The organism is Pseudomonas sp. TWRC1-2 (genome assembly GCF_049896685.1).
GTDB lineage: Bacteria > Pseudomonadota > Gammaproteobacteria > Pseudomonadales > Pseudomonadaceae > Aquipseudomonas.
Window position 1 is genome coordinate 170146 of sequence record NZ_JAFCUU010000002.1, and the last position, 55452, is coordinate 225597.

The 55452-nt window shown below is 59.5% G+C and carries 56 protein-coding genes and 3 pseudogenes (2 of these 59 cut by a window edge); 27 read left to right on the forward strand and 32 right to left on the reverse strand.

The features are described 5' to 3' along the window. The 3 genes in view from ACP7B3_RS05195 to ACP7B3_RS05205 are tightly spaced (at most 41 nt apart) and all read right to left on the reverse strand, a layout consistent with a single transcriptional unit that may run on beyond the window. A protein-coding gene (locus ACP7B3_RS05195; protein ID WP_426178271.1) for a hemagglutinin repeat-containing protein crosses the window boundary here: on the reverse strand, nt 1-3005 show its start. It extends 5239 nt beyond the left edge of the window; only the first 3005 of its 8244 coding nucleotides appear in the window; its start codon is at nt 3003-3005; its stop codon lies beyond the left edge, outside the window. 41 nt (nt 3006-3046) lie between these two features. Next, the gene (locus ACP7B3_RS05200; RefSeq protein WP_078827813.1) at nt 3047-3553 is read right to left on the reverse strand and encodes a toxin-activating lysine-acyltransferase; all 507 of its coding nucleotides are present in this window, start codon (nt 3551-3553) and stop codon (nt 3047-3049) included. Between the two features lie 9 nt (nt 3554-3562). Then, nucleotides 3563-5341 (reverse strand): ShlB/FhaC/HecB family hemolysin secretion/activation protein, encoded by a 1779-nt coding sequence (locus ACP7B3_RS05205; protein WP_369301122.1) that lies wholly within the window; start codon nt 5339-5341, stop codon nt 3563-3565. Between the two features lie 251 nt (nt 5342-5592). Between ACP7B3_RS05205 and ACP7B3_RS05210 the strand changes: the two genes are divergently transcribed. Next, entirely contained in the window at nt 5593-6213 is a 621-nt protein-coding gene (locus tag ACP7B3_RS05210; protein ID WP_369301123.1) for a tyrosine-type recombinase/integrase, read from the forward strand. Nucleotides 6214-6257: 44 nt separating this feature from the next. Here ACP7B3_RS05210 and ACP7B3_RS05215 read toward each other — a convergent pair whose 3' ends face one another. The 3 genes and pseudogenes from ACP7B3_RS05215 to ACP7B3_RS05225 all read right to left on the reverse strand — a co-directional run. Beyond that, nucleotides 6258-6710: a hypothetical protein gene (locus ACP7B3_RS05215; RefSeq protein ID WP_145166009.1), complete on the reverse strand. Its 453-nt coding sequence runs from the start codon at nt 6708-6710 to the stop codon at nt 6258-6260. Between the two features lie 938 nt (nt 6711-7648). Next, nucleotides 7649-8053, reverse strand: a complete 405-nt coding sequence (locus ACP7B3_RS05220) for a hypothetical protein (RefSeq protein ID WP_145166011.1) — start codon at nt 8051-8053, stop codon at nt 7649-7651. Nucleotides 8054-8597: 544 nt separating this feature from the next. After that, a pseudogene (locus ACP7B3_RS05225) lies at nt 8598-9311 on the reverse strand (BPL-N domain-containing protein); the annotation flags it as partial. 125 nt (nt 9312-9436) lie between these two features. Between ACP7B3_RS05225 and ACP7B3_RS05230 the strand changes: the two are divergent. The 4 genes from ACP7B3_RS05230 to ACP7B3_RS05245 all read left to right on the forward strand — a co-directional run bounded on the left by ACP7B3_RS05230 (nt 9437) and on the right by ACP7B3_RS05245 (nt 11448). Beyond that, the gene (locus ACP7B3_RS05230; RefSeq protein ID WP_426178274.1) at nt 9437-9892 is read left to right on the forward strand and encodes a VOC family protein; all 456 of its coding nucleotides are present in this window, start codon (nt 9437-9439) and stop codon (nt 9890-9892) included. A 66-nt stretch (nt 9893-9958) separates the two neighbouring features. Continuing rightward, complete coding sequence (locus ACP7B3_RS05235; protein ID WP_426178642.1) at nt 9959-10585, forward strand: LysE family translocator; 627 nt, start codon at nt 9959-9961, stop codon at nt 10583-10585. A 9-nt stretch (nt 10586-10594) separates the two neighbouring features. Then, nucleotides 10595-11005, forward strand: a complete 411-nt coding sequence (locus tag ACP7B3_RS05240) for a hypothetical protein (RefSeq protein ID WP_242195295.1) — start codon at nt 10595-10597, stop codon at nt 11003-11005. Nucleotides 11006-11097: 92 nt separating this feature from the next. After that, nucleotides 11098-11448 (forward strand): hypothetical protein, encoded by a 351-nt coding sequence (locus tag ACP7B3_RS05245; RefSeq protein ID WP_426178277.1) that lies wholly within the window; start codon nt 11098-11100, stop codon nt 11446-11448. Between the two features lie 325 nt (nt 11449-11773). Here ACP7B3_RS05245 and ACP7B3_RS05250 read toward each other — a convergent pair whose 3' ends face one another. Beyond that, the gene (locus ACP7B3_RS05250) at nt 11774-11926 is read right to left on the reverse strand and encodes a hypothetical protein (RefSeq protein WP_426178654.1); all 153 of its coding nucleotides are present in this window, start codon (nt 11924-11926) and stop codon (nt 11774-11776) included. On the opposite strand from ACP7B3_RS05250, the pseudogene ACP7B3_RS05255 reads away from it, so the two are divergent. Beyond that, a pseudogene (locus ACP7B3_RS05255) lies at nt 11906-12037 on the forward strand (N-methyl-L-tryptophan oxidase); the annotation flags it as partial. The gene ACP7B3_RS05250 and the pseudogene ACP7B3_RS05255 sit on opposite strands and share 21 nt — an antisense overlap. 244 nt (nt 12038-12281) lie before the next feature. On the opposite strand, the gene ACP7B3_RS05260 reads toward ACP7B3_RS05255, so the two are convergent. The 8 genes from ACP7B3_RS05260 to ACP7B3_RS05295 all read right to left on the reverse strand — a co-directional run bounded on the left by ACP7B3_RS05260 (nt 12282) and on the right by ACP7B3_RS05295 (nt 21321). Then, nucleotides 12282-12908 carry a glutathione S-transferase family protein gene (locus ACP7B3_RS05260; protein WP_426178279.1) on the reverse strand — a complete coding sequence of 209 codons (627 nt, stop codon included), beginning with the start codon at nt 12906-12908 and terminating at the stop codon, nt 12282-12284. Nucleotides 12909-12976: 68 nt separating this feature from the next. Further along, nucleotides 12977-14716, reverse strand: coding sequence for an OPT family oligopeptide transporter (locus ACP7B3_RS05265; RefSeq protein ID WP_426178281.1), 1740 nt, complete (start codon nt 14714-14716; stop codon nt 12977-12979). 219 nt (nt 14717-14935) lie between these two features. Next, on the reverse strand, nt 14936-16996 hold the full coding sequence (locus ACP7B3_RS05270; protein WP_426178283.1) for a methyl-accepting chemotaxis protein: 2061 nt from the start codon (nt 16994-16996) through the stop codon (nt 14936-14938). A 347-nt stretch (nt 16997-17343) separates the two neighbouring features. Then, nucleotides 17344-17634, reverse strand: coding sequence for a DUF3144 domain-containing protein (locus ACP7B3_RS05275; RefSeq protein WP_119742530.1), 291 nt, complete (start codon nt 17632-17634; stop codon nt 17344-17346). A gap of 93 nt (nt 17635-17727) precedes the next feature. After that, nucleotides 17728-18300 carry an ATP phosphoribosyltransferase regulatory subunit gene (locus ACP7B3_RS05280; protein ID WP_145158599.1) on the reverse strand — a complete coding sequence of 191 codons (573 nt, stop codon included), beginning with the start codon at nt 18298-18300 and terminating at the stop codon, nt 17728-17730. A 265-nt stretch (nt 18301-18565) separates the two neighbouring features. Then, the gene (locus tag ACP7B3_RS05285; protein ID WP_426178286.1) at nt 18566-19789 is read right to left on the reverse strand and encodes a DUF1444 family protein; all 1224 of its coding nucleotides are present in this window, start codon (nt 19787-19789) and stop codon (nt 18566-18568) included. A gap of 101 nt (nt 19790-19890) precedes the next feature. Continuing rightward, nucleotides 19891-20586 carry a tRNA (adenine(22)-N(1))-methyltransferase gene (locus ACP7B3_RS05290; RefSeq protein ID WP_404483810.1) on the reverse strand — a complete coding sequence of 232 codons (696 nt, stop codon included), beginning with the start codon at nt 20584-20586 and terminating at the stop codon, nt 19891-19893. A 24-nt stretch (nt 20587-20610) separates the two neighbouring features. Then, nucleotides 20611-21321 (reverse strand): FadR/GntR family transcriptional regulator, encoded by a 711-nt coding sequence (locus ACP7B3_RS05295; protein WP_242195306.1) that lies wholly within the window; start codon nt 21319-21321, stop codon nt 20611-20613. Between the two features lie 348 nt (nt 21322-21669). Between ACP7B3_RS05295 and ACP7B3_RS05300 the strand changes: the two genes are divergently transcribed. Together ACP7B3_RS05300 and gudD are read left to right on the forward strand one after the other, a co-directional pair. Continuing rightward, a complete protein-coding gene (locus tag ACP7B3_RS05300) occupies nt 21670-23031 on the forward strand; it encodes an MFS transporter (protein ID WP_242195309.1) in 1362 nt (453 codons plus the stop codon). Between the two features lie 19 nt (nt 23032-23050). Further along, nucleotides 23051-24376, forward strand: coding sequence for a glucarate dehydratase (gene gudD / locus ACP7B3_RS05305; protein ID WP_426178289.1), 1326 nt, complete (start codon nt 23051-23053; stop codon nt 24374-24376). Nucleotides 24377-24417: 41 nt separating this feature from the next. Here gudD and ACP7B3_RS05310 read toward each other — a convergent pair whose 3' ends face one another. The 3 genes from ACP7B3_RS05310 to ACP7B3_RS05320 form a co-directional block, all read right to left on the reverse strand. After that, nucleotides 24418-24798 carry an addiction module antidote protein gene (locus ACP7B3_RS05310; protein ID WP_242195316.1) on the reverse strand — a complete coding sequence of 127 codons (381 nt, stop codon included), beginning with the start codon at nt 24796-24798 and terminating at the stop codon, nt 24418-24420. Nucleotide 24799: 1 nt separating this feature from the next. Next, a complete protein-coding gene (locus tag ACP7B3_RS05315; RefSeq protein ID WP_426178291.1) occupies nt 24800-25102 on the reverse strand; it encodes a type II toxin-antitoxin system RelE/ParE family toxin in 303 nt (100 codons plus the stop codon). A 138-nt stretch (nt 25103-25240) separates the two neighbouring features. Beyond that, nucleotides 25241-26164, reverse strand: a complete 924-nt coding sequence (locus ACP7B3_RS05320; protein WP_416362973.1) for an ABC transporter substrate-binding protein — start codon at nt 26162-26164, stop codon at nt 25241-25243. A gap of 273 nt (nt 26165-26437) precedes the next feature. Here ACP7B3_RS05320 and ACP7B3_RS05325 point away from each other — a divergent pair, with 273 nt between their 5' ends. Beyond that, a complete protein-coding gene (locus ACP7B3_RS05325) occupies nt 26438-27676 on the forward strand; it encodes an acyl-CoA dehydrogenase family protein (protein WP_426178293.1) in 1239 nt (412 codons plus the stop codon). A 139-nt stretch (nt 27677-27815) separates the two neighbouring features. Here the strand turns inward: ACP7B3_RS05325 and argE are convergent, their stop codons facing one another. From argE to ACP7B3_RS05360, 7 genes are all read right to left on the reverse strand, one after another. Then, nucleotides 27816-28967, reverse strand: a complete 1152-nt coding sequence (gene argE, locus ACP7B3_RS05330) for an acetylornithine deacetylase (RefSeq protein ID WP_262207831.1) — start codon at nt 28965-28967, stop codon at nt 27816-27818. Then, a complete protein-coding gene (locus ACP7B3_RS05335; protein WP_426178296.1) occupies nt 28964-29641 on the reverse strand; it encodes a DUF1028 domain-containing protein in 678 nt (225 codons plus the stop codon). Before ACP7B3_RS05335 ends, argE begins: the two co-directional genes overlap by 4 nt. 9 nt (nt 29642-29650) lie before the next feature. Next, a complete protein-coding gene (locus ACP7B3_RS05340) occupies nt 29651-30382 on the reverse strand; it encodes a class II aldolase and adducin N-terminal domain-containing protein (protein ID WP_145158619.1) in 732 nt (243 codons plus the stop codon). A gap of 50 nt (nt 30383-30432) precedes the next feature. Beyond that, the gene (locus ACP7B3_RS05345; RefSeq protein ID WP_145158621.1) at nt 30433-31263 is read right to left on the reverse strand and encodes an ABC transporter substrate-binding protein; all 831 of its coding nucleotides are present in this window, start codon (nt 31261-31263) and stop codon (nt 30433-30435) included. A gap of 28 nt (nt 31264-31291) precedes the next feature. Next, entirely contained in the window at nt 31292-32164 is an 873-nt protein-coding gene (locus ACP7B3_RS05350; RefSeq protein WP_242195337.1) for a phytanoyl-CoA dioxygenase family protein, read from the reverse strand. A gap of 28 nt (nt 32165-32192) precedes the next feature. Continuing rightward, nucleotides 32193-33710, reverse strand: coding sequence for an amino acid ABC transporter permease/ATP-binding protein (locus ACP7B3_RS05355; RefSeq protein ID WP_426178299.1), 1518 nt, complete (start codon nt 33708-33710; stop codon nt 32193-32195). A gap of 322 nt (nt 33711-34032) precedes the next feature. Next, a complete protein-coding gene (locus ACP7B3_RS05360) occupies nt 34033-35007 on the reverse strand; it encodes a LysR family transcriptional regulator (protein ID WP_145158627.1) in 975 nt (324 codons plus the stop codon). 183 nt (nt 35008-35190) lie between these two features. Between ACP7B3_RS05360 and ACP7B3_RS05365 the strand changes: the two genes are divergently transcribed. From ACP7B3_RS05365 to ACP7B3_RS05385, 5 genes are all read left to right on the forward strand, one after another. Continuing rightward, nucleotides 35191-35613 carry a RidA family protein gene (locus ACP7B3_RS05365; RefSeq protein WP_253397581.1) on the forward strand — a complete coding sequence of 141 codons (423 nt, stop codon included), beginning with the start codon at nt 35191-35193 and terminating at the stop codon, nt 35611-35613. Next, nucleotides 35610-36590 (forward strand): NAD(P)H-quinone oxidoreductase, encoded by a 981-nt coding sequence (locus tag ACP7B3_RS05370; RefSeq protein WP_426178302.1) that lies wholly within the window; start codon nt 35610-35612, stop codon nt 36588-36590. Before ACP7B3_RS05365 ends, ACP7B3_RS05370 begins: the two co-directional genes overlap by 4 nt. Nucleotides 36591-36605: 15 nt before the next feature. Then, nucleotides 36606-37049: a type II 3-dehydroquinate dehydratase gene (locus tag ACP7B3_RS05375; protein WP_426178304.1), complete on the forward strand. Its 444-nt coding sequence runs from the start codon at nt 36606-36608 to the stop codon at nt 37047-37049. Nucleotides 37050-37385: 336 nt separating this feature from the next. Then, nucleotides 37386-38636, forward strand: a complete 1251-nt coding sequence (locus ACP7B3_RS05380; RefSeq protein ID WP_145158635.1) for a flavin-containing monooxygenase — start codon at nt 37386-37388, stop codon at nt 38634-38636. 322 nt (nt 38637-38958) lie between these two features. Continuing rightward, nucleotides 38959-39288, forward strand: a complete 330-nt coding sequence (locus ACP7B3_RS05385) for a DUF6124 family protein (RefSeq protein WP_426178306.1) — start codon at nt 38959-38961, stop codon at nt 39286-39288. Between the two features lie 185 nt (nt 39289-39473). Here ACP7B3_RS05385 and ACP7B3_RS05390 read toward each other — a convergent pair whose 3' ends face one another. From ACP7B3_RS05390 to msrA, 3 genes are all read right to left on the reverse strand, one after another. Further along, nucleotides 39474-39998 (reverse strand): GNAT family N-acetyltransferase, encoded by a 525-nt coding sequence (locus tag ACP7B3_RS05390; RefSeq protein ID WP_426178308.1) that lies wholly within the window; start codon nt 39996-39998, stop codon nt 39474-39476. Nucleotides 39999-40091: 93 nt separating this feature from the next. Next, a complete protein-coding gene (locus tag ACP7B3_RS05395) occupies nt 40092-40577 on the reverse strand; it encodes a GNAT family N-acetyltransferase (RefSeq protein ID WP_426178310.1) in 486 nt (161 codons plus the stop codon). 94 nt (nt 40578-40671) lie between these two features. Continuing rightward, the gene (msrA, locus tag ACP7B3_RS05400) at nt 40672-41178 is read right to left on the reverse strand and encodes a peptide-methionine (S)-S-oxide reductase MsrA (protein ID WP_426178312.1); all 507 of its coding nucleotides are present in this window, start codon (nt 41176-41178) and stop codon (nt 40672-40674) included. A gap of 319 nt (nt 41179-41497) precedes the next feature. Here msrA and selD point away from each other — a divergent pair, with 319 nt between their 5' ends. The 8 genes from selD (at nt 41498) to ACP7B3_RS05440 (ending at nt 47452) form a co-directional block, all read left to right on the forward strand. Further along, a complete protein-coding gene (gene selD / locus ACP7B3_RS05405; protein ID WP_426178314.1) occupies nt 41498-42547 on the forward strand; it encodes a selenide, water dikinase SelD in 1050 nt (349 codons plus the stop codon). Between the two features lie 10 nt (nt 42548-42557). Next, complete coding sequence (locus ACP7B3_RS05410) at nt 42558-43319, forward strand: sulfite exporter TauE/SafE family protein (protein WP_369301156.1); 762 nt, start codon at nt 42558-42560, stop codon at nt 43317-43319. A 35-nt stretch (nt 43320-43354) separates the two neighbouring features. Continuing rightward, complete coding sequence (locus tag ACP7B3_RS05415) at nt 43355-44158, forward strand: aminotransferase class V-fold PLP-dependent enzyme (RefSeq protein WP_426178316.1); 804 nt, start codon at nt 43355-43357, stop codon at nt 44156-44158. Next, nucleotides 44085-44591, forward strand: coding sequence for an aminotransferase class V-fold PLP-dependent enzyme (locus ACP7B3_RS05420; RefSeq protein ID WP_426178643.1), 507 nt, complete (start codon nt 44085-44087; stop codon nt 44589-44591). Before ACP7B3_RS05415 ends, ACP7B3_RS05420 begins: the two co-directional genes overlap by 74 nt. Further along, entirely contained in the window at nt 44588-45505 is a 918-nt protein-coding gene (locus tag ACP7B3_RS05425) for a DHH family phosphoesterase (protein WP_426178318.1), read from the forward strand. The genes ACP7B3_RS05420 and ACP7B3_RS05425 overlap by 4 nt, the downstream gene beginning before the upstream one ends. Nucleotides 45506-45905: 400 nt before the next feature. Next, complete coding sequence (locus ACP7B3_RS05430) at nt 45906-46340, forward strand: YeeE/YedE family protein (RefSeq protein WP_426178320.1); 435 nt, start codon at nt 45906-45908, stop codon at nt 46338-46340. Nucleotides 46341-46345: 5 nt separating this feature from the next. Next, nucleotides 46346-46765, forward strand: coding sequence for a DUF6691 family protein (locus tag ACP7B3_RS05435; protein ID WP_426178322.1), 420 nt, complete (start codon nt 46346-46348; stop codon nt 46763-46765). Nucleotides 46766-46885: 120 nt separating this feature from the next. Further along, a complete protein-coding gene (locus ACP7B3_RS05440; RefSeq protein WP_426178324.1) occupies nt 46886-47452 on the forward strand; it encodes a DUF6630 family protein in 567 nt (188 codons plus the stop codon). Nucleotides 47453-47619: 167 nt separating this feature from the next. Here ACP7B3_RS05440 and ACP7B3_RS05445 read toward each other — a convergent pair whose 3' ends face one another. Then, on the reverse strand, nt 47620-49461 hold the full coding sequence (locus tag ACP7B3_RS05445) for a P-loop NTPase fold protein (protein WP_426178326.1): 1842 nt from the start codon (nt 49459-49461) through the stop codon (nt 47620-47622). A 464-nt stretch (nt 49462-49925) separates the two neighbouring features. On the opposite strand from ACP7B3_RS05445, the gene ACP7B3_RS05450 reads away from it, so the two are divergent. From ACP7B3_RS05450 to ACP7B3_RS05460, 3 genes are all read left to right on the forward strand, one after another. Beyond that, entirely contained in the window at nt 49926-50333 is a 408-nt protein-coding gene (locus tag ACP7B3_RS05450) for a hypothetical protein (RefSeq protein ID WP_426178328.1), read from the forward strand. Between the two features lie 97 nt (nt 50334-50430). Continuing rightward, nucleotides 50431-51471, forward strand: a complete 1041-nt coding sequence (locus ACP7B3_RS05455) for an alpha/beta hydrolase family protein (RefSeq protein ID WP_426178330.1) — start codon at nt 50431-50433, stop codon at nt 51469-51471. A gap of 20 nt (nt 51472-51491) precedes the next feature. Further along, complete coding sequence (locus tag ACP7B3_RS05460) at nt 51492-51827, forward strand: low molecular weight protein tyrosine phosphatase family protein (RefSeq protein WP_145158679.1); 336 nt, start codon at nt 51492-51494, stop codon at nt 51825-51827. A gap of 75 nt (nt 51828-51902) precedes the next feature. Here the strand turns inward: ACP7B3_RS05460 and cynS are convergent, their stop codons facing one another. Together cynS and ACP7B3_RS05470 are read right to left on the reverse strand one after the other, a co-directional pair. Next, nucleotides 51903-52373 carry a cyanase gene (cynS, locus tag ACP7B3_RS05465; protein ID WP_242195379.1) on the reverse strand — a complete coding sequence of 157 codons (471 nt, stop codon included), beginning with the start codon at nt 52371-52373 and terminating at the stop codon, nt 51903-51905. 120 nt (nt 52374-52493) lie between these two features. Further along, the gene (locus ACP7B3_RS05470) at nt 52494-53117 is read right to left on the reverse strand and encodes a carbonic anhydrase (protein WP_426178333.1); all 624 of its coding nucleotides are present in this window, start codon (nt 53115-53117) and stop codon (nt 52494-52496) included. A gap of 111 nt (nt 53118-53228) precedes the next feature. Between ACP7B3_RS05470 and cynR the strand changes: the two genes are divergently transcribed. Further along, nucleotides 53229-54113, forward strand: a complete 885-nt coding sequence (gene cynR / locus ACP7B3_RS05475) for a transcriptional regulator CynR (RefSeq protein WP_426178335.1) — start codon at nt 53229-53231, stop codon at nt 54111-54113. A 14-nt stretch (nt 54114-54127) separates the two neighbouring features. On the opposite strand, the gene ACP7B3_RS05480 is transcribed toward cynR, so the two are convergent. Next, a complete protein-coding gene (locus ACP7B3_RS05480; protein WP_145158687.1) occupies nt 54128-54316 on the reverse strand; it encodes a DUF1737 domain-containing protein in 189 nt (62 codons plus the stop codon). Between the two features lie 268 nt (nt 54317-54584). Here ACP7B3_RS05480 and ACP7B3_RS05485 point away from each other — a divergent pair. After that, nucleotides 54585-55452 (forward strand): annotated as a pseudogene (locus tag ACP7B3_RS05485) (aminotransferase class I/II-fold pyridoxal phosphate-dependent enzyme) (it continues 190 nt past the right edge of the window).

Sequence of the window (55452 nt, forward strand, 5' to 3'; positions counted from 1 at the left end):
TTGCTCGACGAGATCAGGCCCGCGCTGTTATCCAACTGCCCGGCACTGTTGACGGTCAGCAACTGGTCGGCACGCAGGGCACCCGAGCGGTTAAGCAACTGCGCCAGGTTCAGGGCCAACGACTGCCCCTCCACACCCTGGTTGCTCCCTTGGGTCTGCTGGTTATCCAACTGTCCTGCATCGACCGTCAAGGTGCCCCCGGCACGCAGCAGACCGCCGACGTTATCGAGGCGACCGCTGCCGATGTCCAGCCGCGCGTTACCCAGGCTCTGCAACTGGCCACCGCGATTGCTCAGGCCATCAGCCGTCAGCAGCAGGCTCTTTTCACTGCTGAGTATACCGGCGTTGAGGTTATCGACCTGCGCGGCATGGATCGCCACGTCGCCTTTGCTGCCGATAAAGCCGGCGCTGTTGTTCAGGTTGCCGGTGCGCAGCGTGATACCGGCCTGCCCGAGGATGCCATTGGCGCTGCCCGAATCAGTGTTGGTCAACGTTTGCCCATGGGTGTCGAGTGTGATCGCACCGCTACCCTGGATAAGCCCGGCCTGGTTCTTCAGCTCACCACTGCGCAGGTCCACGGTGCCGCTGCCGATTATGGCGCCGCGCTGGTTTGACAGGCCTTGCCCGGCACTGTCGAGCAACAAGGCCGCGCCACTGATCAACCCATCGTCGTTATTCAGACCCAGGCTGGTAATCGTCACGCCTTGCTGGGCCTGCACCACACCGCCGCTGTTATCGAACGCGCCCTGGCTCACCGCCAGCACCAGCGGCCCGCCGACCGAACCCACGGTGCCCTGGCGGTTACTCAGTGCGTCGGCGCTGACACTGAGTGCGCCGATGGCCGCCAGCGTGCCGTGGTCATTGCTCACCTGCCCGCCGGACAGCGTGAGGCTGTCGCCTGCTGTGATCTTGCCTTGCGCGTTGAGCAACTGCCCGCTACTCAACTGCGCGCCCTTGGCTGCGGCCAGGGTGCCTGCACGGTTGTCCAACAGCGTATGCGCGGTGACCTTGAGGTTGCCGGCCACTGCCGCCTGAACCGTGCCGCCCTGATTGAGCAAGCGATCAGCCGTCAGGCTGATATCACTGTCACTGGCCACCGTGGCGCCCGTGTTGTCCAGCAGGCCCAGGGTGTTGATGCGCATCGTGCCGGCGCCGGTCTGCAGGATGTTCCCCTGCCGATTGGACAGTTGGTTGGCGTCGATTTGAATCTGCCGGGCTACGGTGGTGGCGCCGTCCAGTACCGCGTCGGCAACGGTGACTTGCAGTAGACCATTGCTCTGCAGGCTGCCTTGGGCACCTGTCAGCGCCTGGCCCTGAAGGGTCATGCTGCCCGTGCCGGCATGCTCGATCCTGCCCTTGGCATTGGACAGGCGCGCCGCCGAAAGGCGTACGTCGGTCGCATTGCTGGCGATGCGTCCTTCGGTGTTATCCAGGCGGTCGGACACAGCAATCACCGTGGCGCCCTTGCCGACCTGGACGATTTCACCTTGGCGGTTGGACAGGCTGCCGGCGGCCAATTGCACACCTTCGGTGTTGATTTTGGCACTGTCGGTGGTCAGGGTTTGTCGCACCGCTGTGCTCAACGTCCCTGTCGCGTCCAACGCTGCACCGCTTAAGTCAGCGCCGCCCGTGCGAGCAGTGAGCATGACATTGTGCGCAGCGGTCTTACTCGCATTGAGGTCAAGGTTCTCGGCGCTCAACTGCAGATCCCCGGCAGCAATCGCCGAGCCTTGGTGCTTGAGCGTCTGGCTGGCGCTGACGCGCAGTGCGCCATTGCCACTGACCGCGCCGTCAGCTGCCACACCTGCGCCCAATATCGACTTGCTGGCGTTGTCGATGGTTTGGGCGGTCAGGGTCAAGTCCTGCTGCGCAGCCACCACCCCTTGGTTGTTGATATCGCCACGACTGGACAGCGTCGCGGCGCCCTTGCTGTACAGCGAACCGCTGTTATCGATGCCCAGCTGGCTGTCCACCTGCAGGTTCTGACTGCTGCTGATTTGCCCGCTGTTGCCCAGGCGCCCGTCGGCGCTGATGACCACATCGCCGGCACTCGCACCTATTTGCCCGGCATTGCGCACGCCCAGGCCGGCTTCGGTACCCACCAACTTGATTTTGCCGGCATACATGCCACCCAGCTGCGCCACGTCAATGGCGACCTGGGGCTTATCGCCGGAACCGTTGATGACCGTCGCCTGGGTATTGTCGGCATTGACCTGGTTGGCGCCACTGGTCACCCGCAGGTCCTTGGCCCAGATACCGGCATTGACCTCGACCGAGCGTGCGATGACATCGGTAAAGTCGGTCTGCGATGCGTCCAGGCCCTTGCCGGAGATAACCACCTTGCCGCTTTCAACGCGGTAGCCTTGCAATTGGCCGTCCTGCATCTGCGCACTGCCGCTGGTCAAGGTGGCACGGTTGGCGTTGATAAAACCACAGCCGTCACAGGCGATGCCCGACGGGTTGGCGATCACCACCTGGGCTCGGTCACCGGCGACTTCGATGTAACCACGCAATTGGCTGGGGTTGCTGCTGTTGACCTCATTAAGGATCACCCGCGCCGTACCGCCGGCCAAATGCGCATTGCCCTCGATCCAGCCACCCAGCTGAGTTTGGGTATTGGTGCGCGCATTGTTGAGGATCGCGCCTTGGGCATTAACGTCGAACTGGCTGTAGGTGTTACGTGACACCCCTGCCGCACTCGGGGCCTGAATGTTGACTTGGGGCACACCGTTTGCGGCGTTGATAATCACCGGTTGCTGGCCGGGCGCAGCGCCACGGTCAGCCACAATATCGCCCCAGGCCAGCGGCGAGGCCAATGTGATCAAGCCCAACGCCGCCATCAATGAGAACCGCAGGGGAAGCAGTGTCAGCACAGTATTCAAGACGACAGGGGCGACACCGATCCCGGTGCCTGAGGCTTTTTTGCTGCCCAGCACGTTTTCGGCCACTACCATCAGCAGGCCACGGGCTTTGTTGAAAACGATCCTGTAGAGGTGTTTGTTCATGACGATCCCTGTGTCTTGAAAGCTCTAAAATGCGACAAGTACTACGATTGGCGGGCAACGGCCGCGATCGGCCACTTCAAGCGCGCCAGAGCAGCACCTTGAAACCGCTTGATCCGTAACCCGCGCTCGTTGCCCCGGTGATACAGAGCGCTGAACCGGCTGTCGGCAAACAAATGGCGCTGCACTAAGCGTGCAAGGCGGGCGCTGTGACCAAAAGGCGTCACCCAGTCCAGGAACCACAGTCGCTCGCCGCTGTTCCAGTCGTGCGCAGGCAGGCTGATGGCAGGATTTTGCACATAGCGCTGCTCGGCCTCGACGCTGAACCAACACCAGGCGGCGTAAAACACCGGGCGCCCCGATTCGTAGCCGATGATGAACTGGCGGTTGGCAATAGCTGGCAACAGCAGCGCGTTCAGGGTGTGCAGCGGCACATCGCGATGGCTCGCCGAGTGCATCCACAGCCATACGGCGGCACCCAGCGCCTGGGCCTCGTTCCATGGCTTTTCGCTGAACGCCGGCGCGATCAGCTCAAGGTTATCGAGTTGCATGGCAAACCCTCACATCGACCACGTCAGGCTGAAACCTGCCGTGGTACTGGCAGTCTCGAAGCCCTTGGGTTTGCTGATCGGTTGACCGACAAACACGTCGTAAGACACTTGCCGGTAGCCACCGCGCAACCCCACCACGTACCCGGCCAGATGATCACCAATGAGGTATTGGCTTGAAGGGCCGCCCACCTTGCCGTAGTCAACACCCAGGTAGGTCTCCTGCCCGGAGTTGCCCAGCGCCAGGCCGAGGTCGTTACGCACCAGCCAACCACGGTCGGCCGACAAAATGTTTTCACCGTCAAACCCGCGCACGCTGTAGCGCCCGCCGATCGAGAAACGATCCTGCGGCACCAACGCCGTGCGGTTCCACTGCGCACGCCAGGCCGCGGTGTAACGCAAGCGCTGCGTGGCAAGGCCAAACGGTACGGAAAATTGCGCGTCGGCGTTGATGATCTGCGAACGCGAGGTCCCTTCGTCAAACGCCTCCTCAGGCGCAGCGATTGCGTTGCGCGCACCTGTGCCCCGGCGATAGCTGGTGCCCAGATCGAGCGTGGCGGTACCGATGAACTCCCGATGACTCAGCCCCAGCGCCCAGCCTGCCATGCGTCGGCGCTGAATTTCGATCTCGGTATCGTCGATATAGTTTTGCGAAGTGCGCGTCCAGCCACTGAGCTTGAGCGTGGTTTTGCGCACGGCATCGCGATACAGCAAGCGAGACGCGCTGATCTCGTTGTTTTTGCTTTCTCCGGTGTACTTGTAAGTCTGGTTGGCCCCAGCGACCGTCTGGTGATAGTCATACTCGCTGGACGTGACGCCAAACAGCCAATAACCGTAGGGGACAGAGTAGTGCAAGGTATGGCCCTTGGAACCACGATTACCCGGGTCCCCCCCGCCCAAGTCGTGGTTGAAGCTGGCGTAGAACAAATCGTTCAGGCTCAGCAGGTTGTCCAACGACACCGAAGCCGAACCCAGGTATTTACCTGTGGCATCGGTTCCCGAATCATCTACCGACACGCTCAAACGCACGGGAAGTGCCTGTTTCCACGCGATAACCAAGTCACTGTCGCCCGGCTTTGCGTCCATCCCTTGGGCCGCGGCGATTTGGATATCCGCCTCAGCCGTGGGCACGCGTTTGAAGTTTTCCAACGCTTGCTCAAGATCACGCAGGTTCAGCAGGTCACCTGTTTTGGCAGGCACCGCGTTCCAGGCATTGGCTCGGGTAGAGGTGCCTTCGGCGAAGCGGATGGAATGAATGCGCCCCGGAATCAGGGTCAGTTGCAGCACACCGCTGTTTAAATCCTGAGGCGGTGCAAGCACGCGTGTCGTGACAAACCCGCGCTCGATGATTGCATTCTGGATTCGCTTCATCGTCAGGTTGATGCCTTGGGCACCCAGACATTGACCGGTGGCCGGGTCATTTTTGGGATCGGCGCTGCGCAGTGCCCATTGAAAGTCTTCAGCCAACTCGCCGTTCAAGACGACCTGACGAATCAGGAAACAGGGGGATTCGCGCTTCTCGAGCAAAACCCCGGCGGAGGATGAGGGCGGCGCCTCAAGGCGCACATCCGGCGACGGCTCAAGTTGCTCGCGCAACGCTCGCTCGCGGTCCTGCTGCAATAGCAACTGTTGGGCAGGTGCGGGAGGGTCAGCGGCCTGCACGCCGAAACTGCTGATCAAACCGAACAACAATACGGCCACCGAATGAAGGGACGGTGGCAGTTTTCTAACAGGCAAGTACAACGTACCGAAACGGGCCAGGTACTCCCTAGGCCGGAAACATACTTTCATTTCGCATCCCTGTGAAATCTTCCTGCGGGTGCAGCATGCACCAGAACGGCACATGATCTGCAAGAATTGCCTCTGACAGGCAACTCCCCTATGAACAACTGTTGCTCATTAAAGTTCAAGGGCGCGTGAGAAATTTCCTACACTTAATTTCTTCCCGGCTTCTTAGACGCCTCTAAGAGACTACTCTTGGCCGGTGAGCGACCGTCGCTCTGATTAGCCATCCTTGTCTTTCCACACGTGGAGGACTTGTTATGAACATCATCGCTACCTGCGGCCGTCAGCCCTGGAACAAAGGAAAACTAGTCGGGCAGAAAGCCCCACTCCGACTGAGAGATATCTGGGCCATCCGAGTAAGGCTTCAAATTGCGGAAAGAACCCGGGATCTGGCTCTATTCGATCTGGCCATCGACAGTAAGCTTCGAGCCTGCGACTTAACCAAGCTCCGCGTGCGCGATGTCGCCCATGGCGAACACGTATCATCACGAGCCATGGTGATGCAGCAAAAAACGCAGCGACCAGTGCAGTTTGAGATCACTGAGCAAACACGGTCAGCTCTCGTGGCCTGGATACATCAGGCACAACTACGCAGCGAGGACTGCCTTTTTCCTAGTCGGCTACATACCTCAGACCATCTATCCACTCGTCAATACGCTCGTATCGTCAAAGGCTGGGTGAAAGCCGTAGGCCTTGATCCAGCCATGTATGGCACTCACACAATGAGACGTACGAAGGCATCACTAATCTATCGCAGAACGAAGAACCTACGGGCGCTTCAGTTGCTGCTCGGCCATACGAAGCTGGAGAGCACTGTTCGATATCTGGGGATTGAGGTCGATGACGCCCTTGAGATGGCGGAACAGACTGAGGTTTGATCATGCATAGCGACGGTCGAAGTCAGACCGTCGCTAACCGCTAGTTAGGAGCCATTTGGTGTGGCGTGTAAGAATTTACCGCCTTTAGCTTCAACTGCCGAGCGAACTGCCGCGGCATCTGATGTCGAGCCGATAAATGCAAGTTGCAACTTAGGGAGCATGCTTGATGTGTTACTTAAGGCTGTAATAGCTGAGTTGGCTGCAAAAGAACTATTGGTTCCTGAGATGGCGACACGAACATCAGCTTTGCTTGCAGGGGCAATTATTTGGTGGATGCTTGAAACAATTGGAGATTCTAAACCTGCACTTCCGATAAGCGCGGATGCCATAGCTCCGGAAATGCCGTTATTCGCTGCGGGAACCCAAACTAAATTAAATTTTTGTTGCTCAAATAAAATTGCCGCAGATTGTGCGGCTTGCTGTGGCGATTGGCTCCCAGTTGTAGCGCATCCTACTAATGCAAATAACAAAATTGTGAATGTCGCGAAAAGTTTCATAACTGCTCCTGGATATTTATTAGGCGAAGGTTCTTTCGAGATTCACTGAGTGTATGTTGTATAACTTTCCATCGCCATACATAACCTCTTGATCATCATAAAAGGTGATTTTGTAAGCGCGACAGTGATGGGTACATCATTGCTGATGCATTAGCGGACTGCCCACCGTCTGCTTTGGGCCCAGCCCACACGTCGCGCCAAGCCTTAGCTGTCGTCTTACTCCTGAGCTATGCGACGACTCATTCAGGCCTGATAGCAAAGGCATTTCGATGTCGCGTTAGTGCGGATTCGCTGGTCCGTTTGCTTTCCGTCGTGAGAGGCAGGAATCGGCCAATAGCGGACAGTGATAGAAAAATAAATCTGTCCCCTTTTCGCCGAATAAAGGCTAAGCAACCTGATCACCTATCACTATGATGGATGCTCCGAAGATTACGTGAGATAGCCGGGTAACCTCAGCCAATGCCCGTAATGGGGCAGGCAAATCGAATAGTTTCAGTGGATTCAGGGGACGGTATTGCAGCTCATACCCCCTCAACGCCTGGCGTGAATCGCGATGAACGTCCGACCAGTCGTAAGCAAAGAACCCACGTTTAGCAAATTCAACGAAAGCGTTTGCACCAGCCCGGGCAGTGGCCCGATCTACATCGGACACTTTCGGCAAGGAAAGGACAAATTCTTCGGAGTTTTCGACGGAGGGTATCGCGGAATCAGGAACTGGTCCGGGGCCACCTGTAGTGAAGAGCGCAACCTGTCCGAGGGCGTCGGTAGCGACCCATCCAACGTCAAAGTCCTGAAGAACGAAGGGAGCCATCATTTGCACCTACTTTTGAAGAGGGGACGAGTTGATTTTCCAACTCTGCTTACCAGCCCAGAGAGTGTAAAAGTACGTAGACAAACTCTCAAAGCGGCAAGAAAATCGAAGGATTTATTTTTCCAGCTTAAAGATCTGCTTCTGGCCGATATCCGCTACCACCCTGAAACTCACGCACTATCTGCACAACCAGCGGCTTCACATATTTCTCAATGGTATCAATCTCCGGCGGATCATCATGGCGCCCCCACTCCCCCTGATCAAAGGCCTGATAAAGCGAGAAAGCAGGCTGCGGCATGTCATTGGTCATGCCCACATCAACGATGGCAGCGATGAGCCCGTTCATAACGCCATCGCAGAACTCGTAAGTCAAAGCCCCTGCCAAGTAGCCTTCAGCAACCGCTATGGATAGCTCGTTCAGCAGATTGCGGGGGGCCACGCCGAATTCCTCGCAGGTGGCAGCAAGATCATTCAATGTTAAACCGTAGGCTTCGGCTTCAACCAAAAGCTTATTGCGTTGGTTCTTTGGCAACCTCCCGTCCACGGTTCCCTTCCACGTTGCGGATGTCGTACCCGTGTCACTCATAATACTTCCCAGCCAGCAAAATGGCCGCACAGCGATGCCAAACATTGGGTATCGACCTATCCTCTTGGGCAAGTCGTGAACTGGCGTCTGCCCACGAAGCTGCCGCATCGAAAAACGCGTCAACGGACACATTTTCCCAGCCTAGAGCACTTGGCCCATAGGCCGATGAAGGCGATGTCTTTTCAATTAAACGCCCGCTGGCGAAATCTACACCGAGGGCTTCGATAAATCGTATGAACGACGGTTCATCTCTGACGTGCGCCAACAACTCATGAAGATCTACAGGGCTATGCATAGGTTTCCTGGAAGCACTTAATGATTGATCACATGCTGCTGCACTGCATCGTGAACGGTCAACTCGGCTATCCAGGCTTTCAGGCCGAGGATGTGATGCGGAGTGACCGCTTCTGGCCGAAAGCAGCCCTTCTCGACAACCCGCTACCAAACAAACATAGATACATCTGTTATTTCCCCACCCTCCCCACCAACACCCCAAACAACTCCCCCGCGGCATCTCACTCACCGCAATCCCCGCATTCTCAAACCACGCCTTCCCCGCCTCCGGATGCGGCCCGCTCAGCACCACCACGCCCTTCTCATACCGATACCGCGCCGCCGCCACATCCCCATTGCGATAAGTCGCAATCACCGTATACGGCGCGTGCCCATCAACCTTGGGAAAATACGGTCCATCCTGATAGACCACGCTGTCTGGCTTGCCATCCCACACCACCCGCACCGCCGCGTCTTCAATCCCGCGCACTTCAAATCCCGGCCGCCCGGCTTCGGAGTCGAGGTCCTGGGGTATCAACCCGAAGTTGCTGTTGTCCGCAAGATAAGCGCCCATGCATAACCCCAGGTAGCGCCCGCCCTTGGCCACGTATTCACGAATGGCGTCCACGCGTGCGTCACCAAAGCTGTCGAGCGCAGCGGGAATGTCCTGCCCGCCGCCCGGCTGAACATAGAGGTCATAGCGCGCAAGGTTTTGCGGGGTGATGTCGATGGCTTCATCCGCGCCGACAAAGTCGATCTGGTAGTTCGGGCTGAGCCGCAGCAAGGCGTTTTTGACGTTCTCGGAACAGTCGTCACACCCCGCCGGGCCACGGTAGATGGCGACATGGGTGATGGGCGTTGCGCCTTGCGCCCATGGCGATTGCAGGGTGGCGAGGGCAAAAAACGCGACGGTGATAGCAGGCAGTTTCATGGCGGCTGGCTCAGCGAACAGTGGGTCGGGGCTGTTCAAAGCCTATATCGAAGGTTTCTTTGAATACGTAAACAGTTGTAAATCGGCTAGTGTCGCCTGAACCCACATCCGCCAGAGGGCATGCAATGGAGCTGACATTCAGCCACGTCGATGTATTGGTCGAGGACCTCGAACAGGCGTGCGCGTATTACGCCAATATTTTCAACGCCAACATCTCCACCACTCAAGTCTGGAATCGCGGCGGCTTTCATGTGCGGTATGCGGTCGTGCTGATGGGCCAGGAGCGTTTCATGCTGGTGCAGCCGCTGGCGGGTAACTTGCGCGAGCTGTTGGACGCACACGGCGAAGGGATGATTTACCGGCACTGCTACACCACGCCGGACATCGAGGTGGCCTATGCCGAGTTGGTCGCCAAGGGCGTGCAACCGGAGGATGAGAACGGCCGGCCATTGGCCCTGGCGGATCTGCAGTCGCCATCCGGCACGCGCATCATTTGGTTGCCCAAGCGCTTTGGGCATTTCTCCATCGAGATTCTGGAAGAAAAAGGCTTGCAGGCCTTTATGCTGGCGGCGTTTGCTTGAGCGGCGTTGCATTACCCCTTTACATGAGGATTACTGTAGGCCGTGCCTGACTCAGAGATCGCCGCCATGTTTGAACTCGCCTCCCTCGTCACCTACGTCGCCGTGGTGATCGGTCTTTTCCTGATCCCCGGCCCTTCGGTGCTGTTGGTGCTCACGCGTACGATTCAAGGCGGGCGCAAGGTGGGCATCGCCACCGGGCTGGGGGTGGCTTGCGGCGATTTGATTCACACACTGTGCGCGGCACTGGGCCTGTCAGCGATTTTGATGACCTCGGCGGCGGCGTTCAACGCGGTGAAGTGGGCCGGTGCGGCGTATCTGATCTACCTGGGCGTGCGGGCCTTCATGGCCAAAACCAGCACGCACGCGCGCCTTGAGTTGCCGGCGGTGACGCCGCGTCAGGCGTTTTTCCAGGCGATCGGGGCCGAGGTGTTGAACCCGAAAACCGCGATCTTTTTTCTGGCCTTTTTGCCGCAATTTGTTCATCCCGAATCCGGCTCGTCGCTGGTGCAGTTTGCGGTGCTGGGTTTGATTTTTTCGGTGCTGAGCGCGATTTACACGAGCTTGCTGGCGATCTCGATTCGCCCGTTGAGTCGCGGGTTCAAGGGGCTGTCAAAGTTGCGTCGCTGGGAAGGCAAAATCATCGGCACGCTGTTTATGGGGCTGGGGCTGAAGGTGGCCTTTCAGCAGCGATAGGCAAGCGCGATGAAATTTCACGGTTTTGTACTCGGGCATATAGAGGTTGAGGTCGAAGGACGCGCCTGTGACCTGCACAATTTCTATGTCGCCAGCGACATCCATTACGCGCTGTCTGAGCGCACGCTGTCGCTCAGGTTTACACGACGGACCGAGGACTGGGTGCCGCCGGAAGAGCCACGGGAGATCACCGTCACCTTCCATGGCGTGAGTTATTTTTCGGCCGAAGGGCGCCATGACAGCCCGATTGAGGATGACACGGTGCTTCACGCCATCGGCATTGTGGAAGCCGACGCCGCGACAGAAACGTTCTACCTCTGCGATACCTTCCCCGCCGACCATCACGTGGTCGTGTGCTTCGCATCGGGTCTGACCTTGCGGCTGCACGCCGTTGAGGCGTGGTGTGACATTCAGGTCTAAGGCGTTTCACTTCGAACCGATGGGAACAACTGGCTAACCCGTGAATACGGGCCGGATGATGTGATGACTTTTATTGAACCTCAGGACCTTTGATGCCCCCAACCAAACGCGACACCGCCCGCCTCGAAAGCCGCCTTGTCGCCACGCTGACCGAGGCCTGCGAAACCGCCAAGGCTGAAATCCCGGGCTTCGAGTGGCTGACTCACACGGTTGATTACGCTGCGTTCCCGCAAAGCCTGCGGGTGATTTGGGTGTTCGATACGCGTGCCAACAAGGATCTGGCCCTGGCAAACGGGGCGGACCAACGTATGCGCGAACTGACGGCTGCTGCGTTGGAAGACGCCGAGGTGGACTCGGTGAAAATCGAGCGCTGTGTACGCTTTGATTCTGAAGAGGCCTGCAACCTCCAGCATGGCGGTGATTGGCGGGTGCGACTGGCCTGACGCGGCTCTACTGTGGGAGCTGGCTTGCCTGCGATCGCCCTGGATATCTACACAACTTCTGAAGGCAACCAATTTCTCCCGGTGGCGAGCAGGCTTGCCCTGCGTTGGGCTGCGAAGCAGCCCCAGTAAAGGCACTGCCATTTTCCTGAAAGAACTCAGCGTCTGGGTTTGGGGCTGCTTCGCAGCCCAACGCAGGGCAACAGCGCACTCTGTGCTGCGGTAGCGGTGGGTCAGTGGCATAGGCTTACGCTGACACGCCCCTATCGCAGGCAAGCCAGCTCCCACAGTAGATCGTTGTTGCCCGCCAATGCTGCGTGGGCGCTGATCATTCCAGTGGCCGCAATGACGAGGTCACCAGCAAATCTCGTGTATAGGCATGCTGCGGCGCCTCAAACAGCTGCTCGGTACTCCCCGCCTCCACCATCAAGTCGTGCGCCAACGCGCGTACCACGGCCAGGTCATGGCTGATCAGCAACATGGCTTCAAGCACTCGGCGGCGCTGGGTGAAGCGTTTGCGCAGTGGTGCATCCGGGGTTCGAGTGACCTGGATTTGTCGTCGTTTTCGTTGAAGCGCTTTGCGAACGACTAAAAAGCAGCTCGCAATTTCGGTGGGCTGCAGGTGACGCGCGGGCTTTTTGTGGCGAGCGGGCTTGCCCCGCGTTGGGCTGCGCAGCAGCCCCAATGAGGCAAAATGCAGTGTGCCAGACGTTACTCCGACGGCTGGTTTAGGGCTGCTTCGCAGCCCAACGCGGGGCAAGCCCGCTCGCCACATCAGGCCCGCTTGCCACACCGAGCCCGCTCGCCACGAGGGTTACGCGTGCCTGCTGAGCCTTTTATTTGGCGAAGGCGTACTCGCCGCCCTGCTCCACTGCCTTGTGGTAGGCCGGGCGCGCCTGGAAGCGTTGCACCCACGCGGCCAGGTTCGGGTAGGCCTGCAACTTGCCTTGGGCCTTGGCGATTTCGCCGATGAAGCTCATCTGGATATCCGCGCCGCTCAGCTCGTCACCCACCAGGAATGGCGTATCCGCCAGCACGTCGTTCAGGTAGCCCAGGTAGTTGGCCAACTCCGACTCGATGCGCGGATGCAACGGTGCGCCCGCTTCACCCAGGCGACCGACGTAGAGGTTGAGCATCAGCGGCAGCATCGCCGAGCCTTCGGCGAAGTGCAGCCATTGCACGTATTTGTCGTAGGTGGCGGTGGCCGGATCGGGCTGCAGGCGGCCTTGGCCATGACGGCGGATCAGGTAGTCGATGATCGCGGCGGATTCGATCAGCACAAGGTCGCCGTCTTCGATCACCGGGGATTTGCCCAACGGGTTGATCGCCTTGAGTTCGGGCGGGGCAAGATTGGTTTTCGGGTCGCGCTGGTAGCGCTTGATCTGGTAAGGCAGGCCAAGTTCTTCGAGCAGCCACAGAATGCGTTGCGAACGCGAGTTGTTAAGGTGGTGGACAGTGATCATAAGGGCTCCGCTGAACGAGAGTGGGTATCCAGGTAAGAGACTACGCTGTCGCGGTGGAGTGCCATGGATTAATTCGCAACCATCGCCCACAACGACGCGCCGACCCCGGTGATGCTCTCCCCGGCGATCAATCCGGCCGCCGCGGTAATCGCAAAACGTTCGGTGAGACTCGGCCAGCGGCAGCTCGCCAACCACGTCAGCACTGCGCCGAGGGCCATCATCAGCGACACCGAAGCCGGCAGCACGAAGGCCAGGCCCAAGGCCGCGGCGCTGGGCAGATACCGGGCGCGTCGGGCCGACAAAGTGCTGTCGAGAATGCCCAGCAACACGCCGACCGCGCCTGCCAGACCAATCGCCCAACGAATGCTCACCGACAATGAATCCAGGCCATGGGTCAGGGTTTGCGCCACGGCTTTCCAGGTGGCGACCGCAGGCGCCGGCCACTCTTCGGTGAGCAGCATGCTTTGCGGGTCGGGGATCAACGCCAGGTAGGCAAACACACCGACGATGCTGCCCACAAAAATCCCCAGAATCTGCGCGATCACTTGCTTGCGCGGCGTGGCGCCAATCGCCTTGCCAACCTTGAAATCGTTCATCAAGTCCGTGCATTGCCCGGCCGAGCCGCCGGCGGTGTTGGCACTCATCAAGTTGATCGGCACTTGCCCCGGCGCAACGATGCCGAAGCTCAGCTGGGACAATTGCCCGATGGCGCCAATCGGCGGAATGCCGGTGGCGCCGACCACGCGCGCCGCCACGGCGGCCAGGCAAATCGCCAGGGGAATGGTCAGCAAGGCCATCCACAGGTTGATGCCGAACAACAGCGCCTGCAGGCTCACCACCAGCACAATCGCCAATGCAAAACCGGCGGCAGGCCCAGCCTTGGGGATCGCCCAGGGCGTGCCGCCGCCGGCTTTGGTGGACGTGTGCAAGGCCCACAGGCGGATCGCCAGCGAGGCCAGCGTCGAACACACCATCAGGCTCACGCCGGGCCACAACAACCATTCCACCAGCGCGGCAAATTGCGGGCCGCTGCTGTCTGCCGGCAGGCTGACCAGGCCTTGCGCCAACAGCCACGGCCCCAGCCCGCCCCAGGCGAGCAAGGCGCCAAGCAGCAGGGTCAGGCCCACGCGAATACCGATGATGCCGCCAAAGCCCAGCAACAGCAGCGAAGGGTCGGCGGTAAACGTCAGGCGCTCCAACGCCGCGCTGGGCGACCAGCGCGGCAAGGCCCACATAAACGTATCCACCCACTTGACCAGCCCGGACAGCAACGCGGCGCCGAGCAGCACCTTCAAGCGCGTGGCGGCTTCGCGGCCGTGGTTGTAGATGTGCAGCAGGGTTTCCAGGGTGGCCATGCCTTCGGGGAATTTCAGCGCGTTGTCATTGAGCAGCGAGGGCCGCAGGTACCAGGCGATCCAGATCCCGAGAAAGCTCACCGAGAACACCCAGGCGATCATCGGCAAGGCGTCCAGCGTGTGGCCGGTCAACAAGGTGTAGGCCGGGATCGGCGCCACCAGCCCGCCGGAGATAATCGAGGCGGCGGCCGAGGCAACGGTCTGGTTGATGTTGCTTTCGTGCAGTGTCCACGGCAGTTGCCCGGGGCTGCGTCTGGCCAGGTCCTGCCAGATAGCGTAGCCGACCAGCAAGGCGATGATCGACATGTTGAACGACCAGCCGATCTTGAGCCCCGCGTACACATTCGAAGGCGTGAGCAGGATGCCCAGCACGACCCCGGTAATCACCGCGCGCAGGCTGAGTTCGCGTTCCACGGGGGCGGTCAGGTCGGGTGATGGCGGGGTCGAAGGCATGCGGATTCCTTTCGGCAATGGAACAGGGCGACTTGATAAGTGAGCCCTGTTGGCGCTGAAGGTTCATCTAACGCGTGGTGCTTTTACTCAGAGTGCACTGTGTTGGGGGCGCAGCAGGATCAATTAGAGCGATGGGGTTTTTCTGATAGACCTCGTTGTCTGGGTTTGGGGCCGCTTCGCGGCCCAACGCGGGGCAAGCCCGCTCGCCACAGGGGGGCATCATCGGTCCAGGCGAAAGCGCGCGGTGTTTTCACTCAGGGCGCGGCTGCCTTTGCTTAAGGTGTCGGCCGCCTGGTTGACCGCGCGCGCGCCGTCGAGCAAGCGTCCTGCGGCCTGATCGACTTGCTGGATGTTGCCGCTGACTTCATCCGCCGTCGTCGCCTGTTCTTCCACCGCCGCCGCGATCTGCGCCAGGGTGTCGGTGACGTTTTGCACCGCGCCGGCAATCTCGCCCAGGCGTGTGCCCAGGCCGGTGACGGACTCGGCGTCAGTCAGCGCCTGGTCACAGGCGGCGCCCATCAGCGTGACCGCCTGGCTCACCGTCGCGCGCAAGCTGTCCACCGTGCCGGCGATCTGCGCCGTAGAAGCCTGGGTGCGTTGCGACAGGCTGCGCACCTCATCCGCCACCACGGCAAACCCGCGGCCTTGCTCGCCTGCGCGGGCCGCTTCGATGGCGGCGTTCAGTGCGAGCAGGTTGGTCTGTTCGGCAATGCCGCGAATGGTGTCGACCACCGACTGAATCTGCTGGCCCTGCTGGCTGACTTGTTCCAGCGCATTGGCCGTGTCGGTCAGGCGCTGGTTGAGTTGCTGGATGCTCGCCGTGGTGCGCTGGCTGTCGTGGCTGCTGTCTTCGGCGATACGCCGGGTTTGCTGGGCGCTGCCCGAAGCCTGTTCGCAGCTTTTGGCGACGCCCATCGAGGTGGCCGCCAGTTGCGTGGCAGCGGCGGCGATCTGGCTGATCTGGTGTTGCTGGTCTTCGACGTCGGTCAGGGTGCTGCCCGATTGCGCGTTGAGGGTGAGCACCGCCGAACCCAGTTGCTGGGTCTCGTGGTTGACGCCCAGCAGGCTGGTGCGCAGTTGCACCACAGCGACGTTGAGCGCGGTGCTGATCGCCGCCAGTTCATCACGACCTTCCACCGCCACTTCGACGCACAGGTTGCCGTCACGCAGGGACTCGGCGAGCGTGGTGATGCCACTGGCACTGCGACGAATCGAAGCCTGCAGGCAAATGAACAAGTACAACGCGGCCAAGACCAGCAGGCTGAACGTGGCCACCACCGGAATAAACTCCCTGAGCGAGCGGTCACGGTAATAACTCAAACGCTCATCCAGCGAGTGCAGCGACTGGCTGCGCAGTGCGCCCAACGCGCCGAGGATGCTGTCGACACTGCGATCAAAGCCTGCGGTGTCGAGCTTGATGGTGCCGCCAAACACGCCGTCGTCCAGGCCTTTGAGTTCGTTATCAAGCAACTGCAGGCTGGTGTCGTATTGCGCCGTCCACGGTTCCATCCCGGCGTATTGCTTGGCTTTGAGCGACGCGGCAGCCTTGACCAACTGGTCGCGTGCATCGCCGATTCGGCCGCGCAGGTCGCGCATCTGCAAGCGGCTTTGCAAGGTGAATTGCCCGGAGGCAATCGAGGACTGCCCGACGCTCGCGGTGCGGCCGATACGCTCGATCAGGTCCGGCGTGTGCTGGGTGGAAATCTGCATCAGCAAGTAGGTTTCCAGCCAGGGGTCGAGGATCAGGCCGGATTCCAGGGTGATCTGCTCGCGCAAGGTTTGCATCGCAGTCAGGGCGGCGGTGAAGCGGTCATAACCGTCCGGCCACCAGCCCACGGTGCGCAGCGATTGGGTGTCCATGCCCTTGACCGTCGCCTGCAAGGCCTCAAAACGGGCCAAGGTGTCGGCGCTGGCGTTGTGGGTCTTGAGCGCATCGCCCAAGGCTTGCAGGCTTTGCACAATGGCGGGGTTGCCGGCATCGACGTTGTCCATCGCGGCCTGCGCGGCGGGGGTTGGGGTGTGCAGAATATCCAGCGCTTTCCAGCGGGCAGCCAGGTTGCGTTGTGCGGTCAACTGGCCATCCAGGGTGTCCAGGGCCAGCAGTTGGCGCACGCCGGACTGCTCGCTGGAAATCACCGCTAATTTGTCGCGATAGTCCTGGCCGATCAGCCACAGACTGCCGGCCAGGGGCAGCATGAACAGGAAAAACAGAATCTGAAACTTGCGCGCAAAACCGAAACGGCCAAGCAGGCGGATACCCGGTGATAAAAGACTGTGCATGGCCGAACCACTCCCCCAAACAACCTGGATATGACTAGAAGCAAAATGCCATGTCATTGATTGGGAAGGTACTAGCAAGATACGGGCCGTTGGTGGCGGGTCGCGAAATAGGCGGCTTGCCGAGGTGACAGCCCGGTGGCATGCGCGAAAATGGGGCAAAAGCACTCAGTGCGCAGAGTGGAACGGTAACCCGGCTTTCCAGAGAGGCTGGCATGCCCTGGAGTGCCCTCGGCACTGACCTGCACGATCTAGCGTGCAAGGACATCTGAAGCCGCCATGGACATCCAACGGCTGCTGAAGAAAAGACAACTCAACGCACAAGAGCAAGTGGAATCGGTGCCGGCGAGCTATTTGACCAACATGTACTGACTGAAATTATTGATGTGATCATCCAGATTGTCCTCAAGCATCATCCGGTACTGGTCACAAAAATACTTCAGCATCGCTTCCCGCGCCTCGGCCATTTCGGCGCCGGATTTGAAGTTGCGTGCACTGGCCCAGGCGTTGAAGCGCGTGGTGCCGAACATCATCGAGGCGCTGACCTCGCCGAGGTTTTCACAGGTTTTGAGTTGTTCGTTCGACAGTTCGATGTGTGCGTCTGCACGGTCGTAGAAGGCTTGGTCGGTGGTGTCGGCCATGGCGGGGTTCCCGGGTGAGCAAATGATGGCGGCTATTGGAGCATATCCAGCGGCCGGATAGGAGACGCCTCCGGGTGGAGGCGTCCTTGCACGTCACGCCAACGCAAGCACCAGACGCTCAAGCCCGATGCCGAACCCGGCACCTTCGCGGTATGCACCGCCGCCCACCACTTGTTGCTGAGCCCCCAACGCGGGGCAACGGACCTCGAAGCCATTACCTTGCAGGTAGTAACTCAACCCGCGTTTGACGGCCAGGTTAAGCTCATAGTCAAGGCCCAGCGTGTCGAGAAAACCGGTGCACAGCGCTTGGCTGCGCTGCAACGCCAGCGCGGGCTCAGGGCTGAGAATTTCCAGCCCCAACTGAGTGAACTCCCGGTAGCGCCCAGCTTGCGGCCGCTCATACCGGTAACACCGCGCCACATAGAAGAACATCGCCTCCTCGCGCGTGCCAAGCAATTGCGTGTTGCGTTCCTGGAACAGCGCGGTGGCTTCCGGGATCAGGCAACACTGACGTCCCGCCTTGTCATCGAAGGCCCACATCTGCCCGATGATTTCACTGCCGCCGGCTTTTTCGATAAACGTGTCCTGGCCCCACAGGGCCGGCACGATGGCCTCTTCAGCGCCCGCATCGATGAAGATAGCTCCGAAAACGCGCCTCGATCTCACGCATCGTCGCGGCTTCTTTACCAGTCACTATTCGGGTTCCACGTAGCATTGTCATCCGTTGAATCTCCCTTTCTACAAGCAATAAAAAAGGCGCCATGGGCGCCTTGGGTGGTGGTTCATTGAGTGATCAGAGGTTCTGGTCAGTCAGTGAGCGCAAGCAACCGCGGCACCTTGGGCAAGGTCCGTGGGGGTGATGGCGGTTGCTTGGCGAAAATTCAGTCATGGGCGATCCTTGCACAGGTGGGTGAGGCGTGACAAGCCGGCGTTAAACCAGCGGCGTCAGCTGACTCAATTGCGCAGGCGTCGGAAAACCCAGCGTGCGATAGCGTGCCGGGTACAGGCTCGCCGGCGCCAGCAGGTCACCCACCTTGGCCTCAAGCTCAGCCCATTCGACCACCTGGGTCTGGGCGGTGCCATCGGGCTGGATCTGCACCAGCGCCACGCGGTCGGTCTTGGGCAGCAAGGTGTCGACAGTTTCTGTCCAGCTACAGATCGAGAAGGTCTTGCCGTGACTGTCCTTCAACTCGAACAACGTGTAGGTCGCGACAAACACGTCGATCTTCTGCTCATCGTGCAGGGTGTCGAGCTGCTCTTTCTGCGCGTGGTAGTTGCCCTGCAGCAGCATGTGTTCGAGGCTCGCCATGCGCGCCTTGAGCGCTTCATCCTGACTGATGAAAGGCACGATCCGTTGATCGTCATAGGTGTAGACCTGGCTGGACACCGCACGCCCGCTTTCCATGGCCTTGAAGCTGACCTCGACCATGTGCCGAATGCCCTCTTCATCCTTGTCACCGGTCACCATCAGGATGTCGCGGGTCGGGATCATGAACACAGGGCGGCCCTTGATGGCCGCACGCTGCAGGACATCCGGCAGCAGCACGCGGCTGGTGTCATAGCCGTCATTCCAGCGGCCGAGGTAGAGGCCGGGCACAATTTCGTCGAACGCGTCCTGGGTCGCTTCACGCAGATTGCTCACCGCCACCGCCAACGCCTCGTCCAGGCTCACGCCCCACTGTGGATCAGGCCCCTCGGTCAGGGTGGAGGTGGTCTCGGGGTAGTCCACCGCCAGCAGGGTCACGCAGTCGGTGCCCAGCGCTTTGTGAACGGCGGTGTAAGGCGCATCCCAGCCCTTGTTGCGTACGTGATAAAGGCGCACTTCTTCGAGCATCGCCAGGTTACGAATCACCGGCCGCAACAGCGGCCTGACGCCTTCGAAGGTGGGCGGGGCTGGCTTTTTGTAGCCGAGCAATGTCGATACATACCCTTTCAATACGTCAGATTTGTGCGCTTTTTCGGCGTTCTGATAGTCATTGAATGCGTTATGCAGGTTGAAGTAGCTACCGTCGCCATGTTTGAGGCGGAACTCTTTGGGCACGTACTCAAGAGGCTCGCTGAAACCCGCTTCGCGAGCCGCCTTGATGACTTTCTCGGCGAATGCGTCTTGGGTCAGCGGGCGATTGAACAGTTTGTCGAGCAGAGAGCCGAACATGCGCAGCGTCCTCCATGGGTGCGAGCCGTCCATCATGGGCGGCGCAAGATTCCGGGTAAAGCGCCGGTCTGGGATGTGTGACCCTGTTCACTGTTGCCAGTTCAAGCCAGCAGCTGGGTGATCCAGCGCGCCTGCTGTTCAATCTCCTGCACCTTGTGCTGGGGCACCGTCTGCCGGGCCTGTTCGAAGCTGGCCAGGGTCTTGTGCTTCTGACGCAACATGCGTTGCCACTTGCCCAGGAACTCCGGGCTGCGCGCCTGCATCTGCAGCGGGCCGAAGTACAGCTGTTGCGCCGTGTAGATCAGCGGCTCAGCGCGTTCGGCGACGATGATTTCGTAGTAAAACCGGTTCTCGCGCAACAGCTCCTCGCGCAGGATCTGGTAGCCGTTGTCCATCAGCCATTGGCGCAAGGGTTGTTCGCCGCCATTGGGTTGCAGGATCAGGCGTTCCTGACCGCTCAGGTGCGCCCTGCCGCTGTCGAGGATGTCGCGGATGGTTTCGCCACCCATGCCGCACAGGGTGATCGCGGTGATTGCGTCCGCCGGTTCAATGGCCGCCAAACCATCAGCCAGCCGTACGCTGATGTGCTGCTGCAGGGCGTTGTCGCGTACCGTACGTTCGGCCGCGTGAAAAGGCGTGGCCGCCACTTCCCCCGCCACCGCCGCCGCGATCACGCCGCGACGCATCAAGGCTACCGGCAGGTAGCCGTGGTCCGAGCCAATATCGGCCAGGCGCGCACCCGCCGGCACGTTTGCCGCCACGCGCTCCAGGCGCATGGACAATGTGTGTTCGTTCAACGGTTGTTCCCTATCAGCACGCCATTACACACCCGAAAACCGATCCCGGCTGTTGGTCAGGTGCAGCACCATGGCCGCGCGCGCGGCGTCCGGGTCCTGGCGCTTGATGGCATTGAAGATCGCTTCGTGCTCCAGGTTTGCCAACTGACCGAGCTTGGCAAAATCGGCGCCGCCGCGCTCGGCGCCCTTGACCTGGGTGCGCGGGATCATCGCATTGCCCAGGTGCAGCATGATTTCAGTGAAGAAGGTATTGCCGGTGGCCTCGGCGATCAGTTGGTGAAAGCGCTTGTCCTCCTCCACACAGCTGTCGTTGTTCGCCAGCGAAGCCTGGTAGTCATCCAGCGCTTCGCGCATGCGCACGAGTTGCTCGTCACTTCTGCGCACAGCGGCCAGCGCCACCGCTTGCACCTCCAGGCCCAGGCGCAGCTCGAGCATATTGCGCACGCTGGCGACGGTGTCCACATGCAGGCGCAAGCCCTGTTGCGCCTGTTGCTCCAGTACAAAGGTGCCGATGCCGTGGCGGGTCTCTACCAGGCCTGAGGCCTGCAACTTGGAAATGGCTTCGCGCACCACCGTGCGACTCACCCCATGCTCAAGCACGATGGTGGATTCGGACGGCAATTTTTCACCGGGCTTGAGCTGGCCGAGCAGGATGCGCTGGGTCAGCGCATCAACCACGCCTTGGGCCAGGTTATTGGAACGTCTACGGACCAGGGTTCCGTTTTCAATGGGCATCGCTAGGGTCCACGGGGTTGGGCTGGACGGAGCTTAACACCCCGCCTGGCGGCGACGCTGAGTTGATTCAAAAAACGCCATACTTGTATGACAACTAAACTTTATAGCGTTTAACCCAAAGAGCGTCAGTGTCGCTTAGCGGGTCACGCTTACACCTTCCCGACACACGCGAAACGGTATAAAAACCCAGTAAAGCTGGGCAAATAACCAAAACACCTATTCCCCCGCTGCGCTTATAAGAACAAATACACCCCACGCCGCATTGCGAAAAAAAGAAATGCACTTGTATGATGTCTATCAACAAGACACACAAACCCGCATAAAAATAAATCAGGGGAGTTTTGAATTGTGACCAATTCAAACCATGTATCTGCCGCTTCACCCAGCGACTCAGTACTCACGCGCGCCGTGAGCAAAGTGAAGGGCCATGTGCTCCCACTGTTCGTGATCATGTTCATCCTCAACTACATCGACCGGGTCAATATCGGCTTCGTGCGCACGCACATGGAGCATGACCTGGGCATCGGCGCGGCCGCCTATGGCCTGGGCGCCGGGCTGTTCTTTATTGGTTATGCGCTGTTTGAAGTGCCCTCCAACATGCTGCTGCAAAAGGTCGGTGCGCGGATCTGGCTGACGCGCATCATGTTCACCTGGGGCATCGTTGCCACGCTGATGGCGTTCATCCAGAACGAAACACAGTTCTACATCCTGCGCTTTCTGCTGGGCGTGGCCGAAGCCGGGTTTTTCCCTGGGGTGATCTACTACTTCACTCGTTGGTTGCCGGGCGTGGAGCGCGGTAAGGCCATTGCGATCTTCCTCAGCGGTTCGGCGGTCGCCTCGCTGATTTCCGGCCCCTTGTCGGGCGCACTGTTGCAAATCGAAGGCTTCGGCTTTCACGGTTGGCAATGGATGTTCGCCATCGAAGGCCTGGCGTCCGTGGCGCTGGGGTTTTTCGTGTGGTTCTGGCTGGACTCCAAACCCCACGACGCCAAATGGCTGACCCGCGAAGAGCAGGACACACTGGTCGGCGCCATCGACCAGGAACAACGTGAGCGGGAAGCGCTGACCACGGTCAAACCGACCATCGGCAAACTGCTCAAGGACCGCCAGATTCTGCTGTTCTGCGCCCTGTACTTCTGTATCCAGCTGACGATCTACGCGGCGACCTTCTGGCTGCCGAGCATCATCAAGAAAATGGGTGACCTGAGCGACATACAGGTCGGGTTCTTCAACTCGATCCCGTGGCTGATCTCGATCATCGCCATGTACGCCTTCGCCTCGCTGTCGGGCAAGTTCAAGTTCCAGCAAGCCTGGGTCGCCGCCGCGCTGTTGATTGCCGCTGCGGGCATGTTCATGTCCACCACTGGCGGGCCAATCTTTGCCTTTGTGGCGATCTGCTTCGCGGCGATCGGGTTCAAGTCCGCCTCGTCGCTGTTCTGGCCGATTCCCCAAGGCTATCTGGATGTGCGCATCGCCGCGGCCGTGATCGCGTTGATCAACTCCATCGGCAACCTGGGCGGTTTCGTGGCCCCGACCACGTTTGGCTTTCTGGAACAAACCACCGGCTCGATCCAAGGCGGCCTCTACGGCCTGGCCGGCACCTCAGTGCTTGCCGCGATCCTGGTGTTTTTCGCCAAGACGTCGCCCTCGCCCGTACTGACCTCTGCCAGCGCTGCGCCAACCGGCGCCGCCATCAGCAAACCTCTTTGAGCTTACTTAGGACATTGCCATGAACACTCCCGTAGTCACCCATTTGCAAGTCATCCCGGTGGCAGGCCACGACAGCATGCTGCTCAATCTGAGCGGCGCCCACGGGCCATTCTTTACCCGCAATATCGTGATTCTCAAGGACAGCGCCGGCAACACGGGCGTCGGCGAGGTGCCCGGTGGCGAGCGCATCCGTGAAACCCTGGAAGATGCGCGCAGCCTGGTGGTCGGCCAGCCAATTGGCCAATACCAACGCGTCCTTAACCAGATGCGCAGCACCTTTGCCGCTCGCGACGCTGCCGGCCGCGGCCTGCAGACCTTTGACCTGCGCATCACCATTCACGCCGTCACCGCCATGGAAGCAGCGCTGCTCGACCTGTTGGGCCAGTTCCTGGAAGTGCCGGTGGCGGCGCTGCTGGGTGAAGGACAGCAACGTGATGCGGTAAAAATGCTCGGCTACCTGTTTTATGTCGGCGACCGCACGACCACCTCTCTGGCCTACCGCAACGAGGCGGACGCCGAGGATGATTGGTTCCGCCTGCGTCATGAGCAAGCCATGACCGCCGAGTCCGTGGTGCGCCTGGCCGAAGCCGCCAAGGCCAAATACGGCTTCAACGACTTCAAGCTCAAAGGCGGCGTCCTGAGTGGCGATGAAGAAATCGAAGCCGTCACCGCCCTCGCCGAACGCTTTCCCGATGCGCGCATCACCCTTGACCCCAACGGCGCGTGGTCACTCAAAGAAGCCATCCGCCTGTGCCGCGACCAACACCACGTGCTCGCCTACGCCGAAGACCCCTGCGGCGCAGAAAACGGCTACTCGGGTCGCGAAGTCATGGCTGAATTCCGCCGTGCCACCGGGCTTAAAACCGCGACCAACATGATCGCAACCGACTGGCGCGAAATGGGCCACGCGATTCAGCTGCAATCAGTCGACATCCCGCTGGCCGACCCGCACTTCTGGACGATGCAAGGCTCCGTGCGAGTGGCGCAGATGTGCAATGAATGGGGCCTGACCTGGGGTTCGCATTCCAACAACCACTTCGATATTTCCCTGGCGATGTTTACCCAAGTGGCCGCCGCCGCACCGGGAGACATCACCGCCATCGACACCCACTGGATCTGGCAGGACGGCCAGCACCTGACCAAGGCGCCACTGAAAATCGAAGGCGGCTACGTCAAAGTGCCCACCCAGCCTGGCTTGGGCGTGGAGATCGACATGGATGCAGTGGCCAAGGCCCACGAGCTGTACAAAGGCATGGGCCTTGGGGCACGGGATGACAGCGTGGCGATGCAGTTCTTGATTCCGGGCTGGCGCTTCAACAACAAGCAGCCGTGCCTGGTGCGCTGAGCCTCAGCGCAAAACAGGTCAATGTGGGCGCCGTTAAGCCATCAGGGCTTACCGGCGACCACCGGCTTAGCGCTCGTCGCCTGATTGAGCGCAATCGGCTGCACAGTCAGCTCAACGCCTAACGCCAGCATCAGCTTGTGGATCGTCTCATAGCGGGTCTTCGAGCCGCCCTTCAGGGTTTTATACAAACTCTCGCGGTTGACCCCGGCCGCCTCAGCCACCTTGTTCACGCCCTGGGCTTTGGCAACCTCGGCAAGCGCCTTCATGAACACCTGCGGGTCTTGCGACTTCATGCTTTGCGCCAGATAAGCACTGATAACTTGCGGGCTGTCGAGAAAGCGCGACGCCTCATAAACCTGTGTGCCGGAGGTATCAAGATCGAGGATCGGCATGTCCTCGGGTTTGAATTTCGATTCACTCATTTCATTGACCTCTCAGGGCATCGAGTATCTCTTTTGCCCGTTTCATTCCCCGCTTCTGATCGGTTTTATCGCTGCCCCATAACATCAGGTAAGCGGTGATCCCCGTCCGTACAAAATAAATCCTGTAACCAGGCCCGACGAAAACACGCATTTCACTCAGGCCTTCGCCGACTGGCTCGCAGTCGCCAAAATTGTTGTCTTCGGCGCGGTCCAAGCGCGTCAGAACAGCCGTTTTCCCCCAGATATCCTTCATACCGTCGAGCCATGTATCGAACTCCGGCGTCCTGCCGGTCAAGTTAGTCACAGATTCACATGTAGCCTACTGGCTACTCCTTGCCGATGCTAGTTAATTTTTTGTTCCGGCGCGATCCGGAACAAAAAACCTAGCTCAGCCCACGCATAATCAGACTGTCGATACTGTTAGCGCTTATGTCCTTTACGTTTAAAGCGCCCGATCGAACAGCGGCGTCACGTCATAGCGCTGCTTCAGCATCTGCGCATCCACCAGGAAATCCGCCGTGGCCTGCGCCTCGCTGACTATCGTCGGCGAAATCGGCAGCACCTTGATTGCGTCACGCTTGAACCACACCTTGGCGATCTGCGGCGCAGACTGGTTGGCTTTCGACCAGGCCTCGGCGTACTCGTCGACATGGCTGTTGCTCCACACACGAGCGCGGGTAAGGCGTGCGACAAAGTCTTTGATGATTGCGCCTTTCTGCGCCAGCGCCGGCTCATACGCAACGATGTAGGTCGGCGCGCTCATCAAGCCCTTGGCGTTGCGGATCAGGCTGCTGCCCTCTTTCTCCTGCAGCGACACGTAGGGTTCCCAGGTGCCGAACGCGTCGATGTCGCCTTGGGTCAACGCCAGACTGGCCTCGGCCGGCAGCAAGTATTTGAAAGTCACGCTGTTGCGCGGCACGCCGGCTTCGTCGAGGGCTTTGTAGGCCAGTTGCTGGCTCCACGAACCGTTCCAGATTGCGATGGTTTTGCCTTTCAGATCGGCCACCGACTGGATGCCTTTGCGCGCCACGATGCCGACGCCGTCAAGGCTGGTCTGGGTGCTGGCGACCACTTTCACCGGCGCGCCATTGGCCGCCAGGCTGATCACCGGCGTGTCACCGACAATCCCCACGTCCAGCGCGCCGCTGGCAACCGCCGAGGCCACAGGGGAGCCGGTATTGAAGCGCTTGAAGTCGATCTTGTAGGGCAAGTCCTTCAACTCGCCTGACAACTCCAGAACAATGCGGTTGGAGAAAAACTGATCGCCCACGGTGAGCGTCAGGGGCTCTGCCGCCTCGACAGAAGGACCGTGCAGCGTAAGAACGGCCAGGCCGAGCAGGGCAAGCAAGTGTCGACGATTGATCATGAACGCACTCCACACACGTGAGGGCTGACTCAACCATCTGTGGGCGTGCAGTCTGGTGATGAGAAAAGGGATTGGAAGGTCGCCAAGTACGGCGCCAGTAGAAGCTAACGCAATAAAATCACGGGGTTTAATACTGTTGCGCACTATCGATAGAACCGCCGCACAGCTTGATAGCTATTTTTCGTATTAAAAACTTTGCGAACCGTGGGTTAGGGTGACGGCACCAGACCACTGGACCCCAGCACCTGAGCCACTTTCTGCAAGGTCCATTGCATGTCGATTTCTGCGTTGAATATTTGGGGCGCTGCGCCCTCCTCCCGTTACGAACAACTGGCTGCACCGTTTCGCCCGCTCTTTGCGCAGATCCTTGCGCAAGCCGCAGAGGCCGATCAGACACGCGCCAGCCTGGCGATTGTTATCCGCCAACTCAACGAACTGGGACTGCCCCGCTGGCGCTTGCCCGTGAGCCACGGTGGCCAGGGCGCGACCTTTGCCGAACTGCTTGCGTTGCTCACCGAACTGTCCGCCGCCGACTCCAACATCACCCAGGCCCTGCGCGGGCATTTTGGTTTCTGCGAAGACGTCCTCTGTGCCAAAGACCTCGACTGGCGCGCCAAATGGCTGCACCGGCTCGGCCAGGGCGCGCTGCTCTCTCCCGGCAGCACCGAAGTCGGCAACCAGACCCGAGGCGACTTCGAAACCCGTCTGCACCGCGATGCCGACGGCACCCTGCGCATCAGCGGCAGAAAGTTCTACACCACCGGCGCGCTCTACAGCGACCTGATCAACACCGTCGCCACGGGTGAGGACGGCACGGTGTATTCGGTCGTCGTCGACCTCAAGGCCCCCGGCGTGCACATCGTCGATGACTGGAATGGTTTCGGCCAACGCCTCACCGCCAGCGGCACCTGTATCTTCGACAATGCCCCGGTGGAAGACGACCTGCGCCCTACCCACCAACGCTTCGGCTACGGCCAGTCGTTCTACCAGATCTACCACCTCAGCACCCTCGCCGGCATTGCTCGACGTGCGGCGCTGAGCGGTGCACAAGAACTCAGCCAGCGCGCCAGGACCTTCACCACCGGCAACGCCGACACCGCAGCGCAAGACGTGCAGTTGCTGCAAGTCATCGGCGAAGTCGCCAGCCAGGCCTACGCCGCGCACGCCATCACCCAGCAAGCGGCGCAGCGCCTGGAGCAGACGGCGCAGTATGTAATCGCCCACGACCAGCCGCTGCACGACGATGCCCCACACGTGGCATTGGCGGAGCTGGAAGTGTGCCTGGCGGTGAATCCGGTAGTGGACGCGACACTTGCGGCGACCACCGCACTGTTTGACGCGCTGGGCGCCAGCGCCACGGCCAGCAACAAGGCGCTGGACCGGCTGTGGCGCAATGCGCGCACGTTGGCGAACCATAACCCGCGCGTGTACAAGTCGCGGATTGTGGGCAATTACCTGGTGAATGGCTTGCTGCCGCCGGCGCAATGGCGCGTGGGGGTGGCCAAAGCCTGATCAAACAACACAGAGCAAATGTGGGAGCTGGCTTGTGTGGGAGCTGGCTTGCCTGCGATGGCATCACCTCGGTTTAACGGCAAGAACGGGGGCGCCTGCATCGCGGGCAAGCCCGCTCCCACATTGAATAGGGGGGTTCTTACTGGCTCACAAACGCCACCACCCGCGCCAACATCCGGTCACACGCCGCCAGTTGTTCCAGGCTGATGAACTCGTCGGGCTTGTGGCCCTGCTCCATACTGCCCGGCCCGCACACCACGGTCGGGATGCCTGCCTGGTCAAACAGCCCGCCCTCAGTCCCGAAAGCCACAGTGCCGTAGTCGCGCGAGCCGCAGAATTGCGCGACCCACTCAGCCGCCTGGCTCTGCAGCGACGTCGCCAGGCCCGGGTAGCTGGATAACTCGCTGAAGCTGATCGCGCACTGCGCGCTCACTGCCTGCATTGCCGGCAGCAGCGTGTGTTCGGCGTAGCCGCGTAACTGGTCCGCAACCTGCCAGGGGTTCTGGGTCGGCAACGAGCGCACTTCAAAGTCAAAACTGCAATCCTGCGGCACGATGTTCAACGCCTTCCCGCCGCTTATCACACCGGTTTGCACGGTGGAAAATGGCGGGTCAAATCGCGCATCAAGGTGCTGCTCAGCCTTGAGCGTTTCACCGAGTCGCACCAGCTCACTGATCAACCGCGCAGCGTATTCGATGGCGTTTACGCCGGACGGCGCATAGGCCGAATGGCACGCCGCGCCATGGATTTGGCAGCGCATGCCCAGCTTGCCCTTGTGGCCCAGCACCGGCTTGAGCTCGGTGGGCTCGCCAATCACGCACAGCAGCGGCTTGACCGGTTGCGCGTGAAACCTTTCGATCAGCGAGCGCACGCCGAGGCAGCCGACCTCTTCGTCATAGGACAGCGCGATATGCACCGGCATGCGCAGCGGCGCCTGCACCAGTGCCGGCACGCAGGCCAACACACAGGCAATGTAGCCCTTCATGTCCGCCGTGCCACGCCCGTACAACTTGCCGTCTTTTTCCGTCAGGTCGAACGGCGCCACCGTCCAGCGCTGACCGTCCACCGGCACCACATCGGTGTGCCCGGACAACACAATCCCCGGCACGCCGGCCGGGCCAAGGGTTGCCAGCAGATTGGCCTTGCTCTTTTGCGCGTTGAACACCAACTCGCAGGCCACGCCGTGGCCTTGCAAATACGTGCGCACAAAGTCGATCAAGGCCAGGTTGGATTCACGGCTGGTGGTGTCGAAACGCACCAGTTGCGCCAGCAGGTCGCGGCTGTTGCTCATCGGTCATCTCCCGGTACCGCATAGCCCGGTGCCTGGTGTGGGTTGATGGCGCGGTCAATGTAGTCCTGCAGTTGGCTGCGATAGGCCTGCCACAATTGATCGAGGGCGCCGATCGGATCGTCATCGGCCCAGTCCACGCGTAAATTGACGATGGGCCACAGCAGGTCATCGACCACCACGAGGGCGGCCGAATGCACCGGGCCGGCTTCACCGCCTTTGGCCTGGCCCGCCTGCATCGCGGCAAGCAATCGGTCGGCCAGGTGCCCGGAGGCGTTTTCGAACGCCCGCACCATGGCCTCGATCACGCCGGGATCGGCGAGCATATTCCCCGCCGCCACGCATTGCTCACCACTCAACGCCGCATGAATGCCAAGGGTCTGCGCGCCGCTGAAATGCGCCGTGCGACCTTGGTTATCGATCACCGTCACCTGGCGATACTGGCTGTGATCCTGGCCGGCCAGCACCGTTTCCAGCGCCTCACTCGGCGCCAGGCCCTGCCCTAGCCTATCCAGGATATGCGGGCCCAAACTCGGCAAGGTGATGTTCTGCGACGCCACCGCGCCCACGCCGGGTCGCAGCCATGGGCAACGGGCGCCAACGGCAATGCTTGAAGAGCTGATCGCAATGCCCAACTGGCCGGTTTCGGCACAGCGAGCGACAACGGAAAACGTCATAAAAAGCCCTCAGTCGAGCACCGAAGGGTCGGCATCGATCATCAACTGCTTCATTTCTTCAAAATGCTGCCGCGAAAAGTCCGCGATACCTTCCCAGCCGCGTGCGGTTTTCTCCGCCACGTCATCCGACAACACCCGCAACGGCTGCCCGGTGGACCACGCCGTCACCAGGATCTGGCAGGCACGCTCCAGGGTCCAGATATCGTCAAAGGCCTCACCAATGGACGCGGCCGTGACCATCACGCCATGGTTGCCCATCAGCAGGCGGCTCTTGCCGTCGAGCAGCGCGGCCAGGCGCGCGCCTTCGGCTTCGGTGTCAGCCATGCCGCCGTACAGTTCGTCCACGGCCACGCGGTTGAAATAGCGCGCGGTGTTCTGGTCAATCGCCGGAATGTGCGGTTTGGCCAGGCACGCCACCGCCGTGGTGTAGACCGGGTGCAAGTGCAGCACGGCGCGGGTTTGCGGCAGCAGTCGGTGGATCTGCCCGTGGATCGACCAGGCGGTGGCGTCCACATGCGGGTGGTCGGCGCAGGCCGGGTCGTCGGCGTTCAACAGCAACAGGTCGCTGGCGCGAATGCGCGAAAAATGCTTCCACTTCGGGTTAAGCAAAAACTGTTTGCCGTCGGCCGATACCGCCGCGCTGAAATGGTTGGCCACCGCCTCATGCATGCCCAAGTGGGCAATGATGCGGAAGGTTGCCGCCAGGTCGATGCGCGCCTGTTCTTCAAGGGATAACGCCATGAATCTGTCTCCGCAAGGCGCGACCGCAAGGCTGCGGCCGCGCAATAGGCTTACTTGGGCATCAACGCTGCGATGTCGGCATCGGTCGGCGCTTCAAAGTTGTACTTCTTGAGCAAGGCCGCGTATTCCGGAGTCGCGCGGTACTTTTGCAGCCCGTCGAGCAGGGCTTTTTTCACCTCGTCGTTGCCCTTTTTCACGCCGAAGCCGTTGAGGACCGGGTAAATCAGCGTGTCGGACGAAATCACCACGCGGCTGCCGAGCTTGTCGACTACACCCCGCGCCACGGCGGCATCGGTGATCTGCGCTTCAACGGCGTGGGCCAGCAAGGCCTGGGTAGTTTGCGGGTCGGTGCTGTATTCACTGATCGCAATCGGTTTCAAGCCCTTGGCCACGCAGTACTCATCCGACAGTTTGTGCATCTGTGCCAGCCAGGACGTGGCGCCCATGGAGCCGATCTTATGGCCGCAGAACTCTTCCGGCTTCTTGGGTTGGAACGCACTGTCCTTGAGGGTCAGGATCGACTCACCGCTTTTCAGGTAAGGGATCATGTCGATGACTTTGACCCGCTCCGCCGTGATGTACATCGACGAGTTGGTCACATCGAACCGCCCGGCCTGCAGGCCGGTGATCAGGTTGGGGAAGCGCGTGTCGAGGGTTTCGACCTTGCGCCCCATGACCTTGCCCAGGCCGTCCATGAACTCGATATCAAAGCCTGCCGGCGTGTTGTTATCCATGTACTCGTACGGGAAGAAGGTCACGTCGGAACCGGCGATGATCTTGCCTTCCTGCTGGAACGCCGAAGCCGCCAACGAGGTCAGTGCAACCGCGGCGCCCAACAGGCACACGGCAAGAGGGCGAAGACTTTTTTGAGACGCTGTCATGGTCATTACCTGCAAGGGTTTTAGGGGGTTAGGCAGTCGCGGAGTCTTGGCCGGCCTGTTGCACAAAGAACGATGCGCCACGGGGTTTCTGCGGCAGGCGCAGGTGGTTGTCGGTGGAACGCACCAAGCCACTTTCTTCACCGGCCACCAACAGACCGGCGTGTGCACTGGGCAGCGGGTTTTCGCCGAATGGCAGCGCGTCTTCAGCGGCGTAGACGCTGATGAACAGGGTGCGCGGCAGTTCGGTCTCGTTAGGGCTGGAAGCATGTAGAAGGCGCGTGTGCATAAAGCACACGGAGCCGGCCGGGCCATAGCAGGCGACCGGTTGCTGGCAATGTTCTTGAACCACGGCATCGTCCACCGAGCCAGTAAAACGCTGGTTCTGCCAGTGCGACCACAGCGGGCCTTTGTGGCTGCCGGGGATCACATTCAGTGGGCCGTTTTGCGGGGTCACTTCGCTGACCATCAGCAAGGCAGTGACGATGTCGTCGTTGCTGTGCGGCGTGAACAGAAAGTCCTGGTGCCACTTCACCTGCGTCGCGGTGTGCGGCAGTTTGGAGTTGATCTTGCTGTGGTGAAAACGCGCGCCGCCAGCGCCCACCAACTGCGCGGAAATCGCCGCCATCCGCGAGTGCAATGCCACGCGCTCATACGCCGGGGAAATCTCGGTGGGCGAACTCACCCGGCGCAACGACGGGTGATCGGCGCGATGATCGCCTTCCAGGTCGAAGCGCGCGCGGCCATCCACGGTGGCGCCCCAGCCCTGGTCGTGGCTGCGGCTCTCCTCTACCCACTGGTCGAAGTCATGTTGCAACGCGGCCACTTCGTCCAGCGACAACACGCCCTCCACCACCAGGAAGCCGTCGCGCTGGAATTGTTCGATTTGAGCTTGCTCGATCATTTTTAGTGAGTCCTGAACATTAAAGAGATCACGCCAGCGAGACGTCCTTGAGGAACGCCTCCACGCGTGGGTTGTGGCCGCTGCGCAGGGCCTGGGGCGTGTCGTCGCAGACCACGCGGCCCTTTTCCATGAACACGATGCGGTCGGAAACCTTGAAGGCGAAGTTCATCTCGTGGGTGACGATCACCATGGTGATGCCCTCCCCGGCCAGGGCTTCGATGACCTGCAGCACTTCGTTGACTTTCTCGGGGTCGAGCGCCGAGGTGGGCTCGTCGAACAGCATGATCTGCGGGCGCATCATCAAGGCGCGGGCAATGGCCACGCGTTGCTGCTGGCCGCCGGACAACTGGTGCGGGTACTTCCAGGCGTGGTCGAGCATGCCGACCTTGTGCAGCAGCGCGTAGGCCTGTTGCTTGAGTTCATCGGTGCGCCCCAGGCGATGGTATTTCGGCGCCATCAGCAGGTTGTCGAGCACGCTCAAGTGCGGGAACAGGTTGAAGCTCTGGAACACCATGCCGATGTTCATGCGGTGCTCGGCGTGCTCAATAAATTGAGGTTTCTGCGCGCCGACTTTGTGCAAGTGAATGAACGGCAGGCCGTTGATATGAATCTCGCCGTTGTCCAGTTGCTCCAGGCCGTTGAGCAGGCGGATCAGCGTGGTTTTACCCGACCCGGACGGCCCGATCACCGACACTACTTCACCCGGCTGCACCTGCAGGTTGACCGAGCCCAGCACTTCAATGTCGTTGTAAGCCTTATGCAAGCGGGCGGCTTGCAGCGCGGCGACGCCAGTGTTGGCCGGGCGCTCCGGCGCCGTGCGTTGTTGGGTGGCCAATGCCAGCACCGCCGCGTCCGGCACGCGGGACACGTTGCGCTGGTTGACGTCGAGAAAGCGCTCCAGGCGTTTGAGCAGGAAGTCGAACACGGTGACGATAAACACGTAGAAAAACGCCACCGCCGCCATGGTTTCGATCACCAGGAAGTTCTGCGAATACAGGCGCTGGCCGACCATCAAAATCTCGGTCAGCGAGATCACCGACACCAGCGAGGTGAGCTTGACGATGGAGATGTACTCGTTGGCCAGCGACGGCAGAGCCACGCGCAACGCCTGGGGGATCACCACGCGCCACTGGGTGCCAAAGAACTTCAAGCCCAACGCCCGCGCTGCTTCGCCCTGCCCTTTGGGAATCGAGAGCAAACCACCACGGTGGATTTCGGCCACGTACGCCGTCTCGCAGATCACCAACGCCAGCAGGCCGGACCAGAACGGGTCGGCCAGCACGGCCGAGGTGCCGGGCAGCGCCTGGGGCAGGTTGTAGATAAAGATCAGCAGCACCAGCAGCGGCAGGCTGCGGAACAACCAGATATAGCCTCGGGCCGGGACGCTGAGCAGCCCATGTTTGGATTGTTTGGCCAGCGCCAGCAGAAAGCCCAGGGCAATACTCAGTAGCCAGGTCAGGGTGCTGAGCTTGATTACCGTCCACGTCGCCCGCCAGAACTCGGGATCGGCGAGCAAACCAAACATGTAGTGCCAGTCGAATGTCATCGTCGCGGTGCCTTGCTGAAAAGAAATTGATCTGCATCGATGGGATGAGAGTCGTGGGGACGGGGGTGCAGGGTCAATTCGTAAAACCCGGCTCACTGGGTAGGCAGAACCTATGCAACCCAAAAACACCAAAACTCCACTGTGGGAGCTGGCTTGCCTGCGATTGCGGTGCATCATCTGGCACATCAGGCACAGACAGACCGCTTTCGCAGGCAAGCCAGCTCCCACATTTGATTGATTTTGTCCTTGAGGTCGCAGCGTCAGGCCAAAAGAGTGCACCGCCGAGCGAGTGGCGCAGTCCACGCCACCTTTTGGTGCAATCTCAGCTCACACCACTCAAGACCCGCACCGCATGCGGGTCAAAAAAGCTCGGCGGTGCCATACCGGGGATGTACTGGTCGGACACAAACATCCGGCAGCGCTCGGCAAACGCCGACACCACACGCGACAGCTGGGTGTTGCTCGCCGTGGCGTAGCCCAGCCGCATCGGCCGGTGCGAGCCCGCCAGGCGCAGGCGAATCACGCGTTTGCCATCCTGGGACACATTGGATTTGGGCCGCGCATTCGCGAAGGAATAGCCAATGCCATTGCCGACCATCGCGCGCACCGTTTCGAGGTTGGTGGAGCGCATGATGATGTTGGGCGTGGTGCCCGCCTGCATGAACAGGCTGAGGAAATAGTCGCGGCTCCAGGGCGTGTCGAGCAGCACCACCGGATACGCTTCAAGGTCTTGCATGCTCACCGCCGGCAAGCTCGCCAGCGGGTGATACTCGCCGACCATCACGTACGGCGGCAGGTGCGCCAGGGCTTGGAAGTCGATGTCGGGGCTGGTCACCAGGTCGTAGGTCAGGGCGATATCCAGCTCGCCGCTGCGCAGTTTTTCCAGCAATTCCTCGTGGTTGCCTTCGGCCTGGGTCAGCCTAACGCCGGGGAAAGCGCGGCCAAAACCAAACACCAGTTCGGGGGTGATCATCGGCGCCAGCGACTCCAGGCAACCCACCCGCAAAGGCCCGCGCACAGTGTTCAACGACTCCGAAGCGATGGTGTAGAGGTTGGTCATCTGCTCCAGAATCAGCTTGGCTTCCTGCATCACCTGGCGCCCCACCGCCGTGAGCGAAATGCCCTGGGCGTGATGGCGGATAAACAGCTGGATGCCCAGCTCGGCTTCCATATGGGTGATGGCGGCCGAGATCGACGGCGACGACACATGAATGCGTTCAGCCGCAGCACTGATGCTGCCCGCCTCTCCTGACGCCACGAAATACTCCAGTTGACGCTGAGTAATACGACTGAGCATTACGCCTGCCCCTCAACAATGACTGTACGCGGGGTGTTGCAGGGTTCGTGCCGGGTCAGGCGCGAACCGATGACCTGCACGGGCTTCGGTTTTTCCTAAGCACTACCGCGCGCAAATGCTGGTTTCGCGAGTTCCGGGGCGATGTGAAGCTTGTTGTATCCCGCTTCCGATGAGTTGCCCGCCATGCCGACCCACACCCGCATCCGCATGTTCAACACCAAACAGACCTACCCCAACCAGGCGCTGGACAACGACTTGTGCCAGGCCGTTCGCGCCGGCAACACCATCTATGTGCGCGGCCAGATCGGCACCGATTTCGACGGCAACCTGGTCGGCCTCGGCGACCCGCGCGCGCAAGCCGAGCAAGCGATGAAAAACGTCAAGCAACTGCTTGAAGAGGCCGGTTCCGACCTGTCGCACATCGTCAAGACCACTACGTACCTGATCGACCCGCGTTACCGCGAGCCGGTGTATCAGGAGGTGGGCAAGTGGCTCAAAGGCGTGTTCCCGATCTCCACCGGGCTGGTGATTTCCGGCCTGGGCCAGCCGGAATGGCTGATGGAAATCGACGTGATCGCCGTCGTGCCGGATGACTGGGCCGTATGAGGGCGGTGATTGCCCGTGAGCCGGGCGGTCCTGAGGTGCTGCACTGCGTAGAGCGCCCGGTGCCAACGCCCGAGCCAGGCGAGGTGTTGATTCGCGTGGCCGCCGCAGGCGTCAATCGCCCGGACCTGATGCAACGCAGCGGCGCACCGATTCCGCCTGGCGTCACCGACGTGCTCGGCCTGGAAGCGGCGGGCATCGTCGTCGCGGTAGGCCATGGCGTGGATGAGTTTGCCCCTGGCGACCGCGTGATGGCGCTGCTCAACGGCGGCGGCTACGCCGAGTACTGCGTGGCACAGGCGGCGCACTGCTTGCCAGTGCCGGCGGGGTTATCACTTCAGGATGCCGCTGGCGTGCCGGAAGCGGCGTTCACCGTGTGGCACAACCTGTTTGAACTGGGCCGCCTGCGCAGCGGCGACAGCGTGCTGATCCACGGCGCCGCCAGTGGCATCGGCAGCTTTGCCGTGCAGTGCGCGCATGCCGCCGGGGCGCGGGTGATTGCCACCGCCGGCGGCGCGCAGAAAGTCGCGATGCTGCAAGCGCTTGGCGTGTGGCGCGCGGTGGATCGCCACACTGAAGATTTCGTCGAGGGGGTGAACGATTGCACTGAAGGACGCGGCGTGGACGTGGTGCTGGATAACGTCGGCGGCCCTTATGTCGCGCGCAACCTCGCCGCCATGGCGATGGGCGGGCGGCATGTGAGTCTGTCATTCCTGCAAGGCGCGAAAATTGAGTTGGATCTACAGGTACTGATGCGCAAAAACCTCAGCCTCACCTCTTCCACTCTGCGCCCTAAAAGCCACGCCGAAAAAGCCCGTCTGGCGGTGTGCATCCGCTCGCGTTTTTTACCCTGGCTCGCCTCCGGCCTGGTGCGCCCGCAGATCCACACGCAGCTGCCCCTGCTGCACGCCGCCGAGGCCCATCGCCTGCTGGAGGCCAACGCCAATGTCGGCAAAGTCGTGCTGACCGTCGCGCAATAACCTGGAGCGCAAGCCATGCACCACCGCGTGTTTTTCCTCAATGGCCCTAACGCCAACCTGTACGGGCTGGACAAAAACGGCACCTATGGCAACGAAAGTTTCGCCAGTATCCAAGCACGCTGCCAACGCCACGCCGCTGAGCTGGGCCTGACCCTGGACTTTCGCCAGAGCAACCACGAAGGCGTGCTGGTGGATTGGATACAGGAAGCGCGACTGAACGCCGACGCCATCGTGATCAACGCCGCCGGGCTCACCTACAGCTCGGTACCGATCCTCGACGCGCTGCTGGCCTTCGACGGCCCGATCATCGAAGCGCACATGAGCAACATCTGGAAGCGCGAGAGCTTTCGGCATCACTCCTACGTGTCCAAGGCGGCTACCGGCGTGATCGCAGGGCTTGGGGCGTTGGGTTATGAGCTGGCGCTTACGGCGGTGGCCACGTTGTTGAAAACCCAATGAACCGCCTCACCGCAGATCAACTGTGAGAGCTGTCGAGCTTCAGCGAGGCTGCGAAGGGATCACCGCAGTGCACCTGATTACCCGTGCACCTGCATCGCAAACTGGCTGACGCAGCCACCCGTCGAAAAAATCAGGCTGAAAAAGCGTGTATTCAGGGTGCATCGGTGATGCATCGAGAATGACGCTGCTGGCGACTGCCCCATGGGGTTTGGATTTTCCTAACCTCTGCCTTCAAAAAGCATAATTTCGCTCCTTCCACTGCGTGATCACACTGAGGCTGTCGATGCTTGCGCGTCGCCCAAACCGACCGAGGTCGTTCACTTTTAGGAAACGCACATGTCAGTGGAAACAATCAACACCCTGGTAGTGGGCGCAGGCCAGGCCGGCGTCGCCATGAGCGAGCACCTTTCCCTGATGGGTGTGCCGCACTTGGTGCTGGAGCGCAGCCGCATCGCCGAACGCTGGCGCTCGGAGCGCTGGGACTCACTGGTCGCCAACGGCCCGGCCTGGCACGACCGCTTTCCCGGGCTGAAATTCGAGGGCATTTCCCCCGAGGCCTTCCCGCCGAAAGAGCGCATGGCCGACTACTTCGAAGCCTACGTCGAGAAGTTACAGGCACCCGTGCGCACCGGCGTGGAAGTCCAGCGCGTGGAACGCCATGTGGGCCGCCCCGGCTTCAAAGTCACCACCTCCGCGGGCATCATCGAAGCCGCCAATGTGGTGGCCGCCACCGGCCCGTTCCAGCGCCCATCGATCCCCACCATCGTCCCGGCCACCGCGCCCGTGCACCAACTGCACTCCTCCACCTACAAAAACCCTGCGCAATTGCCCGAAGGCGCCGTGCTGGTGGTAGGCGCCGGCGCCTCCGGCTCGCAAATTGCCGAAGAGCTGCAAAAGGCCGGCAAAACCGTGTACCTCTCGGTGGGCGAACACTACCGCCCGCCCCGCGCGTACCGCGGCCGCGACTACTGCTGGTGGCTCGGCGCGCTGGGCCTGTGGGACGAAGTCAAAATTCAGCCGAAGAAAAAGCACGTGGCCTTTGCCGTCAGCGGCTACGAGGGCGGTAAGACCGTGGACTTCCGCCGCCTGGCGCACCAGGGCATCCACCTGGTCGGCGTCACGCGCGCGTGGAACGAGGGCGTGATGACCTTCGAACCGGGCCTGGCCGACAACGTGGCCGAAGGTGACCGCGCCTACTTTGATGTACTGCGCGACGCCGACGCCTACATCGAGGCCAACGGGTTGCCGTTCCCATTGGAGCCCGACGCCTGGAAATTGCTGCCCGACCCGGAATGCCTGGTTAACCCGACCCTCAGCCTGGACCTGGCCGAGGCCGGCGTGACCACCATCCTCTGGGCGACGGGCTTCAAGTTTGATTTCAGCTGGTTGAAGGTCGATGCGTTTGACGAAAAAGGCGAGCCGTTTCACAAGCGTGGGATTTCGGCGCAGAGCGGGATTTACTTCCTCGGCCTGCCCAATCTGGTGAACCGCGCGTCGTCGTTTATCTACGGGGTTTGGCACGACGCGAAGTACGTGGCCGACCATATTGTTTTGCAGAATGAGTACATGTCCTACACCAAGCCCTGAAACAGCAAAGTCCGAGGCGACAGCGCCTTGCTCCGTTGCCTACGCTTGCGTCAGAATCCGCCGGCTTGTGCGCTTGGGTGGGCGTCTCTAAGGTTGCTCGGTCGCTGAATACTCAGTGATCGGGTTTAGTAGCCCGAGCGATAACATAAAGTGCATGAGCCTCATCTGTCAGATGTTCTTGTCTGTGCTTGATGGTGGCTGTGTGCAGGGCGCCCTCGGGCGCGCCGGCTTTGTGTGTTTCCCCGGTCTACTAACCTGCGCACAGCTGCCACCCCATCGTTTAGTAGCGAAGAGGTGTTGGCCCTAATCAGGTACAACACACATGTTCAAAGTCACACCCAACCCTCCGAACGAGCCAGACCTGAAGCTGAACCAGGCGGCGCATCGCGCGATTGATCGCTATCTCAATCCAGAAACTGACTCACCATCGCCGCCAGGCTTGTTCTGCGTTGCCGCCGACGCCAGCAACGAAACCCTGATCACCAACAGCTACGAAACCTTCTCCTCAGTGACCGTCTTGCTGCTTGACCTGTCGGAGGACCTGACCGGGAAACAGCGCGACGTGGCGCTGGCGATTCACCAGTTGAGTGAGTTGGGGGTTTTGTTGATGGACAGGCTGATGGAGCGAGAGGCTGCTGTAGCGGGTAGCTGAGCTTTCAACTGCATGACCCGAATAAACAACCGGGCTTACTCGCGAACATGTCGGGCCGGCAAATATTGATGTCGACTGACCCGCCGCTTTCGCGGGCAAGCCCGCTCCCACAGGGGTTCTGCGCTTGACTGATGGGTAGTGGGGAACAGGCCACCTTTAAAGGCGTGACCTGCCGCCTGTTCTGTCTAACGCAACCGAATACACGGCAACCGATACCTCACCTCGACCAGCTGCACACCGCCCCTCTCAAGCGTGCGCTCACTGCCCGCCTCCTCAACACAGCCAGCCCGGCGATAAAACCGGACAGCCCTCTCATTACGGGCCAACACCCACAGCGTTACCTGTTCAAACCCCTGCTCAGCCAAATACTGTAAGCCCGCGTTCCACAACGCCAGCCCGACGCCCGTGTGCCAGTGCTCCGCGACCACGTAGATGGCCATCACTTCACCTACGTTCTGCGCAGCAGCATCCTCATCACGGCTGGCGCCGACGGATACCCAGCCGACTACCTGCTCGTTCACCTGCGCCACCCATACTGTTGATTCGCCCGATTCAATCGAGGCCATCCAAAATGACTCGCGCCGGGCCAACGTCGAGCTCAACGCACCCAAGTAGTCGGCGGGCATCAGCTCGCGATAGGCGTCCTGCCAACTGCTGATGTGCACCTGGGCAATCGCCCTGGCGTCTGCGGGTGAGGCGTGACGAATCATCGAAGCGTTCCTTGTTCGGATATCAAGGGGTTAGCGTAAGCCGGCCTCGATGACGATTTTGCGATGCACAGCCCCTCGTGCCATCCATACACACTACGGGCCAGTTACGCCGCGCGCCGTAAGGTGCTGACGGACGTAATAATTGTCGAATTCACTGCTTTCGACGAATTGGAAACCATGGCGGGTATAAAACCGGTTCGAGGCGCTTTCTTTGAGAGCACCCACTTTGATCGGCAGTGCAGCCGCGTCCGCTTCTTTGAAAATCTGAGCAAGCACCGCAGCACCTACCCCTGCCCCTTGCGCACTCGGCCTCACGTACAGGTGGTCGAGCACGAGTTGATCGGGATAGTGCTTGACCACGACAAAGCCGACCCGGTCTCCAGCCACCTCAATGTAACGGGTGTTGTGGGCTTCGAAGCCGCTGACAAAGCGCTCACGCGCCCGCACCGGATCAAACCGCCCGACACGCTCCAGACTGTCGCGCATCGCCTCGATTCGAATGGCAACCAAGTCGTCCAGGTCGCCGGGTTGAGTGAGGACTAACCTGACGGGGGCGTTTTGATCGCGTGTGATGGGCATGATGTTGCACTCTGTATAGGCGCAGGAGTAAGACCACGTTTATACGGTTTCCCGAAGCGTGGTCTACCTTGTTTTTTTTAAGCGCACCTCAGGCTCAGGCGCGCTCGGGCAACTTCCAGTTCGGCCGGATGAAGTGGCAGGTATAGCCATTGGGTATGCGCTCCAGATAATCCTGATGCTCCGGCTCCGCTTCCCAAAACGGCCCTGCGGGTTCTATCTCAGTCACCACACGGCCTGGCCACAACTTGGAGGCATCCACGTCGGCAGCAGTGTCTTCGGCGATGTCGCGTTGCTGTTCGCTCAGGTAATAAATCGCTGAACGATAGCTGGGACCAAGGTCATTGCCCTGGCGGTTAGGCGTGCTGGGGTCGTGGATCTGGAAAAAGAACTCGAGAATCTGCCGGTACGTGATCACCGCAGGATCAAACACGATCTCAATCGCTTCAGCATGATTGCCGTGGTTGCGATAAGTGGCATTCGGCACATCGCCGCCGGTGTAGCCGACTCGCGTGCTGAGTACGCCGGGGTAGCGCCGCAACAGGTCCTGCATGCCCCAGAAGCAGCCGCCGGCAAGGATTGCGGTTTCGGTTTGGTTGGTCATGGTCTGCCCTTGTGCTGAATGAGTACCGGGATAGTTATGGGGCTGCGCTGGGCAATAGCAAGGGTGAACGTCGGGTTGCGCTCGCCTCACTCATAAAACTCCCGGCCAGCAAAATGGCCGCACAGCGCTGCGCAGCCGTGAGGCAATGGTTCATACGCCCCTGCGCGCTGACATCCGCATGACTTCAAATTGCCGCCATTGCGTCATATTTCTGCAATGAAACCATGCGATTTTTGTCGGCGGAAATAGGACATAACAGCCAGTTCTAGCACGCTAAACCGCTGTTTTTATTATTGAAAATGGATTTTAAGGAAAGCCGATGTCGATGTTTTGTCAGATTATGGATAAATCTGAGAGTGGTGGGTGCGGGTGCAAGATCCCATCCAGCGTGTTAACGAAAATTCTGTCGCAAACTGCAGCAGCCAATACGGTGTCGGATGACAACGTGGTATTGGGCTTTGAGTCTTCTGACGATTGCGCCGTCTATGACGCAGGTGAAAAATACCTTTTATTCACCACCGATTTTTTCTCCCCGATAGTCAACGACCCTTATGTCTTCGGCCAATTGGCAGCCAGCAATGCTGTGAGCGATATCTTTGCTTCAGGCGGAAGTCCACTGATTGCCAACTCGATCATGGCGTTCGACCCGGAACTGATTTCGGCCGAGCAAGTAACGCAGATGATCCTGGGCGCCCAGTCGGTGATGAACAAGTTCAATGTGAGCATCGTCGGTGGCCATACGATCAAGAACAGCCAGCCCTTGTACGGTTTCTCGATCATTGGTGAGGTGGAAAAACACCGGCTGAAGAAAAACAACACCGCCAGGGCCGGAGATTTGCTGGTCATGACGCGTCCGATCGGTGTCGGCATCCTCGCCAATGCCCTGAAGACCGGCGTGATTGAGCAAGAGGATATTGCCGCGTCGACGCTTGCCCAGATCACCGGCGACAACGCGTTTGGCCGCACGCTGAGCGAAAGTCCTGAAGTCAGCAGTTTGACTGATATCACCGGGTTCGGCCTGATCGGCCATATCAGTGAGATGGTCGGGCTGGGGCAACTGGATGTTGACCTCGATACAAGCGGTCTGGTTTTTTATGACGGAACAGAGTCATTGGCAGTGGCGGTGACGTCGGCTGACAGCGGTATTTTTTCTAACCTAAAAAAGTACGCGCAGAACGTGGAGTACCTGGCTGATCTTCCCTTGGCTAGAAAGTTTCTGTTGCATGACCCGCAAACGAATGGCGGTTTGCTGTTCACGGTGAGTGCCGAAGGGTTTGAAACGAACCGTCGAGCGTGGCAGGCGCTTTGCCCTGATCTGATTGTTATCGGTCGGATGAAGGAAGGGACCGGCAAGATCAAGGTCTGCTGAGATGGTAGCCATGACAATCTACCCGGTGATGGTCGGTGTGGGCGTGATGGCGGGTTTCATGTCAGGTCTGTTCGGTATCGGCGGGGGCATCATCGTGACGCCCCTGTTGGTGCTGATTTACCCGATGTTGTCCGGTCAGAAACTGCCGATTGAAGTCGTGACGGGGCTGTCTTCCGCACAGGGCTTCTTTTCGTCCCTCGTGTCGTTCGCGCTGCACCGCATCAAGTTTCAGCCCGATTGGCGAGTGATCAGAAGCTTTGCCGTACCGATGGCTGTCGCCAACTTTTTTGCCTCGCTGAATGCTGATGCCTTCAGCGAAAACTTCATCCTGTTCGTCTTCGGCCTGCTGGGGTTGATGTCGTTGTTGGTCACGTACCTGTTCCGTAAACCGGTGGCCCTGTTGTGCAACCATCAATCGCTGTCGTTGCCACTGATTGGGTTGGTGCTGGGCGTATTGTGCGGCCTGGTTGGACAGGGTGGCGGGTTCATCTACTTGCCTGTGCTGATCAGCTTGTTTGGTCTGCAGATAAAACAGGCCATTTCGACCTCGGCGCTGATCGGTATCATCGGCGCAAGTGGGGCGTTATTCGGCAGAGTGGGTTCAACCATGGATTTTCTCGGCTACACCGGTGAGTTGGTACTGGGGATATTGGTGGGGGGTTTGCTCGGCGCCATGCTTTCTCATCGGTTGGACTCGAGGCACCTGAAACAGGCGCTGAATGCTTTCGTTTTGCTGTGCTCGCTCCAGCTCATGCTGCGCGTGCTTATTTGACCTGTGAGTCTCTGTTCGCATCTGCGAGCAGCATCTTGAATGACATAAAAAAAGAAAACCTGGAAGTGTTTGATATGGATATTGCTGTGGATGCAGTTTATGCCGACGTCTGTGGGTCGGCTCCGGTTTCAATGGGTGTGAGCAACATGCTTCAGGCGTTGTTTTCGACCCGCCAATGCGCCAACCCCAATGCCAATCACGCCCTGGGCGTTGCGTTGCTCGAACGCGTCGAACGGGCGCGTGGCAGCATCGCCAGCCTTTTGAACGTGGACGCCGACTGCCTGATTTTCAACAGCGGCTCCAGTGAGGGCTGTGCCCAGGTGTTTCATGGTTTTTTCGAACGCTACAAGCATGAGCAACCCTTGGTGTTGTACTCAGCGATCGAACACGCCTGCACCCTGCAGAACATAAACCGCTACGGCCTGGAAGGCCTGCAAGCCATAGCGATCGGGCATCAAATGAACGGACTGCTCGACACCGAACAATTGGAGCAGCTGCTGCGCGCCCATGCAGGTCGCCCGACATTGGTTTGCGTTATGGCCGTGCATAACGAAACCGGCGTGATTCAACCGATCGAAGACATCGCCCGACGAGTGAAGGCTGGAGGTGGTCTGCTGTTTTCGGACATGACCCAGGCCATCGGCAAAATCCCTGTGGACCTGCACGCATCCGGCGTTGATTTCGCCATTGCGTCAGGACACAAGTTCGGGGGCGTTGCCCGGTGCCGGTTTTCTGTACGCCAGAAGCCGCTACGGGTTGTCGCCATTGATCGTTGGCGGCGGCCAGGAAGGTGGGTTGCGCGGGGGTACTCAGAACTATCCGGGCATTCTTTCGATTGAAACCGCGTTGCAGGAGAAACAGCACACCTACGGCACCGGCAAAGTCGCGGTACAACAGAGCCGGGAAACGTTTGAACGTACGCTGCAAGCGATGCTGGGCGAAGTGGTCGTGATCGGTCAGCAAGCACCGCGTGTGCCTTGTGTGAGTTTTGTTGCATTGCCAGGGGTCAATACAAAAAAACTGCAGTGGGCCTTGAACACACAGTCGATCTACGTCACCGGTGGGTCGGCATGCTCGGACAAGAAACTGAGCCTGTCCAACACGGTTACACAACTGGGATATCCCGACCGGATCGCCGGGGCCACGGTGCGCATTTCCATCGACGAAGCACAGTGTCAATTCGCGTATGAGCGGATTCTGGAGGGCATCGCCCAAGCGCTGAAGCTGTCTTCGACTGTCCCGGCAGCTCACACTGTGACCCACGTGTTATGAGGGTGGTGACCTCAGGCTCGGCGTACCTGGACATCGACGCGTATGCCTGCTGCATTGCGTACGCCGAGCTGTTGAATCTCCAGGGCGTTGATGCTCGGGCCGTCAGTAGCGCCCCGCTCAATGTCAGCATCTCCAGGACCGTGCTCGGCTGGCAATCATCTCTGGACGATTACCGGCCGGGAGCGGGTGATGAGTTCGTGTTGGTGGATGTCTCCGACTACCACCATTTCGACCCGCTGGTGGTGCTTGAACAGGTGGTGGAAGTCATTGACCATCACCCAGGCTTTGAAAACTATTGGGCGCAGAAGCTCGGACCGGCGGCAGACATCCTGCCGATCGGCGCAGCGGCAACGCTGATTTTTCAGCGCTGGGAAGCGGCAGAGCTGTTGCCGCTGATCAGCGAAAAAAGTGCTGCGCTGCTGGCCACGGCCATTTTGGACAATACCCTGAATTTCACCGGGCAGTTGACCACCCAAGCGGATATCCGGGCGTATGAAGTCCTCGCAGGGCGGGCGAAACTGGAGGCCGACTGGCCCGAGCGGTATTTCTCCGAGTGCCAAGCCACTGTCGAATCAGACCTGATTGGCGCGTTGGCGGTTGATGTGAAGCGGCTGAAAGCCGAGAGCAACCTGCCGCAGGTTTTCGCGCAGCTGGCGGTATGGGATGCCAGTGCGCTCATCCGAACGCATCGTGCAGCGATCGGTGACTGGCTGGCGGCGCAGGGTGAAGACTGGCTGTTGAACGTCATCAGCATCCGCGAGTGCAAAAGCTACTTTCTGGCTGAGCCCTTGGTCAGCCAACAGAAGTTGAGCCATTTGCTGTCGATTGAATGGCAGGCCGCAATGGCGGTGCTGGAGCCCGCGCTGCTACGCAAGGAACTGTTGAAGCTGGGGTTGGCCGCGTCTGCGTTGTGAGTAAACCACAGCTGGTTTTGTAGTTGCGTCGAAGGGCTGCTTTTGGGCGACAGTAGCTGCTATGACACGCCACTTCCGGCCAAGCCAGTGAGCCACTTCAACCCTATCTGTGAGCAAAACCAAAACACCCCGCACTTCAACCAAAGGCGGGGCGTTCTCTCCAGCATCGGCGTGGCCACGGTCGACACTTAGGCTTCGACGGCGTGGGTCAGTGCGTCCATGCCGGTGGCGGCGCACAGGGCAATGCCCATTATGTTCACGGAGGGACTGGGAGCAGCGCTTCACCATTTCATGGGGGCGGCAGCAAAACCTGATTTGCGCAGACCCAGACCCGCACGGATGGTTATGATGCTTCGCTGATCGACAGCCCTCACCCACCCTACTGTGCAGGAAATGCAAAATGAGCATTGATTGGATCAACTTCACGCCTTGGACTTCATTAGGCGCAGGCGCCTTGATCGGACTTTCCGTCAGCGTGTTTGTTCTCGCCAATGGCCGAGTCGCAGGTATCAGCGGCTTGCTGGGAAGCGTGATGCGGTTTGGCAGTGAGGGCTGGGGCGAGAAAGCGTTGTTTCTTCTTGGCCTGGTGATTGCGCCATTGCTGTGGGGGCTGTTTAGCGTGTTGCCACAGATCGAGATCGCGGCACAGTGGCCGGCCTTGGTGATGGCGGGCCTGCTCGTCGGCTTGGGAACCCGGTACGGCTCCGGCTGTACCAGTGGTCACGGCGTGTGTGGAATCTCTCGATTGTCACCCCGCTCCCTGGTGGCGACCGTGTGCTTTATGACCGCCGGCTTTGCAACGGTGTACCTCATCCGCCATGTGCTGGGAGTTTGAAGCTGATGCTCAAGTTGACCGCATTTCTCGCCGGGCTGATCTTTGGCCTGGGCCTGCTCTTGGGCGGCATGGCCAACCCCGCCAAGGTGTTGGCGTTTCTCGATGTGGCCGGGGCCTGGGACCCGTCACTCGCCTTGGTGATGGTCGGGGCCATCACCGTGGCGGTTATCCCTATGAGTTGGGCACGCAAGAACAAGCTGTCCTTACTCGCGGCGCCCATGCAGTTACCTGTTAACCGGGAGTTGGACGTGCGCTTGATAGGGGGCAGCGTGGTGTTCGGTATTGGCTGGGGAATGGCGGGTATCTGCCCTGGGCCAGCGGTCGCCATTCTGTTTACCGGGCACTGGCAAATTCTCATCTTCGTAGTGGCGATGCTGGTGGGTATGTATGTGTTTTCCAGCCTGGAAGGCCGGCGCACGTCTTGATGGGGTTGAACCCGATTTTTATAGACTGGTAGATATCAGCCCTGACCCTATTCGCCGTTATCGAACCGCTGGGGTAAGCTTCGCGCCAGAGGCTTCCCCCAGCAAGGAGAATAGACGGCGATGGGCTTGTTCAGTCGATTGTTCGGCGATCGCTTCACACAACCCCCACCCGATGAACCACGGTTGAGCGATGCCGCGATTATGCGTGAGCTTTATCCATTCGGTGCGCAACTGAAAACGTTCACCCAGGCCCTGTTGGCGCGGCTGCCTGACAAGGAACGTGCGCGTCTCGTGAGAAGGGTGTCGCGCTATTACAACTTGGGTGAAGACCCGGCCACCGCGTTGGTCAGTGGTCTTTTGGACGCTGAGAAAGGCCAGTTACTCAATAATCTGGTTCTCATGGCCGTGGACGTGCACGGCTTCGATGATTTCAAGTACCTGGCACCGAAACTGGTTGAAGCCAGCGGTATTGACCAGGTTTATGCCTACAAGCTGGAAGAGACGCCATCACTGATGCAAGTGCTGATCGATTTCGATCAATGGCTGACCGGGTTCGGGAAGCGCTTTCTGCATGTGGATACAGTCGGCGCCGATTATGTGGGTTGCATCATTGAGCAAGACTGCGTCGAAAACCTGATCGCGCTGGCCAAGCAGGCTGGCATCGACGCACGGCTCGATCCCTTTTGAGACACGTTGGCTGACCGCTAATAAACCAGGCTGTGTGAAAACACCCGCCGAGCAGCTCAAAACCTGCGGTTTAAAACAGAGTAAAAACGGGGTCAGACCACGTTTTATAATAGTGGTCTGACCCTATTGTTCTCCTTTTATAATAGTGGTCTGACCCTGTTCTTCTCCTATTTTGCAGCCTCTCTTAAAGATTGCGGCAGGATGCGTTCAATACGCTTCTTTCTTACTCCGGCCGCTCGCCTGTGTTGACTATCAAGAATCCCTATAACTTCAGATAGCCATTTCTTTTCATTTTTTAACACGCTTTCCAACTCACCACCCTCATACCTTCGCTCCAAGGCTCTACTAATAGGCTGCCAGTTACATGCAGCCGACCCCATCCATTCCTGTACAAAATCGCTTGGCTCTATAGATGAAAGTATGTCAATTCGTGCATATATATTGTTGCCAGCAAAGGTTGGGCTCACTAGTTGCGCGAATTTAGCACCGTCCGTCCCGACCAATTTAAGAAGCTCTTGCGCAATTAAGGGAAAGAGTTTTTTGGTTGCATGAGCCCTAGCTATTACCAAATAATCATTAACACGACCAAAGTGCGACCTATAATTATCTTGAATCCAGAACATATACCCTTTGTAGCCATGAGAAAACTCACCACCCCATGCATTACTGCTATTAATATCCGGTATAAGTTCATCTTTAGCAAGAAGCTCATCTATATACTTCTTACAATCGATTTCAGTTTGAGCAAAGTCTTCTGAAATAACCTCCATATCAGAAAGAAGAAACCGAAGTGCAAACAAGTGAAGAATTTCGCCGGGATCCTTGATTTCTCGAGTATCAAACTGCTCTTTAAGTTTTGTAGCGGCCACTGTAGACTGCGCGTCGTCGACTTCGTCAAACTTCATAAATACGAGCCATGCAGGCAGGTCTTCAACTTTCACAAAATAAAGGCTTTCGTCTAGCGATTCTTGTATCTCAGCTCCAATATAATTGCCTTTCACCAACATATTTATAAGAGGTTGATCTTTGATAATCTGATTACCTAAATCGATAACTCCATATCTATTATTGGCAGCAAATATATTTGGTATATCTGTATTTTTATTATCCCTGGCTCGCTGTACCTGGAAGCGAATTATCGACTGGCTGCGCTCAATGAGATCTTTTTCTTTCAATCTACCCGATCTTACCTCCAGGCTTAATGCCAAAAACAACAAGCTAATTTCTCGTACCGCAGCATTATTAGACCTGTGATCTTCTGAGAGTGACTTGAATAGTCGCCCCAAATCTTCCAACGTGTGTTTAAGTATTCGGAGCGAGTGCGTATCTGATTGAAGGAAAACTTCAAGAATCTCCTCCTTCATCCCTTTTATTAAAATTTTAGTTTCTGAGTTTTGGATTGCATCAGTAAAGCTGTCGAACGCATCCGATATCTGAGGGACCACCGCTATAGTCTGTCCGAATACTTTTTCTTTTCTGCCTTGTAGATCCTCTGATATTTTTTCGTCGTGTGCAATCACTACAACCCGGCATTCGTGATGCTCAACATACTTATTGAAGACACCAAGGAGGTCATTTAAATTTACGCTACTTCTCTCCAGATCATCAAATACCAAAATTCGATCAGCAACTACTTGCTCTCGCAAAAAAGCGCTTGCTATTCCTGACACTAAACCGCCTATGTTAACACTTGCGAATGGCACTGTAAGTTCAGTACCATCAGTCGATTTTGCAGCGCCACGAGCAAACGCTTTCACGGGGAACATTTTTGCATAAACAGCAGAATAAATTTCTTCTACGCTTTGAGTACCGAATAGGCTCACATAGTAAATATCTGCTGGCGTTAGTATTTTTTTTATTTGGTGTGTTTTTCCAGAACCCCAATCTCCAGTAATCAAAACTGCATAGCCAGGATTTACTAGTTGTTTGTAATAATCCAAATATTTCCCAAGGTGTGAATCTCCACTATAAGAGGCGTGACTAGTTGACTCTTTAGCTTCTCTGATCATGACGATAGCCTTCTCGACTGATGAACATTACCGGCGGTTGAATTGGCACGTATTTTATCGAGCAAAACAAAACTTAAAGCCAAACACTAAACTATAAAAACATGAACTCATTATGGTTTCTGGCATTTGTACTAAGTGTCACTCAGAATTGAAAGCATAGCAGCCTCGCTAAGCCTAGCTTCAAGACTGGGATAGGCGCCCGTAACGAGTGGCAGGTCCTAGTCGATTGTAGGCAATCTGGGTCACCGGGCCCACACGACATAATCTTGGGGTCCGCTATTGACCGATTGCTGCCCCTCCGTAAAGGACAGCTTTGGGTCGAGAACAGCCTATCTCGCAGCGCATACCACCATAAGCCAACAGCCCCCGTGAAGCCAAAGCACCTCGACCAGATAGCAAACGCTTCACACCTATAACTCTGGTAAAAGCACGCCAATCAAACCCCATCTTCCCGGAATCTCGCCATGCCGCGCCTCTTCCCCCTTCTGCTCTTGCTTCTACCCAGCCTGGCCCACGCCCTCCCCGCCCTGAAAGACACCACGCTCTACACCACCACCGTCCACGACTGCGAGGACGTTAACCTGGCCACCTGGCAGCACCCCACCCGCACGTTGCTGGAGAAGAACAACTTCCAGCTCGAACGCATCCAGCTGTGCAACGGCGACCATTACCCGATTTTCCAGGTGCAAGCGCCCTACGACCCACGCGGTCAGACCAAGGATTTTTTCCTGCCGTTGTATGAGCACATGCGCAAGGCCAACGGTAAATGGCCTTACGCGTTGGTCGACAGCAGCGACGCGGTGGTGGTGTACGTCAGCTACCCGAAAGACGATGAGATCTCCCTGGATTACGAGGGTTTCGAAGCGCCGTAGAAGCGCGTTTCAATCATTGCAGGCGGCCCGGTAAGGGATGCATTGCGAGGGCATTTCAGGTAATGATGCGCCACCCGAATCAAGGACGATAAAAACAATGAAAGCCGCGCTGCGCGCCCTGTTCCTGCTGTGCCTGTCCACGCCCGCCTTCGCGGCCGAAAGCCCGGTGGGTTTCAAGACCGCCACGCTGCCCGATGCCACACACCAGCGCCCGCTGGAACTGGTGGTCTGGTACCCCGCCGCCACCACAGCCCAACCCGAGCTGATCGCCGACAACTCGGTGTTCATCGGCGCCCTCGCCGTGCCCGACGCGCCACCGGCTGCCGGCGAGCATCCGTTGGTGGTGCTGTCCCACGGCTACGGCGGCAATTGGGGTAAACAGGTGTGGCTGGCCAGTGCCTTGGCGCACGAAGGTTATATCGTGGCCGCGGTCAATCACCCCGGCACCACCACCAAAGACCGCAGCCCGCGAGCCGCCGCGCAACTGTGGCAGCGCCCGGCCGACCTGAGCCGCGCTATCGACGCGGTCTTGGCTCAGCCGCAGCAATTTGGCGCGGTCGCGCCTACCCGGATTGCTGCGGTGGGCCACTCCCTCGGCGGCTGGACCGTGATGGAAATCGCCGGGGCACGCTTCGACCCCGATCTGTTCAGCCGCGACTGCGCAGAACACCCGAAGTTGGGCGGCTGCATCGGCTACCAGCAGATGAACCCCGCCGCCACGCCCGCCGGCAAGGCCCAGTTGGCCGCTGACTTGAGCGACAAACGCATCACCGCCGTAGTGTCACTGGACCTGGGCCTGTCGCGAGGCTTCACCAGCGCCAGCCTGGCCGCACTGCCGGTGCCGGCGCTGGTGATCGCCGGGGGCGTGCCAACCGAGGACATGTCGCCTGAATTGGAATCCGCCGACATGGTCAAGCGCATGCCAACACCCTCCACGCAGTACGTGGAGATCAGCGACGCCACGCACTTCAGCTTTATGTCGATCTGCAAGCCGGGTGGCATGGCATTGATTGAAGAAAGCTCGCCGGGCGATGGCATGATTTGCCGGGATGGCGAAGGGGCGCGGCCACGGGCGGTGATCCAGCAGCAAGTGGTGGCGCTGATTACTGGGTTTCTGGCACGGCCCATTCACCCTTAACCAAGACGGTTGGACAGGCAATGAATAGCCCAATCAATCTGCTCTTCGTGTGCAGCCGCAACCAGTGGCGTAGCCCTACCGCAGAGGCCATCTGGCGCCGTCGCCCCGGCTTCAATGCGCGCTCGGCGGGCACCAGCCCGAATGCGCGCAAAACCATCGGCGCCGCGGATATTCGATGGGCAGATGTCATCTTCGTCATGGAGCGTAAACACCTGCATCGCCTGCAGGCAGACTACGCGCGGTTGCTTGAACACAAGCCGCTTTACTGCCTGGATATTCCGGATGACTTTCGCTACATGGACCCTGAACTGATGGAGCTGCTTGAAGACACCGTCGCGCCTTATCTCAACACCTAGGCGTGGTGCACTGGCCCAACCTATGCAACAGCCGTGGCCCGGTCACCTCGCAGCGCCGGGCCGTGTGAAGCGTGATCAGAACGGTTTAGTCGGCAAGTACTTACCATCCAGGGTGATCACCGCGCGCGAGCCACCGTCCGGGTCTTCGACTTTTTTGACGTCGAGCTTGAAGTTGATCGCGCTGATGATGCCGTCGCCAAACTTCTCGTGAACCAGTGCCTTGAGCGTGGTGCCGTAGACCTGAATCATTTCGTAGAAGCGGTAGATGGTCGGGTCGGTCGGGACGCCGTTGCCGATGCTGCCGCGCACGGGGATGGTTTGCAGCAGCAGCACGGCGTCCGCGTCGAGGCCCAGGGTGTCGGCAACGGTTTGGGCGGCGTCGGCCGGCAGTGGGTGCTGGCCGAGCAAGGCGGCGGTGACGAAGGCTTCGTGCAGGCCGGTGCCTTCGGCGATCTGGGCGAACGACAGGTCTTTGCGGGCCTTGGCCAGCAGGATGACGTCGGTCAGGGCAAGGCGAGTGTTCTGGCTGATTTGTGACTGGATCATGGGGTTATCTCCGTGGTTAAAACTGTGGGTAAAACGGCTGATGGGGAAAGCGCCAACGCTCAACTGTGCGAGCTGGCTTGTCGGATCGCCGCACCGCTGCGATGCAGACACCTCGGTGTCTCAGGCAGGGTAATCGGCCAGCAGCACATATGTGCCGGTGCGGCTATCGAAGGCCTGGATACAGCCGCTTTCGATGTCGTAGACCCAGCCATGCAGGGTCACGCGCTTCTCTTCGAGGGCCAGGCGCACCGAGGGATGCGTCTGGATATTGGCTAATTGCGCGATCACATTTTCGCGGACCATGGAGGCGACTTTGGCGGGCTGGTCGACATGCTGGCGAGCCTCGTTGACCACCCGGCCGGAGTCGGCGTAGCGCAGCCAGCTGGCCACGGCGGGCATGTGGTCCAGGCATTTGCAGGTGGCGATGGCAGTCATGGCGCCGCAATCGGAATGCCCGCAGATCACGATGTCGCGAACCTGCAAGGCTGCGACGGCGTACTCCACTGACGCCGACACGCCGCCCGGCTCCGGGCCGTAAGACGGCACGATATTGCCGGCGTTGCGGATGACAAACAGCTCGCCCGGTTCACGCTGCGTGACCAGCTCGGGCACCAGGCGGCTGTCGGAGCAGGAGATGAACAGCGCCCGCGGGCTTTGCTGGTTGGCCAGGTCTTTGAACAAGCCGGCGCGCTCGGGGAAGGCGCTGCGCTGGAATTTCAGGAAACCGTCGATGATGTCTTGCATGGGTAACTCCTTTGAATCGCGATGCGATGGAGCAAAGGTTACGTAGCCCGTGCAATAAGGTAAAAGTCTCATATATGATCCGGAACATTAGATAATCTTATGAGTACAAACATGCTGGCACGTCATATCCAGTACTTCCTGGCCGTTGCAGAACACCAAGGCTTTACCAAAGCGGCGGCTGCCCTGCATGTCTCGCAACCGGCGCTGTCGCAGCAAGTGCGGCAGTTGGAGGAGAGCCTCGGTGCACAGTTGTTTGATCGATCCGGCCGCCAGACGCGCCTGACCGACGCCGGTGAGGTGTACCTGCGTTATGCGCTGCGGGCGGCTCAGGAGCTGCAGCAAGGCAAGCGCGCGATCCATGACGTGGGCGATCTGAGCCGCGGGACGCTGCGGATTGCCGTCACGCCGACGTTCACCACCTACCTGGTGGGGCCGCTGGTGGAGGCCTTTCACGGCCGCTATCCAAACATCACGCTGAACCTGCGTGAGGTCGCCCAGGAACAGATGGAAAACCTCCTGCTGGCGGACGAACTGGATGTGGGGATTGCGTTTGATGAGGTCCACGCGCCCGACATCGACGCCACGCCCCTGCTGGTCGAAACCCTTGCGCTGGTCGTCGGAAAGCAGCACCCGCGGGCTAAGGAACGGGTTATTGGGCTGGAGGCGTTGAATGGCGAATCACTGATTTTGCTGGGCAAGGAATTCGCCACCCGCGAGCAGATTGACCGCTATTGCAGCACGCACGGCATTCGCCCACGCGTGGTGATGGAAGCCAATGTGATTGGCGCGCTGATTGAGGTGGTGCGCCGGACCACACTGTCGACGCTGTTACCGGCGGCGATTGCACGGGCGCACCCGCAGTTGGTGGCGATTGAGCTGGGGCCGCAGCGGTTGCAGCGCACCGCCGTGTTGATGCAGCGCAAAGGGGGTTATCAGCCGGCGGCGGCGCGGGCGTTTTTGGCGTTGGCCAGGGACGTCGCCGAGGGGCTGACCTGACAGGGCAAACGTGCCTACTTACCAGGCCCCCAAACAATGGCCTGAGCCACCACGACGTACTCACCGTTGAAGGTGGCCGCTGGCGAGCCATATAACTGATAACCCAGCGCGAGGGCTTCAGAGACGCGGTGACAAAACGCGGCGTCATCCTTGCCCGTCAGTAGCCGGTAAACAGGTAATCCATTGGGCGGCGTGGTTTGCATGGTGTGGTTTTCCTGGTCGACATGAAAGTATCAGGCCCGAACGCATCGTACGGCCCGTGAACGAACCGACAGCAGCATCCATGATTTCCTGCTTCGGCTCAAATCTGCCAATCCGATAAGCACAGCGCTCGTCAGGAATGTTAAGGCTGTACGGCTTGATCATGGGTGGCTGCCGTTGAGTTCCGTATCACATCGCCTTGAGTAATACTGGACCGGCACCAGCCCCGATGTATTCCCCGTATAACCTGGTCGAGTAGCGCGAGTGGTCATGGATAGAACTAAACACAGCGCTTTCGCCTATCAGGCGGTGTACCGCTACCTGGTCGAGTTGATCGACGCCGGCCCGCCAGACGGCGAACGCAAACTGCCGTCTCTGCGCCAACTGGCCGAGCGCCTGGGTGTGTCGGTGTCGACCACCCAAGCCTGCTCGACCATGTGTTTATCGGCTCGGACTTGCACAGCGTGCTGGACGCAGCGCTCAACGCGCTGGACCTCGCCGGCACGGTGGCGTTGGTGGAGTCGCCGTGTTCGTGGGCGATCCTGCGTCAGCTGCAGGCGGCGAATATCCGGGTGATCGAGTTGCACCTGGATGCGCACGGGCGGTTCGACCTGGCCGCGCTGGAAGGATTATTGCAGCGCGCGCCGATTCGATTGGCAGTGCTGTCGTCGACGGTGAATATTCCCCAGGGGGGCGTGATGCCTGCGCTGGACAAACAGCAAATTTGCCGCTGGCTGGCAGAGCGGGATATCTGGCTGTTCGAAAACGACACCTACGGCGAGTTGTATTTCGAGCCGCAACCGGCGCGCTATCGCGACTTCGCCGACCCGCAGAAGCTGTTGGTGTTTTCGACCTTCGACAAAGTCATCGGCTCGGAAGCGCCCTATGGGTACGTACTGAGTCGCGGGCAAGGCTCGCAGTTGCAGCGAGAGTTTCTCAAGCGCGGGTTCCGCCTGTCGCCTATCCGTCAGAAGGCGATCGCCAAACTGTTCACGTCCAAGCGCATCGACCCACATTTGAAAGCGCTGCGGGCACTGCTGCTGGAGCGCATGACCCAACTCGGCGCGCTGCTGAGTGAACAAGATCAGTGGCAGGTACGCCGCCCCCACGGCGGCGCGAGTTTCTGGCTTGAGGCTTC

What these genes read in the sequence shown, in the direction of transcription:
- ACP7B3_RS05200 (WP_078827813.1), bottom strand. Translation starts at nt 3,553, where the DNA reads ATGCAACTCGATAACCTTGAGCTGATCGCGCCGGCGTTCAGCGAAAAG.
- ACP7B3_RS05205 (WP_369301122.1), bottom strand. Translation starts at nt 5,341, where the DNA reads ATGAAAGTATGTTTCCGGCCTAGGGAGTACCTGGCCCGTTTCGGTACG.
- ACP7B3_RS05210 (WP_369301123.1), top strand. Translation starts at nt 5,593, where the DNA reads ATGAACATCATCGCTACCTGCGGCCGTCAGCCCTGGAACAAAGGAAAA.
- ACP7B3_RS05215 (WP_145166009.1), bottom strand. Translation starts at nt 6,710, where the DNA reads ATGAAACTTTTCGCGACATTCACAATTTTGTTATTTGCATTAGTAGGA.
- ACP7B3_RS05230 (WP_426178274.1), top strand. Translation starts at nt 9,437, where the DNA reads ATGGAGCTGACATTCAGCCACGTCGATGTATTGGTCGAGGACCTCGAA.
- ACP7B3_RS05235 (WP_426178642.1), top strand. Translation starts at nt 9,959, where the DNA reads ATGTTTGAACTCGCCTCCCTCGTCACCTACGTCGCCGTGGTGATCGGT.
- ACP7B3_RS05240 (WP_242195295.1), top strand. Translation starts at nt 10,595, where the DNA reads ATGAAATTTCACGGTTTTGTACTCGGGCATATAGAGGTTGAGGTCGAA.
- ACP7B3_RS05245 (WP_426178277.1), top strand. Translation starts at nt 11,098, where the DNA reads ATGCCCCCAACCAAACGCGACACCGCCCGCCTCGAAAGCCGCCTTGTC.
- ACP7B3_RS05250 (WP_426178654.1), bottom strand. Translation starts at nt 11,926, where the DNA reads ATGTTGCTGATCAGCCATGACCTGGCCGTGGTACGCGCGTTGGCGCAC.
- ACP7B3_RS05260 (WP_426178279.1), bottom strand. Translation starts at nt 12,908, where the DNA reads ATGATCACTGTCCACCACCTTAACAACTCGCGTTCGCAACGCATTCTG.
- ACP7B3_RS05265 (WP_426178281.1), bottom strand. Translation starts at nt 14,716, where the DNA reads ATGCCTTCGACCCCGCCATCACCCGACCTGACCGCCCCCGTGGAACGC.
- ACP7B3_RS05270 (WP_426178283.1), bottom strand. Translation starts at nt 16,996, where the DNA reads ATGCACAGTCTTTTATCACCGGGTATCCGCCTGCTTGGCCGTTTCGGT.
- ACP7B3_RS05275 (WP_119742530.1), bottom strand. Translation starts at nt 17,634, where the DNA reads ATGGCCGACACCACCGACCAAGCCTTCTACGACCGTGCAGACGCACAC.
- ACP7B3_RS05285 (WP_426178286.1), bottom strand. Translation starts at nt 19,789, where the DNA reads ATGTTCGGCTCTCTGCTCGACAAACTGTTCAATCGCCCGCTGACCCAA.
- ACP7B3_RS05295 (WP_242195306.1), bottom strand. Translation starts at nt 21,321, where the DNA reads ATGCCCATTGAAAACGGAACCCTGGTCCGTAGACGTTCCAATAACCTG.
- gudD (WP_426178289.1), top strand. Translation starts at nt 23,051, where the DNA reads ATGAACACTCCCGTAGTCACCCATTTGCAAGTCATCCCGGTGGCAGGC.
- ACP7B3_RS05310 (WP_242195316.1), bottom strand. Translation starts at nt 24,798, where the DNA reads ATGAGTGAATCGAAATTCAAACCCGAGGACATGCCGATCCTCGATCTT.
- ACP7B3_RS05320 (WP_416362973.1), bottom strand. Translation starts at nt 26,164, where the DNA reads ATGATCAATCGTCGACACTTGCTTGCCCTGCTCGGCCTGGCCGTTCTT.
- ACP7B3_RS05325 (WP_426178293.1), top strand. Translation starts at nt 26,438, where the DNA reads ATGTCGATTTCTGCGTTGAATATTTGGGGCGCTGCGCCCTCCTCCCGT.
- argE (WP_262207831.1), bottom strand. Translation starts at nt 28,967, where the DNA reads ATGAGCAACAGCCGCGACCTGCTGGCGCAACTGGTGCGTTTCGACACC.
- ACP7B3_RS05335 (WP_426178296.1), bottom strand. Translation starts at nt 29,641, where the DNA reads ATGACGTTTTCCGTTGTCGCTCGCTGTGCCGAAACCGGCCAGTTGGGC.
- ACP7B3_RS05340 (WP_145158619.1), bottom strand. Translation starts at nt 30,382, where the DNA reads ATGGCGTTATCCCTTGAAGAACAGGCGCGCATCGACCTGGCGGCAACC.
- ACP7B3_RS05345 (WP_145158621.1), bottom strand. Translation starts at nt 31,263, where the DNA reads ATGACAGCGTCTCAAAAAAGTCTTCGCCCTCTTGCCGTGTGCCTGTTG.
- ACP7B3_RS05350 (WP_242195337.1), bottom strand. Translation starts at nt 32,164, where the DNA reads ATGATCGAGCAAGCTCAAATCGAACAATTCCAGCGCGACGGCTTCCTG.
- ACP7B3_RS05355 (WP_426178299.1), bottom strand. Translation starts at nt 33,710, where the DNA reads ATGACATTCGACTGGCACTACATGTTTGGTTTGCTCGCCGATCCCGAG.
- ACP7B3_RS05360 (WP_145158627.1), bottom strand. Translation starts at nt 35,007, where the DNA reads ATGCTCAGTCGTATTACTCAGCGTCAACTGGAGTATTTCGTGGCGTCA.
- ACP7B3_RS05365 (WP_253397581.1), top strand. Translation starts at nt 35,191, where the DNA reads ATGCCGACCCACACCCGCATCCGCATGTTCAACACCAAACAGACCTAC.
- ACP7B3_RS05370 (WP_426178302.1), top strand. Translation starts at nt 35,610, where the DNA reads ATGAGGGCGGTGATTGCCCGTGAGCCGGGCGGTCCTGAGGTGCTGCAC.
- ACP7B3_RS05375 (WP_426178304.1), top strand. Translation starts at nt 36,606, where the DNA reads ATGCACCACCGCGTGTTTTTCCTCAATGGCCCTAACGCCAACCTGTAC.
- ACP7B3_RS05380 (WP_145158635.1), top strand. Translation starts at nt 37,386, where the DNA reads ATGTCAGTGGAAACAATCAACACCCTGGTAGTGGGCGCAGGCCAGGCC.
- ACP7B3_RS05385 (WP_426178306.1), top strand. Translation starts at nt 38,959, where the DNA reads ATGTTCAAAGTCACACCCAACCCTCCGAACGAGCCAGACCTGAAGCTG.
- ACP7B3_RS05390 (WP_426178308.1), bottom strand. Translation starts at nt 39,998, where the DNA reads ATGATTCGTCACGCCTCACCCGCAGACGCCAGGGCGATTGCCCAGGTG.
- ACP7B3_RS05395 (WP_426178310.1), bottom strand. Translation starts at nt 40,577, where the DNA reads ATGCCCATCACACGCGATCAAAACGCCCCCGTCAGGTTAGTCCTCACT.
- msrA (WP_426178312.1), bottom strand. Translation starts at nt 41,178, where the DNA reads ATGACCAACCAAACCGAAACCGCAATCCTTGCCGGCGGCTGCTTCTGG.
- selD (WP_426178314.1), top strand. Translation starts at nt 41,498, where the DNA reads ATGTCGATGTTTTGTCAGATTATGGATAAATCTGAGAGTGGTGGGTGC.
- ACP7B3_RS05410 (WP_369301156.1), top strand. Translation starts at nt 42,558, where the DNA reads ATGACAATCTACCCGGTGATGGTCGGTGTGGGCGTGATGGCGGGTTTC.
- ACP7B3_RS05425 (WP_426178318.1), top strand. Translation starts at nt 44,588, where the DNA reads ATGAGGGTGGTGACCTCAGGCTCGGCGTACCTGGACATCGACGCGTAT.
- ACP7B3_RS05430 (WP_426178320.1), top strand. Translation starts at nt 45,906, where the DNA reads ATGAGCATTGATTGGATCAACTTCACGCCTTGGACTTCATTAGGCGCA.
- ACP7B3_RS05435 (WP_426178322.1), top strand. Translation starts at nt 46,346, where the DNA reads ATGCTCAAGTTGACCGCATTTCTCGCCGGGCTGATCTTTGGCCTGGGC.
- ACP7B3_RS05440 (WP_426178324.1), top strand. Translation starts at nt 46,886, where the DNA reads ATGGGCTTGTTCAGTCGATTGTTCGGCGATCGCTTCACACAACCCCCA.
- ACP7B3_RS05445 (WP_426178326.1), bottom strand. Translation starts at nt 49,461, where the DNA reads ATGATCAGAGAAGCTAAAGAGTCAACTAGTCACGCCTCTTATAGTGGA.
- ACP7B3_RS05450 (WP_426178328.1), top strand. Translation starts at nt 49,926, where the DNA reads ATGCCGCGCCTCTTCCCCCTTCTGCTCTTGCTTCTACCCAGCCTGGCC.
- ACP7B3_RS05455 (WP_426178330.1), top strand. Translation starts at nt 50,431, where the DNA reads ATGAAAGCCGCGCTGCGCGCCCTGTTCCTGCTGTGCCTGTCCACGCCC.
- ACP7B3_RS05460 (WP_145158679.1), top strand. Translation starts at nt 51,492, where the DNA reads ATGAATAGCCCAATCAATCTGCTCTTCGTGTGCAGCCGCAACCAGTGG.
- cynS (WP_242195379.1), bottom strand. Translation starts at nt 52,373, where the DNA reads ATGATCCAGTCACAAATCAGCCAGAACACTCGCCTTGCCCTGACCGAC.
- ACP7B3_RS05470 (WP_426178333.1), bottom strand. Translation starts at nt 53,117, where the DNA reads ATGCAAGACATCATCGACGGTTTCCTGAAATTCCAGCGCAGCGCCTTC.
- cynR (WP_426178335.1), top strand. Translation starts at nt 53,229, where the DNA reads ATGCTGGCACGTCATATCCAGTACTTCCTGGCCGTTGCAGAACACCAA.
- ACP7B3_RS05480 (WP_145158687.1), bottom strand. Translation starts at nt 54,316, where the DNA reads ATGCAAACCACGCCGCCCAATGGATTACCTGTTTACCGGCTACTGACG.